At 65.3% G+C, this 53,845-nt stretch carries 59 protein-coding genes and 1 tRNA gene; 31 read left to right on the top strand and 29 right to left on the bottom strand.

The genetic code is table 11. The features are described from left to right. The 4 genes from ACXJMY_RS30820 to ACXJMY_RS30805 form a co-directional block, all read right to left on the bottom strand. Window positions 1–275, bottom strand: a 275-nt coding sequence (locus ACXJMY_RS30820) for a response regulator transcription factor (protein WP_456623111.1), incomplete at its 3' end; no start/stop codon positions are given. 54 nt (window positions 276–329) lie between these two features. After that, window positions 330–1,553: an ABC transporter permease gene (locus ACXJMY_RS30815; RefSeq protein ID WP_456623110.1), complete on the bottom strand. Its 1,224-nt coding sequence runs from the start codon at window positions 1,551–1,553 to the stop codon at window positions 330–332. After that, the gene (locus ACXJMY_RS30810; protein ID WP_456623109.1) at window positions 1,550–2,275 is read right to left on the bottom strand and encodes an ABC transporter ATP-binding protein; all 726 of its coding nucleotides are present in this window, start codon (window positions 2,273–2,275) and stop codon (window positions 1,550–1,552) included. The genes ACXJMY_RS30815 and ACXJMY_RS30810 overlap by 4 nt, the downstream gene beginning before the upstream one ends. Further along, window positions 2,272–3,702, bottom strand: coding sequence for an efflux RND transporter periplasmic adaptor subunit (locus ACXJMY_RS30805; RefSeq protein ID WP_456623108.1), 1,431 nt, complete (start codon window positions 3,700–3,702; stop codon window positions 2,272–2,274). Before ACXJMY_RS30805 ends, ACXJMY_RS30810 begins: the two co-directional genes overlap by 4 nt. A 597-nt stretch (window positions 3,703–4,299) precedes the next feature. On the opposite strand from ACXJMY_RS30805, the gene ACXJMY_RS30800 reads away from it, so the two are divergent. The 7 genes from ACXJMY_RS30800 to ACXJMY_RS30770 all read left to right on the top strand — a co-directional run bounded on the left by ACXJMY_RS30800 (window position 4,300) and on the right by ACXJMY_RS30770 (window position 7,982). Next, the gene (locus ACXJMY_RS30800) at window positions 4,300–4,953 is read left to right on the top strand and encodes a response regulator transcription factor (protein ID WP_456623107.1); all 654 of its coding nucleotides are present in this window, start codon (window positions 4,300–4,302) and stop codon (window positions 4,951–4,953) included. Window positions 4,954–5,115: 162 nt separating this feature from the next. Continuing rightward, on the top strand, window positions 5,116–5,517 hold the full coding sequence (locus tag ACXJMY_RS30795) for a curlin subunit CsgB (protein WP_456623106.1): 402 nt from the start codon (window positions 5,116–5,118) through the stop codon (window positions 5,515–5,517). A 122-nt stretch (window positions 5,518–5,639) separates the two neighbouring features. Next, a complete protein-coding gene (locus ACXJMY_RS30790; RefSeq protein ID WP_456623105.1) occupies window positions 5,640–6,032 on the top strand; it encodes a curlin in 393 nt (130 codons plus the stop codon). Window positions 6,033–6,058: 26 nt separating this feature from the next. Beyond that, complete coding sequence (locus tag ACXJMY_RS30785) at window positions 6,059–6,469, top strand: curlin (RefSeq protein ID WP_456623104.1); 411 nt, start codon at window positions 6,059–6,061, stop codon at window positions 6,467–6,469. A 78-nt stretch (window positions 6,470–6,547) separates the two neighbouring features. Beyond that, window positions 6,548–6,985, top strand: a complete 438-nt coding sequence (locus tag ACXJMY_RS30780) for a curlin (protein ID WP_456623103.1) — start codon at window positions 6,548–6,550, stop codon at window positions 6,983–6,985. 23 nt (window positions 6,986–7,008) lie between these two features. Beyond that, on the top strand, window positions 7,009–7,299 hold the full coding sequence (locus ACXJMY_RS30775) for a hypothetical protein (protein ID WP_456623102.1): 291 nt from the start codon (window positions 7,009–7,011) through the stop codon (window positions 7,297–7,299). 233 nt (window positions 7,300–7,532) lie between these two features. Beyond that, on the top strand, window positions 7,533–7,982 hold the full coding sequence (locus tag ACXJMY_RS30770; RefSeq protein ID WP_456623101.1) for a hypothetical protein: 450 nt from the start codon (window positions 7,533–7,535) through the stop codon (window positions 7,980–7,982). A gap of 14 nt (window positions 7,983–7,996) precedes the next feature. On the opposite strand, the gene ACXJMY_RS30765 is transcribed toward ACXJMY_RS30770, so the two are convergent. Continuing rightward, window positions 7,997–8,263, bottom strand: coding sequence for a hypothetical protein (locus tag ACXJMY_RS30765; protein ID WP_456623100.1), 267 nt, complete (start codon window positions 8,261–8,263; stop codon window positions 7,997–7,999). A gap of 316 nt (window positions 8,264–8,579) precedes the next feature. After that, window positions 8,580–9,422 (bottom strand): GNAT family N-acetyltransferase, encoded by an 843-nt coding sequence (locus ACXJMY_RS30760; protein ID WP_456623099.1) that lies wholly within the window; start codon window positions 9,420–9,422, stop codon window positions 8,580–8,582. A gap of 123 nt (window positions 9,423–9,545) precedes the next feature. On the opposite strand from ACXJMY_RS30760, the gene ACXJMY_RS30755 reads away from it, so the two are divergent. Together ACXJMY_RS30755 and ACXJMY_RS30750 are read left to right on the top strand one after the other, a co-directional pair. Next, entirely contained in the window at window positions 9,546–10,250 is a 705-nt protein-coding gene (locus tag ACXJMY_RS30755; protein WP_456623098.1) for an SDR family oxidoreductase, read from the top strand. 294 nt (window positions 10,251–10,544) lie between these two features. Then, on the top strand, window positions 10,545–11,372 hold the full coding sequence (locus ACXJMY_RS30750; protein ID WP_456623097.1) for an outer membrane protein: 828 nt from the start codon (window positions 10,545–10,547) through the stop codon (window positions 11,370–11,372). 64 nt (window positions 11,373–11,436) lie between these two features. On the opposite strand, the gene ACXJMY_RS30745 is transcribed toward ACXJMY_RS30750, so the two are convergent. Further along, complete coding sequence (locus tag ACXJMY_RS30745) at window positions 11,437–12,498, bottom strand: serine hydrolase (protein ID WP_456623096.1); 1,062 nt, start codon at window positions 12,496–12,498, stop codon at window positions 11,437–11,439. 286 nt (window positions 12,499–12,784) lie between these two features. Here ACXJMY_RS30745 and ACXJMY_RS30740 point away from each other — a divergent pair, with 286 nt between their 5' ends. The 3 genes from ACXJMY_RS30740 (at window position 12,785) to ACXJMY_RS30730 (ending at window position 14,678) form a co-directional block, all read left to right on the top strand. After that, on the top strand, window positions 12,785–13,168 hold the full coding sequence (locus ACXJMY_RS30740) for an ArsR/SmtB family transcription factor (protein ID WP_456623095.1): 384 nt from the start codon (window positions 12,785–12,787) through the stop codon (window positions 13,166–13,168). After that, a complete protein-coding gene (locus tag ACXJMY_RS30735; protein WP_456623094.1) occupies window positions 13,168–13,659 on the top strand; it encodes an SRPBCC family protein in 492 nt (163 codons plus the stop codon). Before ACXJMY_RS30740 ends, ACXJMY_RS30735 begins: the two co-directional genes overlap by 1 nt. Window positions 13,660–13,832: 173 nt before the next feature. Beyond that, window positions 13,833–14,678 (top strand): hypothetical protein, encoded by an 846-nt coding sequence (locus tag ACXJMY_RS30730; protein ID WP_456623093.1) that lies wholly within the window; start codon window positions 13,833–13,835, stop codon window positions 14,676–14,678. 10 nt (window positions 14,679–14,688) lie between these two features. Here ACXJMY_RS30730 and ACXJMY_RS30725 read toward each other — a convergent pair whose 3' ends face one another. After that, window positions 14,689–15,342: a response regulator gene (locus ACXJMY_RS30725; protein ID WP_456623092.1), complete on the bottom strand. Its 654-nt coding sequence runs from the start codon at window positions 15,340–15,342 to the stop codon at window positions 14,689–14,691. Beyond that, on the bottom strand, window positions 15,339–16,724 hold the full coding sequence (locus ACXJMY_RS30720) for a histidine kinase (RefSeq protein WP_456623091.1): 1,386 nt from the start codon (window positions 16,722–16,724) through the stop codon (window positions 15,339–15,341). The genes ACXJMY_RS30725 and ACXJMY_RS30720 overlap by 4 nt, the downstream gene beginning before the upstream one ends. A gap of 189 nt (window positions 16,725–16,913) precedes the next feature. Here ACXJMY_RS30720 and ACXJMY_RS30715 point away from each other — a divergent pair, with 189 nt between their 5' ends. After that, complete coding sequence (locus tag ACXJMY_RS30715) at window positions 16,914–17,792, top strand: DUF2380 domain-containing protein (protein ID WP_456623090.1); 879 nt, start codon at window positions 16,914–16,916, stop codon at window positions 17,790–17,792. A gap of 13 nt (window positions 17,793–17,805) precedes the next feature. Here ACXJMY_RS30715 and ACXJMY_RS30710 read toward each other — a convergent pair whose 3' ends face one another. Genes ACXJMY_RS30710 through ACXJMY_RS30700 form a run of 3 tightly spaced genes read right to left on the bottom strand, consistent with a single transcriptional unit; the run spans window position 17,806 to window position 20,842 of the window. After that, window positions 17,806–18,837, bottom strand: a complete 1,032-nt coding sequence (locus tag ACXJMY_RS30710; protein WP_456623089.1) for an L-idonate 5-dehydrogenase — start codon at window positions 18,835–18,837, stop codon at window positions 17,806–17,808. Between the two features lie 26 nt (window positions 18,838–18,863). Then, window positions 18,864–19,631: an SDR family oxidoreductase gene (locus tag ACXJMY_RS30705; protein WP_456623088.1), complete on the bottom strand. Its 768-nt coding sequence runs from the start codon at window positions 19,629–19,631 to the stop codon at window positions 18,864–18,866. Between the two features lie 11 nt (window positions 19,632–19,642). Further along, window positions 19,643–20,842 (bottom strand): mandelate racemase/muconate lactonizing enzyme family protein, encoded by a 1,200-nt coding sequence (locus tag ACXJMY_RS30700; protein WP_456623087.1) that lies wholly within the window; start codon window positions 20,840–20,842, stop codon window positions 19,643–19,645. A 174-nt stretch (window positions 20,843–21,016) separates the two neighbouring features. Between ACXJMY_RS30700 and ACXJMY_RS30695 the strand changes: the two genes are divergently transcribed. Next, complete coding sequence (locus ACXJMY_RS30695) at window positions 21,017–21,784, top strand: GntR family transcriptional regulator (RefSeq protein ID WP_456623086.1); 768 nt, start codon at window positions 21,017–21,019, stop codon at window positions 21,782–21,784. A gap of 24 nt (window positions 21,785–21,808) precedes the next feature. After that, window positions 21,809–23,173, top strand: a complete 1,365-nt coding sequence (locus ACXJMY_RS30690; RefSeq protein WP_456623085.1) for an MFS transporter — start codon at window positions 21,809–21,811, stop codon at window positions 23,171–23,173. 8 nt (window positions 23,174–23,181) lie between these two features. On the opposite strand, the gene ACXJMY_RS30685 is transcribed toward ACXJMY_RS30690, so the two are convergent. From ACXJMY_RS30685 to ACXJMY_RS30670, 4 genes are all read right to left on the bottom strand, one after another. Then, window positions 23,182–24,432 carry an arsenic transporter gene (locus ACXJMY_RS30685; protein ID WP_456623112.1) on the bottom strand — a complete coding sequence of 417 codons (1,251 nt, stop codon included), beginning with the start codon at window positions 24,430–24,432 and terminating at the stop codon, window positions 23,182–23,184. 34 nt (window positions 24,433–24,466) lie between these two features. Further along, window positions 24,467–25,750 carry an MFS transporter gene (locus tag ACXJMY_RS30680; protein WP_456623084.1) on the bottom strand — a complete coding sequence of 428 codons (1,284 nt, stop codon included), beginning with the start codon at window positions 25,748–25,750 and terminating at the stop codon, window positions 24,467–24,469. Between the two features lie 83 nt (window positions 25,751–25,833). Further along, the gene (locus tag ACXJMY_RS30675) at window positions 25,834–26,274 is read right to left on the bottom strand and encodes an EamA family transporter (protein WP_456623083.1); all 441 of its coding nucleotides are present in this window, start codon (window positions 26,272–26,274) and stop codon (window positions 25,834–25,836) included. Window positions 26,275–26,474: 200 nt separating this feature from the next. Further along, on the bottom strand, window positions 26,475–28,952 hold the full coding sequence (locus ACXJMY_RS30670) for a PAS domain S-box protein (protein WP_456623082.1): 2,478 nt from the start codon (window positions 28,950–28,952) through the stop codon (window positions 26,475–26,477). A gap of 221 nt (window positions 28,953–29,173) precedes the next feature. Here ACXJMY_RS30670 and ACXJMY_RS30665 point away from each other — a divergent pair, with 221 nt between their 5' ends. The 4 genes from ACXJMY_RS30665 (at window position 29,174) to ACXJMY_RS30650 (ending at window position 33,693) form a co-directional block, all read left to right on the top strand. Next, window positions 29,174–30,256 carry a zinc-binding metallopeptidase family protein gene (locus ACXJMY_RS30665; protein WP_456623081.1) on the top strand — a complete coding sequence of 361 codons (1,083 nt, stop codon included), beginning with the start codon at window positions 29,174–29,176 and terminating at the stop codon, window positions 30,254–30,256. Between the two features lie 186 nt (window positions 30,257–30,442). Then, window positions 30,443–32,458: an acetyl-CoA carboxylase biotin carboxylase subunit gene (locus ACXJMY_RS30660; RefSeq protein WP_456623080.1), complete on the top strand. Its 2,016-nt coding sequence runs from the start codon at window positions 30,443–30,445 to the stop codon at window positions 32,456–32,458. A gap of 72 nt (window positions 32,459–32,530) precedes the next feature. Then, the gene (locus ACXJMY_RS30655) at window positions 32,531–33,397 is read left to right on the top strand and encodes an isocitrate lyase/PEP mutase family protein (protein WP_456623079.1); all 867 of its coding nucleotides are present in this window, start codon (window positions 32,531–32,533) and stop codon (window positions 33,395–33,397) included. After that, on the top strand, window positions 33,394–33,693 hold the full coding sequence (locus tag ACXJMY_RS30650; protein ID WP_456623078.1) for an acylphosphatase: 300 nt from the start codon (window positions 33,394–33,396) through the stop codon (window positions 33,691–33,693). The genes ACXJMY_RS30655 and ACXJMY_RS30650 overlap by 4 nt, the downstream gene beginning before the upstream one ends. A gap of 168 nt (window positions 33,694–33,861) precedes the next feature. On the opposite strand, the gene ACXJMY_RS30645 is transcribed toward ACXJMY_RS30650, so the two are convergent. Further along, window positions 33,862–35,382 (bottom strand): ATP-binding protein, encoded by a 1,521-nt coding sequence (locus tag ACXJMY_RS30645; RefSeq protein WP_456623077.1) that lies wholly within the window; start codon window positions 35,380–35,382, stop codon window positions 33,862–33,864. Window positions 35,383–35,536: 154 nt separating this feature from the next. On the opposite strand from ACXJMY_RS30645, the gene ACXJMY_RS30640 reads away from it, so the two are divergent. From ACXJMY_RS30640 to ACXJMY_RS30625, 4 genes are all read left to right on the top strand, one after another. Further along, window positions 35,537–36,094: a GbsR/MarR family transcriptional regulator gene (locus tag ACXJMY_RS30640; protein WP_456623076.1), complete on the top strand. Its 558-nt coding sequence runs from the start codon at window positions 35,537–35,539 to the stop codon at window positions 36,092–36,094. 16 nt (window positions 36,095–36,110) lie between these two features. Further along, on the top strand, window positions 36,111–36,776 hold the full coding sequence (locus ACXJMY_RS30635) for a DUF4166 domain-containing protein (RefSeq protein ID WP_456623075.1): 666 nt from the start codon (window positions 36,111–36,113) through the stop codon (window positions 36,774–36,776). Continuing rightward, window positions 36,773–38,209 (top strand): TIGR01777 family oxidoreductase, encoded by a 1,437-nt coding sequence (locus ACXJMY_RS30630; RefSeq protein ID WP_456623074.1) that lies wholly within the window; start codon window positions 36,773–36,775, stop codon window positions 38,207–38,209. Before ACXJMY_RS30635 ends, ACXJMY_RS30630 begins: the two co-directional genes overlap by 4 nt. A gap of 90 nt (window positions 38,210–38,299) precedes the next feature. Then, on the top strand, window positions 38,300–38,638 hold the full coding sequence (locus tag ACXJMY_RS30625) for a hypothetical protein (RefSeq protein WP_456623073.1): 339 nt from the start codon (window positions 38,300–38,302) through the stop codon (window positions 38,636–38,638). Here ACXJMY_RS30625 and ACXJMY_RS30620 read toward each other — a convergent pair. Continuing rightward, window positions 38,635–39,489: a LysR family transcriptional regulator gene (locus ACXJMY_RS30620; RefSeq protein ID WP_456623072.1), complete on the bottom strand. Its 855-nt coding sequence runs from the start codon at window positions 39,487–39,489 to the stop codon at window positions 38,635–38,637. The genes ACXJMY_RS30625 and ACXJMY_RS30620 overlap by 4 nt on opposite strands. A 112-nt stretch (window positions 39,490–39,601) precedes the next feature. Here ACXJMY_RS30620 and ACXJMY_RS30615 point away from each other — a divergent pair, with 112 nt between their 5' ends. Then, on the top strand, window positions 39,602–40,030 hold the full coding sequence (locus ACXJMY_RS30615; protein WP_456623071.1) for a tautomerase family protein: 429 nt from the start codon (window positions 39,602–39,604) through the stop codon (window positions 40,028–40,030). On the opposite strand, the gene lipB is transcribed toward ACXJMY_RS30615, so the two are convergent. Next, complete coding sequence (gene lipB / locus ACXJMY_RS30610; RefSeq protein WP_456623070.1) at window positions 40,027–40,764, bottom strand: lipoyl(octanoyl) transferase LipB; 738 nt, start codon at window positions 40,762–40,764, stop codon at window positions 40,027–40,029. The two genes, ACXJMY_RS30615 and lipB, sit on opposite strands and share 4 nt — an antisense overlap. A gap of 66 nt (window positions 40,765–40,830) precedes the next feature. Between lipB and ACXJMY_RS30605 the strand changes: the two genes are divergently transcribed. Together ACXJMY_RS30605 and ACXJMY_RS30600 are read left to right on the top strand one after the other, a co-directional pair. Continuing rightward, entirely contained in the window at window positions 40,831–41,073 is a 243-nt protein-coding gene (locus ACXJMY_RS30605) for a FliM/FliN family flagellar motor switch protein (RefSeq protein ID WP_011088012.1), read from the top strand. Window positions 41,074–41,237: 164 nt separating this feature from the next. Beyond that, window positions 41,238–41,322 (top strand) — tRNA-Leu (locus ACXJMY_RS30600). A 106-nt stretch (window positions 41,323–41,428) separates the two neighbouring features. On the opposite strand, the gene ACXJMY_RS30595 is transcribed toward ACXJMY_RS30600, so the two are convergent. The 5 genes from ACXJMY_RS30595 to ACXJMY_RS30575 form a co-directional block, all read right to left on the bottom strand. After that, window positions 41,429–41,629, bottom strand: coding sequence for a hypothetical protein (locus tag ACXJMY_RS30595; protein ID WP_456623069.1), 201 nt, complete (start codon window positions 41,627–41,629; stop codon window positions 41,429–41,431). A 12-nt stretch (window positions 41,630–41,641) separates the two neighbouring features. Next, window positions 41,642–42,847 carry a zinc metallochaperone GTPase ZigA gene (zigA, locus tag ACXJMY_RS30590; protein ID WP_456623068.1) on the bottom strand — a complete coding sequence of 402 codons (1,206 nt, stop codon included), beginning with the start codon at window positions 42,845–42,847 and terminating at the stop codon, window positions 41,642–41,644. A 218-nt stretch (window positions 42,848–43,065) separates the two neighbouring features. Next, entirely contained in the window at window positions 43,066–43,887 is an 822-nt protein-coding gene (locus ACXJMY_RS30585; protein ID WP_456623067.1) for a DUF2182 domain-containing protein, read from the bottom strand. Window positions 43,888–43,937: 50 nt separating this feature from the next. Continuing rightward, on the bottom strand, window positions 43,938–44,567 hold the full coding sequence (locus ACXJMY_RS30580; RefSeq protein WP_456623066.1) for a DUF1326 domain-containing protein: 630 nt from the start codon (window positions 44,565–44,567) through the stop codon (window positions 43,938–43,940). 221 nt (window positions 44,568–44,788) lie between these two features. Further along, window positions 44,789–45,046 carry a hypothetical protein gene (locus ACXJMY_RS30575; RefSeq protein WP_456623065.1) on the bottom strand — a complete coding sequence of 86 codons (258 nt, stop codon included), beginning with the start codon at window positions 45,044–45,046 and terminating at the stop codon, window positions 44,789–44,791. A gap of 282 nt (window positions 45,047–45,328) precedes the next feature. On the opposite strand from ACXJMY_RS30575, the gene ACXJMY_RS30570 reads away from it, so the two are divergent. Continuing rightward, window positions 45,329–45,703 (top strand): hypothetical protein, encoded by a 375-nt coding sequence (locus ACXJMY_RS30570; RefSeq protein ID WP_456623064.1) that lies wholly within the window; start codon window positions 45,329–45,331, stop codon window positions 45,701–45,703. Between the two features lie 4 nt (window positions 45,704–45,707). Here ACXJMY_RS30570 and ACXJMY_RS30565 read toward each other — a convergent pair whose 3' ends face one another. Both ACXJMY_RS30565 and ACXJMY_RS30560 read right to left on the bottom strand, forming a co-directional pair. Then, window positions 45,708–46,973 carry a polysaccharide deacetylase family protein gene (locus ACXJMY_RS30565; protein WP_456623063.1) on the bottom strand — a complete coding sequence of 422 codons (1,266 nt, stop codon included), beginning with the start codon at window positions 46,971–46,973 and terminating at the stop codon, window positions 45,708–45,710. 179 nt (window positions 46,974–47,152) lie between these two features. Continuing rightward, entirely contained in the window at window positions 47,153–47,959 is an 807-nt protein-coding gene (locus ACXJMY_RS30560; protein WP_456623062.1) for a polysaccharide deacetylase family protein, read from the bottom strand. An 82-nt stretch (window positions 47,960–48,041) separates the two neighbouring features. On the opposite strand from ACXJMY_RS30560, the gene mgtE reads away from it, so the two are divergent. The 4 genes from mgtE to ACXJMY_RS30540 all read left to right on the top strand — a co-directional run bounded on the left by mgtE (window position 48,042) and on the right by ACXJMY_RS30540 (window position 52,087). Then, window positions 48,042–49,463 (top strand): magnesium transporter, encoded by a 1,422-nt coding sequence (gene mgtE / locus ACXJMY_RS30555; protein WP_456623061.1) that lies wholly within the window; start codon window positions 48,042–48,044, stop codon window positions 49,461–49,463. Between the two features lie 173 nt (window positions 49,464–49,636). Next, entirely contained in the window at window positions 49,637–49,939 is a 303-nt protein-coding gene (locus ACXJMY_RS30550) for a helix-turn-helix domain-containing protein (protein ID WP_456623060.1), read from the top strand. 148 nt (window positions 49,940–50,087) lie between these two features. Then, window positions 50,088–50,906 carry an aldo/keto reductase gene (locus ACXJMY_RS30545; protein WP_456623059.1) on the top strand — a complete coding sequence of 273 codons (819 nt, stop codon included), beginning with the start codon at window positions 50,088–50,090 and terminating at the stop codon, window positions 50,904–50,906. A gap of 149 nt (window positions 50,907–51,055) precedes the next feature. Continuing rightward, window positions 51,056–52,087 carry a hypothetical protein gene (locus ACXJMY_RS30540; protein ID WP_456623058.1) on the top strand — a complete coding sequence of 344 codons (1,032 nt, stop codon included), beginning with the start codon at window positions 51,056–51,058 and terminating at the stop codon, window positions 52,085–52,087. Window positions 52,088–52,100: 13 nt separating this feature from the next. Here ACXJMY_RS30540 and ACXJMY_RS30535 read toward each other — a convergent pair whose 3' ends face one another. The 3 genes from ACXJMY_RS30535 to ACXJMY_RS30525 form a co-directional block, all read right to left on the bottom strand. Next, window positions 52,101–52,352, bottom strand: coding sequence for a hypothetical protein (locus ACXJMY_RS30535; RefSeq protein WP_456623057.1), 252 nt, complete (start codon window positions 52,350–52,352; stop codon window positions 52,101–52,103). A 402-nt stretch (window positions 52,353–52,754) separates the two neighbouring features. Further along, a complete protein-coding gene (locus ACXJMY_RS30530; protein ID WP_456623056.1) occupies window positions 52,755–53,333 on the bottom strand; it encodes a hypothetical protein in 579 nt (192 codons plus the stop codon). A 113-nt stretch (window positions 53,334–53,446) separates the two neighbouring features. Beyond that, the coding region (locus tag ACXJMY_RS30525; RefSeq protein ID WP_456623055.1) for a hypothetical protein at window positions 53,447–53,845 on the bottom strand (399 nt) is incomplete at its 5' end.

The following is a 53,845-nucleotide window of genomic DNA, read 5'->3' as shown; positions in this document are numbered from 1 at the left end:
GGCGTGGGCTTCGCGGCGGGGGGATAGCCCTTGGCATTGGCCAGATCGCGGCGCAGCGACCGCGGCGCCGACTGAAGCGCGAAGATGATCGCGATCTGGGTTCGGTTATGGAGCCGGTATTTGCGCATGATGTTGCCGATATGCGCTCGCACCGTATTCTCCGAGATCTTGAGCTCGTAGGCGATGTTCTTGTTCTGCATTCCGCGCGCGATAAGCATCATCAGCTCGCGCTCACGCGGCGTCGGTGCAATCAAATCTTTCGGATCCGGGCTCATGACTTGCTCCTCCCTGGCTTTTGGTTTCGATGTTGTGACCACCCCAGCATGGTCTCACTCCGTCTTGAGTGCCTCGATTGGACTGAGCTTGGACGCCTTGTGTGCAGGATAGAAGCCGAAGATGAGGCCGGTCGCGATCGAGAAGGCGAGGGCGAGACCGATCGCCTCGCCGTCGATCGAGGTGATCCACCCGGCCATGCGCGCGACCGTCATCGACAGCGTGACGCCGCCGAGAACGCCGATGGCGCCGCCGAGCAGGCAGAGCACGAGCGCTTCGCAGAGAAACTGGAGACGGATGTCCCGCATCCGCCCGCCGAGCGCGCGGCGGATGCCTATTTCCCGGGTGCGCTCGGTCACCGACACCATCATGACGTTCATGATGCTGATGCCGCCGACCAGCAGTGAGACCGAGGCGATGGCGACGAGCAGAAGCGCCACGGTGCGGATCGCACCCTGCTGCGCTTCCATGGCCGCAGCCGGATCCTGGACCTTGAAGTCGTCCTCCTGACCGGCAACGATCCGATGCCGCTGCCGCAGCAGGTTCTCGATCTCGGATCGTGCCCCCTGCATCTGACCGTCGGCGGCCACCTTCGCAATGATGTAGGCGACCGAATCCCGGTTGATGTTGCTGGCGCTGCCGAGGAAGCGCAGCTTGGCCGTGGTGAGGGGGACGAAGGCGACATCATCTTGCGCGGGTCCCTTGCGATCGAGCACGCCGACCACTTCGAGCGGGACCTTCATGATCCTGATCTGCGCGCCGATGGGATCATCGCCCGGCGCGAACAGCTCGCGCGCGACGGTGCTGCCGAGGATCACGACTTTGCCGGCGGCGGCCTCTTCGGCATTGGAAAAATAACGTCCGGACGCGAGCTGCCAGTCGCGCACCATGAAGTGCCCGGTCGTCGTGCCATTGATCGTCGTGTTCCAGTTCTTGCTTTCGTGGATGATCTGGGCCGTTCCGGCGATCGAGCCGGCCGCGGCCTGGATTTCCGGAATCTGCTCGAGGATGGCCTGCACGTCGCTTTCGGTCATCGTCAGCTTGGAACCTTCCTTGAGACGCACGCCGCCCTGGAAGACGGCGCCGGGCGTGATCATCAGCACGTTGGCGCCGATCGAGCGGATCTGCTCCTGGAGGCGAAGCTGCGCGCCGGACCCGATGGCAAAGACCGTCACGATCGAGGCGACGCCGATCACGATGCCGAGCATGGTGAGAAAGCTGCGCAGCGGGTTGAGCCGCAGGGCGTGCAGGGCGATCTGAAACCCCTGAAGCATCGTCATGATGCAACGCTCCGTTTCGGTAGCAGCGGAGCCAGCGTTTCGTCGCTGACGAGCTCGCCGTCATGCAGGCGGATGGTGCGCCGGCACTGGGTCGCGATGCCGGGATCGTGGGTAATCATCACGATGGTCTGGCCGGTCCGGTTGAGTGCGGCAAACAGCGCCAGAATCTCGGCGCCGGTGCGGCTGTCGAGTGCGCCGGTCGGCTCGTCCGCGAGCACGATCAGCGGAGAGGCGATCAGCGCGCGCGCGATCGCGACGCGCTGCTGCTCGCCGCCCGACAGCTGGCGCGGAAAGTGATGCGCCCGATGCAGCATGCCGACGGCTTGCAGGCTCTGTTCGGCGCGCGCGAGGCGCTCCTTGCGGCCCACCCCGCAATAGACCAATGGCAGGGCGACGTTCTCGATCGCGTTGTGGCGCGCGAGCAGGTTGTAGGACTGGAACACGAAGCCGATGCTGCGGGCGCGCAAGGTTGACCTGCGGTCTTCCGAGAGGTCGGCGACGTTCGCTCCCTTGAGATAGACCGCGCCCTCGTTCGGCAGATCGAGCAGTCCGATCATGTTCATCAGCGTGGACTTGCCGGAACCGGACGGTCCCATGACGGCGAGGATCTCGCCCTGATCGATGTCGAAGCTGACATTGCGTACCGCAGCCACTGCGATCCCGTCCGTGCGATAGGTCCTGCCGACGGATCGGAGGCTGATGAGGGGCAGGGTGGCTGTCATGATCCGAACCTGATGCCGAGAAATTCCATGCCGGCCGGCCGGATCGCCTGTCCGACCGCGACCTGGCTGCCCTCGACCAATTCCCCGCTCCTGAGCGCGACCTGTTCGGTGCCCGCCGCTCCGACAGTCACGGGGATGCGCTGAAGCGCGCCGTTGGCGGTCCGCACCCAGACGCCGTTGCGTCCGGGGGCTGCGTCTGCCCGCGCGCCCTGGGGCTGGAAGCGCAGCGCGGCCAGCGGCACTTTCAGCACGTTGTCCTGCTGCTCGATCACGATCTTGACCAGGGCAGTCATTCCGGGCAGCAGCGCGCCGTCGAGATTGGAGGTCGACAGGACGACCGTATAGGTCACCACGTGCTGTTGGTTCTGCGGCGCCTTGCGCACCTGCCGCACCGCCGCCTCGAAGCGGCGGTCGGGATAGGCATCGACCGTGAAGTGAGCGCGCTGGCCGGGCGCGATGCGCCCGATATCGGCTTCGTCGACCAGGGCGTGGATTTCCATGTCCTCCAGGCGGTGGGCGACCACGAAGGTCGTGCGGGACTCGAGGCCGACCGCGAGCGTCTGGCCTTCGTTGACGAATCTGCCGACCACGACGCCGTCGATCGGCGAGCGGATCACGGTGCGGTCGAGATCGGCCTGGGCCGCCGCGAGGACGGCGGCTTTCTCCGGCACCGCCATTCTGGCCTGGTCCAGCTCGGCCTCGATCCGGCGGACGTCGGCGCGGGCGCCGTCCACCGAGAAGGCATTGAGGGACATCATGACCTCGGCCTCGCGCTCCTGGGCCACACGCGCGGTGAATTCCGTCTGCGCGTCGTCGACCGTCGACGTTGCCACGACATTTTGCGACTGGAGCGCCAGCTTGCGTTGCAAGGTCTTCTGCGCCGACGCCTTGACCGCCTGGGCGCTGTCGAGCTTGGCGACGAGGACGTCCCTGCTGCCCTTGGCGTTTTGCAGATCGATCCTGGCGCGATCGAGCTTGGCGCGCTGGATGTCGACCAGGGAGTCGGCAACCGCCAGTGCTGCTTTGGCTTCATCGACCTTGGCTGCGAAACTACGGGGATCGATCAGGGCAAGCGGCTGGTCCTTGCTGACGGTGTCGTTGAAGTCGACATAGACGCGGGCGAGCTGTCCGGACAGTTGCGAGCCGACCTCGATCGTCTTGACGGGTTGCAGGGCGCCCGTGACGGTGACCGTCTGCTCGATGCTGCCGCGCTGGATTGCGGCGTAGCGGAACACTGGCGCATCCGATCCGAAGGTCGGGGCTTCGCCGCCGCCGGGCTTGAGGAGTTGCCTCGTCGATTCATAGGCGCGGCTCGCGCCGCCCGCGGCGCTCCCGGCAGCACCCGCGACGACGTCCGGCACCGCGCCGTAGATCGCGGCGAGGCCGCATGCAGTTCCAAGCAGGACAATGACTGGCACAAATCGCATATCAAAACCGCCTTCTTGAAATGACTTTGTTAGCGGAAATGCCAAATATCGCGTTATGGTTGTATTTCACCCAAGGTAGCGCCGTCTCGTCAGTGTGTCGGCGTTGATGGTGCGACGGACGGGTGCACTCCATGATCCAAAAGTAAAAGCGGGCGGCTGCAAGCTTTTGCAACTTGCACGGATCGCATACCGAGCGTATTCAAAACGAAGCGCGYGGTATCGAATTCGACAGCTGACTGAACGCCTCGTCTGGTCAGGCCCAGGCGGCTGGCCAACGGCGTTCAAGTTGGCGGACGGGTGGCGACGCCATGACGCAGCCGGCGATATCAACGCCACGACGCCTGATTGCCGTAGTCCTGTTACGGCGTTTCGCCGTGATGCTGCAAACGGCGACGTCGACTGCCTCCGATCACGAAACCCGATATGTGAACGCCTTCACTCGTCTTGAGCGCGTGCTGGCCGTAAGAACTCGCATCGGCGGGCCGACACGACTCGGCCGATTCTCGCCGATGGATTCAAGCACCTTGTTATCGCTTGCAAGAACAATGGACAGCTCGTTGCTGGATCATCGAGCGCCAAGTTCGGGAGTCTTTTGCAATGAATTCAAATCAAGCCACAGTTTATGTCGTTGATGATGAAATTCAGATACGGAACGCGATCGGAAGCCTTTGCGAGGAGACCGGACATCAGGTGAGGCTGTTTGCCTCGACGGACGAATTCCTCGCCGAGAGTCTGTCTGACGGACCCTCATGCCTCGTGCTCGACGTTCGCTTTCCCGGTACGTCGCCAACCGGGCTCGAGCTTCAGCGCAGGCTCGCCGAATCCGGCGTGCCCATACCGATCGTCTTCATCAGCGGTCATTCGGACGTCCGCGTATCCGTCGAGGCCATGAAGCGCGGCGCGGTCGAGTTTCTGCCAAAGCCCTTCCGCGAACAGGAGATCCTCGATGCGATCCGGCACGGCATCGAGCGCGATCGCCGGCGGATGGAGCGCGAAGACGCGGTGCGCGCGGCGCGCCAGCGCGTCGAAACGCTGACGGCGCGGGAGCGGGAGATCATGCTGCTGATGGCCGAAGGCCTGGTTGCCAAGCAGATCGCAGCGAAGCTCCAGCTCAGCGAAGTGACGGTCAAGGTACATCGCGCCAGGATGATGCGAAAGCTCGAGCTGCGCTCGCCGATCGAAGTGGCGAGATTGATCGACAGCATGGCGCACGAGACGGCGCGGAGCGCTGCGGGACAGTCGCAAGCCTAGTGCGAGCGGCGACTTTTCGCGCAGCGTCTAGTCCGTACCGACTAGCATGAACAGCAGTCTATCGCATGGAGCACGATCGGTTCAGAGTCATCCCACGATGTCGACCTCCTTCAGACCGGCATCCGAAACCAGTCAGACAACTTGGCCAGAAAGGGATACTCCATGCGCAAATTGTTTTTTGCTTCCGTTGCCGTGTTCGCTCTTTCCTCCGCGGCCCAGGCCGCCAACACCTCGACCACGGTGCAGGTCGGCATCGTGAACGCGTCGAGCGTCACGCAGAACGGTCTCACCAATGACAGTTCGTCGACCACGCAAGTCGGCATCCTGAACGGTGCGTCCACCATGCAGGGCACGAGCTCGGCCTCGCTCAACAACGCCAGCTCCGTGAACCAGATCGGCGTGCAGAACTCGGCGGCCACCGGCCAGGTGGCCTTCGGCAACAACAGCAGCGGGATCACCCAGAATTCGTTCGGGCCCCCCGCGCTTCAGAACAACTCGGCTGCCGTCGGTCAGCTCAGTGTTTTCGGCGTCAACACCAGCGGCGTCTCGCAGACGGCGCACTGAACCAGCCCCTGTTTGGCCGGGCGCGTCACAGCGCGGCGCGTCCGGGCCATTCTCGCAAGCACCGCAATCAGGCCGGTGGACCAGGTAAGGGATCCCACGCCGACTTTCGCGGAGGAAATGACATGCGGACCAGATTTCTCGTTGCGACGATCGTCACGCTCAGCGTGCTGACTGCTGTCGATGCCCAGGCCGGCAACTCGGCCAGCGTGCTTCAATTCGGCACGACGAATACCTCCTTCATCTCGCAGAGCGGCGGCACCAACAATAGCGCCACGACGCTGCAGTTCGGCGCGACCAACCAGGCGACGACCTTGCAGATGGGCTCGCTTCTCACCGTCAATACTTCGGTGATCGGGCAGGGCGGCACGACGGCGACCGCGACCAACACGGCGCTGGCCGGCCAGGTCGGCGGCTCCAATTCGAGCCTGATCGGACAGATCGGCGCGAACAACACCGCCGGAGTGGGCCAACTCGGCATCCTGAACGGCTCGACGATTCTCCAGCAGACTCCGTGAGCGCATCTCCAGTGGCGAGGCATGTCATGAAACACCTTCAAGGCGTCGCGTGTGGCGCACTTCTCGCTCTCTGTTGCGCAGGCGCCGGATCGGCCGGTGCGCAGACCGCCGATATCAAGACCATCGTGTCGGTCGGCGGACCGCCCGTCGTGCTCAACCAGAACAGCCAGCTCAACATGGCCGGCGTGTTCATGATCGGCGGCAGCACCAGCGCGACCGTGGTCCAGCACGGCACCAACAACGCCACCGGGATCCTGCAATTCGGCGGAACGAATTCGGCGTCGGTCGGGCAGGCGGGCATGAACAACTTTGCCTTTGTCGGCCAGACCGGCCAATCGGCGACGAGCGTCGTGTCTCAGCTCGGCGCCATGAATACGGGGGCCATCGCGCAATTCGCCGCGATCAACTCGTCGACGGTGACCCAGAACAGTCCGTGAGACGCCTGCGGGCGCGTTGACCTCAAGGTGCGAAGGGGAGCGGCGATGCGACGCGGCAGGCAGGTCTTGAGACAGGTCTTGAGCAAGCTCTTGGCGATGACGGCGGTGCTCGCCGTCATCGGCGCGGCGACGGAGGCATCCGCAGGCTCGGTCCAGCGCGGCGTGACCAACAGGAATGTGAGCATCGAGACGATCGTGGAGTTCGGCAACGACGTCCAGCCGGTCACGATCGAGCAGAACAGCCGCATCAATATCGCACGGGTGATCCAGATCGGGACGGGCACCGTCGACGCGACGATTGTCCAGACCGGGATGCGCAACCAGGTCGATGTGATTCAGGTCGGTAGCACCACCAATGCGCTGATCGGCCAGTCAGGCCTGAGCAATTTCGCCAATATCACCCAGGTCGGCAATTCGACCAATGCGCTCCTGCTTCAGGTCGGTGACATGAACACGGGAGCAATCAGGCAGTTCGGGCGTTTCAACTGGCTGGCCATATTCCAGTTCGGACGATGATCGAGACGAAGAAGAGGTGTGATATGAAGTTCCTCCTGCTCGCATCCGGAATGAGCCTCATGACCGCAATTGCGATGGCGCCGGCCGGAGCCGGCGAGTCCGGCGACGGCCACACCACCGTGGTCCAGGACGAAAACGGGACAGCGGTCATCACGCAAAGCGGCGATCCGGCGCAGGCCGAGGTCCGGATCGACAAGGAGCCGGGCCGCACCACGGTTTATCGCCGCAGCGGCGGCAACACCGCGATCGTGTCGCAGGGCACCGGAAATGCCAAGGACATGCTGGATTGGCTGCGCAAGCAGCAGGGCCACTGACGCGCGACGGCCCATCGTCCGTGCGGATGATGGGCCTTGCCGGACCTCTGGTTCCGCGGGTCGCGCGCCGGAACGAGCCCGAAATGGCCGAGGCGCGCGTTCTGCCGCACCATATTCCCTGTTAATCCCGTGCCTTAACCAACAATTAATTATACGTTTGCGGGCGGGCGATGGCCCGGCCTAGCGTGCAGTGGGGAGCCGCTATCGCCAAGCCAAACGAGTTGGTGCGTATCATGACGTTCAGAACCCATGGGGCGTTGCTCGCCTCGCTCAGCGCAGCAGCGCTGCTCCTTAGCTCCAGCGACAGTTTTGCAAGACCCGGCGGCGCCGCGCCGCATGGCGTGGTGGGCGCAGCCGCGCCTCCGGCCACAGCACGTGCGCCGATCGGGCCGGGCGCCAGGTTCCACCGGCGCAACAATCCCTTGGTCTATTGGCCGGGCGGCGGCGGATTCTTCTACGACGGTGCGAACTACAGCCAGCCCTTCGTCGATGCCGGGCAGCCGGTCTCCAACGACGTGCGCTACACCTACACCTACGACGTTCCCTGGGATTGGGCGCATCGCTTCCCGCCGAACGTGGTGCAGTCCGATCGTCCCTATGTGCCGAGCTGTCCTACGGAGTCCGTGACAGTGCCCGGCCGCGGCGGCGGCGAGCACACCGTCAACATCATGCGCTGCTACTGAGCGGCGCCGCCAGGTCAGAGAATGCCTGCCGCGGCCGCCTTGTCGCGGTCGGACTGCTTCTGCCTGACGGTGGCGAGCTCGCGGCTGCAGGCCGCGAAAGAGGTCGTGTCCGGGCGCAGCCCGAACTGGCCGCAGACGTCGCGGTCCTCCTCGGCGATGATCCGCGCGAGGTTGGCGACGGCCTCTTCCCGCATCATGGGTCCCGAGATGAATATCGCGTGCAGCCCATAAGCTACCACCGCGGCCATCAGCACGGCAGAGGCGATTACGGTGTGCGGCATGTCCGCGTCCGCGGACGGAGGATGGGGGGCTTTGCTGGTTTCAGTCATGGAAATCTCTCTCATTGAAAAGCGAAATATTGCCTGACAATAATCACGACAGCCGAGCCGATGCGGACGCCTCGACGGCGAGGATGCCCGCGCGCATTGCACCCGCAATGGTGCAATCGCAGCCGGGAGCTTAGCACCCCGGCGCGGCCGACTGTGAGAGTCAGGCCACAAAAGCCAAAGTTTCAATTCGCAGTTTTGACCGCGGATCGGCGCAGCCGGTGGCTGCGCGCACAGCGCGGCCGGGGTCGAGCAGCGATCGCGCGGCCAGCTAGCCCAGCTCAAAGCTGGTGACACCGAAGACGCGGTCGATCCGCAGCGGCGGGGTGGGTCCGGTATACATCCGCGCCGTCTCGAACACCGGCTTGAGGCCGAGCGACTGCGCGAGCGCGATCGCCTCGCGATTGACCGCGGGGAGATCGAGGAAGATCTCGCCGCCACCCGCGCTTGCCAGCAAGGCCTGCACGACCGCCTCTGCCGCGGCCCGGTCGTCGGCGACGAGCGGGCCGATCTTGTGGCCTGTCCGGCACGGACGGATCACGCCCCATCCGGCGAGCTTACCGTCGCGCAGCAGCGCGCGGCCGAGATGGCCGGGCGTGTTGATCCAGGCGCGCAGGAAGGCGCTGCGCGGGGCCGGAAAGACGGTCGCGTCGTCTGCTTCGACAAGCGCAAGCGGGATCGTGTCGAGCCCGACGACATCGGCGGGCGGCCTGGCCGGTGCGTCGGCGACACCGCCATAGCGGATATTGGCGTGAGCAAGCCGGAAGCCGGATTTCTTGTAATTGGCCTGCTGGGCCACGACGCCGTCGAGCCCGATCACGCGGGAGCCCGCATGCGCGATCGCCGCGTCCCAGATGCGCAGGCCGTGGCCCGCGCCACGAAAACCGTCGCGCACGATGTAGAAACCGAGGAAGGCGAAGCGGTCATCATAGTTGACGCAGGACACGGTCGCGACCGGCTCGCCGTCGATCTCGCCGACGAAGAAGCCCTGCGCGTCGGGAATCGCAAAGCAGGCCGCATCGGAGAGGCCCGGATTCCAGCCCTCGGCCGCCGCCCAGTCGATGGCGAGGGAGATTTCCTCGGAACGCAGGTTGCGGATCTGCAAATTGCTCATCTTACAAGTCGCTCATGACGGATGCCTTCGACGGTGGACCTGTCGGCAAGTCTGGCTGTAGAAGGCCTCATGATAGGTCGGGCCTGCGGCTCGCCTCAACGGTATCACAGGGGATGATCGGTCATGGCAGCAGAGAAGGTCGCACTCGTCACCGCCGGCGGCAGCGGCATGGGCGCGGGGGCTGCGCGGCGGCTCGCGGCCGACGGTTTTCGGGTCGCGATCCTGTCGTCCTCCGGCAAGGGTGAGGCGCTGGCGGCCGAGCTCGGCGGGATCGGCGTCACCGGCTCGAACAAGTCCAATGACGATCTGAAGCGCCTCGTCGACGGTGCGCTTGCCGCGTGGGGTCGCATCGACGTGCTCGTCAACAGCGCCGGCCACGGGCCGCGCGCGGGGATCACCGAGATCACCGACGAGCAGTGGCACACCGGCCTCGACACCTATCTGCTCAACGTGATCCGCCCGACGCGGCTGGTGACGCCGGTCATGCAGGCGCAGAAGGCCGGCGCCATCATCAACATCTCGACCGCCTGGGCGTTCGAGCCGAGCGCGATGTTTCCGACCTCGGCAGTGTTCCGCGCGGGGCTGGCCGCCTTCACGAAGATCTTCACCGACACCTATGCCGCCGACAACATCCGCATGAACAACGTGCTGCCGGGCTGGATCGACAGCCTGCCGCAGGCGGATGCGCGCCGCGACAGCGTGCCGATGAAGCGCTACGGCAGGGTCGAGGAGATCGCCGCGACGATCTCGTTCCTGGCGTCCGATGGTGCGGCCTACATCACGGGCCAGAACATCCGCGTCGACGGCGGGCTGACGCGTTCGGTCTGAGCGTCTTCGACGAGAGAAGATTCGAAGCTCCATTTCCGCGCGCTTGCCCTGGCGCGACACGGGCGTGCCTTGCGCGCCGCTGCCTGGTGCTGCGGCGTGCGAAATGCGTGGCACTTCGGTCACACACGTCACACTTCGCACGCGGTGGACCTCACACTACGTCACAGTCCCTATGAACTTCGCCGCAGCCCAAGACGGCACGGGGCCGGCAGCCTATCCCCGGTCTGCGCCGGATGCCTTTCGCCCGCGCGCATTCGAAACGCGAGTTTTGTCGCGTGGGGCAAGGAGACTGGAATGAAGACGTTTTTGCTGGCGGTTGCTTCAATCGTGTTGGGCACCGCATCCGTGCAGGCGGCCGACCTCGCCGCGCAGTACACCAAGGCGCCGGTGATGGCGCCGGCCTACAACTGGACCGGCTTCTACGTCGGCGGCAATGTCGGCGGGCAGTGGGGCAGTGCCGATCCGACCACCTCGACCGTGTTTGCTCCGGCCGGCTATTTTGCCGCCAGCAGCGTCCCCGCCATTGGCGCCGTCGGTGCCCAGAGCGTCAACAGCTCCAGCGTGACCGGCGGCTTCACTGCCGGCTACAACTGGCAGGTCAACCACGCCGTGCTCGGCCTCGAAGGCGACATCAACTATTTCGGCTTCAAGGGCAGCGCGAGCGGCTCGGCGCTCTATCCCTGCTGCGCCCCGACCGGCTTTACGGTGTCGTCGCAGGTCTCGGCCGACTGGCTTGCCACTATCCGTGGCCGCGTCGGCTTCCTCGCGGCTCCGACCTGGCTGCTCTACGCCACCGGCGGCGCGGCCATCGCGGAAGTGAAGGGCAATTTCAATTTCACCGACACGTTCGCAGCCGCGACCGAGTCGGGCACGATCCGCGACACGCGCCTCGGCTGGACCGCAGGCGTCGGCGCCGAATATGCCTTCGGCGGCGGCTGGTCGCTCAAGGCCGAATATCTCTATGTCGATCTCGGTCGCGCCAGCGCCACCAGCACGAACCTGGTTAGCGGCGCAACGCAATATCCGGGCAACGTCTACACCCACTCGGTCGACCTCAAGTCGAACATCGTGCGTGTCGGCGTCAACTACAAGTTCGGCGGACCGGTCGTCGCCAGGTACTGAGCTTCATCCCGTTCCGACCTGGCGTGGAAAGCCCCGGCACAGCCGGGGCTTTCTGTTTTGAAATTCAGCCGGCGTGCGAGGACACGAGATGCACCAGCGCGGGCAGGATCTTGTAGCGCGCGATCTCGTGCGGATATTCGCCGCGATTGGCCAACAGCACGATGCCGATCCGATGCGCCGGAACGAGGCCGATATAGCCCGATGCGTTGTTGAGGCCGCCTGGCTTGTCGACAACGGTGAGACCGGGAAGGTGCACGGTCTCCCAGGCCATGCCTTGTCCGAATTTTGCGTCGACGCGGAAGGTTTCGTGCTGCGTCATCCGCAACGCCTCGCGCAAATGCGGGTCGATCGAGCGGCCATCGACGCAGGCCGCCACGAATGTCGCGAGATCGCGCGGGGAAGAAAACATCTGGCCGGTGCCGGGGATATCGAAATAGCTCTGCTGGTTGCCGGGCGGCCCGATCGCCATGCCCTGATCGGAATAGCCGTGCGCGACGCGCTGCGTCCAGGCCTCGTCCATGACGGCGCGGTTGTCCGGCCCACGTTCGGGCACGCAAGTTGCGGTCATGCCGAGCGGCTTGAGGATGCGCTGTTCGAACAGCGTTGCGATCGGGGTGCCGTAACAGCGCTCGAGCACGAGCTGAAGCAGCACGTAGCCGGCATGGCTGTAGATGCGCTGCCGGCCGGGCGCTTCGCCGGCCTGCGGGCTCCATGCGTTGAGCATGTCGACGAGCTGCGCGCGCGTGAAGGAGTCGTTCGGCCAGGGCGGATGATCGGTCGGCAGCAGCAGTCCCGACGTATGCGTGGCGAGCTCACCGACGGTGACGCGGCGGACGTAGTCGCCGTCGAGCTCGGGCATGTATGTCGTCAGAGGATCGTCGAGCCGCAGCTCGCCGCGGAGCGTGCCGAGCGCGACCAGCGTCGCCTCGAACGGTTTTCGCAACGAGGCGAGGTTGAACAGCGTGTCCGGCGTCACCGCGCGCCGGGTCGCGTCGTCGGCAAAGCCGTAGTTGAAGAATTCGACGTGGCGGCCGGCGTAGAGCGCGGCGGCAAGGCCGCCCGGCTGGTCCGGTGCCGCGGTCGGCGCCAGCTCATTGGCGACGATGTCGCGCATCTGCGCGATCATGTCGGAATCCGCAGATGCTCGGCGCGGCCGGGCGAGGGCGATCGCGAGCGGAACGAGCGCGGCTCGGGCGAGAACTCGCCGGGTGAGGTGTGGTGAGATGACAACAGGTGGCACGTGCTCTGACGATTGATGCGATACGCCCCCGTGATTCCTTTAGCGGGGAGGCCCCGGTGTCCCAATTCACGATTGCGCGTTGTGGGTTCCACATCGGCACCCCAGGGAAAATACTTAGCTTATGAGCTAACAATTATTGACGCCGGTTGGTGGCGGGCCTATAGTTAGCTACATGGCTAACCAACTATCCCGGCTCGATCAGATCTTCGCGGCGCTTGCCGACCCGACAAGGCGGGCGATCGTGATGCGGCTATGCGCCGGCGAGGCGTCGGTCGGTGAGCTCGCAAATCCCTTCGACATGGCGCTGCCGAGCTTCATGAAACATATCCACGTGCTGGAGACGAGCGGCCTCGTTCAGTCGGAGAAGTCCGGCCGCGTGCGCACTTGCCGCCTCAGTCCGGAGGCGCTCGTCGGCGCGGAAGACTGGTTCCAGCAGCAGCGCGCGATCTGGGAGGGGCGGCTCGATCGGTTCGAGGCCTACGTGTTGAAGCTCAAGAAGGAGAGGGCGGCAGCTAAGCGGCCGTCCCGAACAACCAAACGGAAAGGTGACGAGTGATGACGAGTTCTGCCAACCCTGCTTTGTCGCAATGGTCGCTCGACCGCGAGATCGTGATGTCGCGCGTGATCGACGCGCCGCGTGATCTGGTGTTCGAGGCGTGGTCCGACCCGAAGCACCTGCCGCAATGGTTCGGGCCGAAGGGCTTCAAGCTCGAGACCTTCGAGATCGACGTGCGCGTCGGCGGCGTCTGGCGCTTCAACATGATCGGCCCCGACGGCACGGTCTATCCGAACCGCATGCGCTTCCGCCGCATCGAGCGGCCTTCACTGATGGAGATGGATCACGGCACCGACCAGGACGAGGATCCCGGCATGTTCCGCTTCACTGTCACCTTCGCCGAGCAAAGCAACGGCAAGACCGTGCTGATGATGCGGCAACTGGCCTCGAGCACCGAGCAGCGCGACGGCATGATCGGGTTCGGCGCCGTCGAATACGGCTACCAGACGCTGGACAAGCTCGCGGCCTATGTGGGCGGGATGAAGGGATGAGGCGAGGGTCGTTCCGGGTCGCCGGGCCGGCGACCCTGGGACGGCCCGCAGGTTCCCGGCCTGTCTTCCGCAATTATGACAGTGCCGTCACGCAAATTTTTGTCGCCGCGGACGACTCGAATGTGACAGTATTGCTACCGTTGGATGTCAATCCAGTTACAACGGAGCAATCGATGAGGCTGATGTTGCAGGCGCGGTCAAATCCCCTCGCGTGGTGGTGGGGGTCCCTGACGCTCGTCAGCAACGTCAACATCCTTGTCTGGTTCATGCTGTACCGGGAGTTCTATCAGCCCGTCACCGGCAGCCTCGGTGCGCCGTCGGGGATGGGCGTGATGCTGCTGCTCTGCGCCGGCTATGTGTTCGGCTGCGCCTTCCGTTCGTTCCTGCCGCGCGCGGATGTGCAGCGGATCTGCCTGTTCGACACCTGGCTCTCCAGCGTGTTCGTCGGCCGCTCCGTCGCGACCGTCGCTGAAGTGTGCTTCGCCGCGCAATGGGCCATCATCCTGCATCAGCTCGGCACCATGGCCGGTGCCGAGACCACGGTGAGCATCGCCCTCGTCATCGTGCCCGTGATCATCATCGCGGAGTGCTTCTCCTGGTACGCGGTGCTGACCACCAACTACCTCTACAACGCGATCGAGAATTCGCTGTGGGCTGTGACCTTCTTCCTGGTCGGGATCGCGCTGTGCCGGCTGATGCCGGAATTCCAGGGCGTGGTGCGCTGGGCGCTGATCGCGGGCATCGTCGGCATCGCCTGCTTCCTCGCTTTCCTCGTCACCGTCGACGTGCCGATGTATCTCAGCCGCTGGCGGGCGGGGCATGAAGAGGGCAACAGGCTGCTCGGCTTCCTCGAAGGGCTCCATGACGTCGCTACGCGCTGGGTGGTGACCCACGACGTCGCGCACTGGAAGGGCGAACTGACCTGGATGTTCCTGTATTTCAGCGCCGCGGTGTGGTCGAGCCTCGCGCTCTGCGCGCTCTACGCGATGGAAGGCTATCTCACGCGCTATCTCGTCTGAGCAGCGCGCTTCAGGCTTCGCCGAGATCCACTTGCGTCAAAATTCCCTGACGCAGCGCCAGCCGGACCAGCTCGATGTCCGAGCCGACGCCGAGCTTGTCCTTGATCAGGGAGTGCAGGTTGGCGACCGTCTTCGGACTGACGTGGAGCGTCTCGGCGATCTCCTCCGTTGTGTTCTCGGCGAGCAGCAGCCGCAGCACCTCGAACTCGCGCGGCGTGAGAACGTCGGCGGCGGAGCTTTCGCCGCTGAGCCGGCTCAGCGCGAGCTCGTGGTCGATGTCGGGGCTGATGGCGATCTTGCCGGCGAGCACATCCATCACCGCGCGCACCAGCGTCTCGGGCGGGCTGGTCTTGGTGACGTAGCCCCGCGCGCCGGCGCGGATCGCCTGCAGGGCGAAGCCGGCATTCTCGTGCATGGTGAAAACGAGGATCTTTGCCGCCTTGTCCCATTGCCTGATGCGCCTCACGGCCTCGATGCCGCCGATGCCGGGCATGCTCAGATCCATGATGACGAGGTCGGGCGCCTCGGATTTGAACAGGCGATAGGCCTCCGCGCCGTCGCCGGCTTCAGCGATGACGCGCAGGCCCGGCTGCTTCTGGAGCACGGAGCGATAACCCTCGCGGACGACGGAGTGGTCGTCGACCAGCAGAATCGTCGCACTCATGCCGCGCGCTCCAGCACCTGCTGACCGGCGGCCGGGAGCGGAATGACGACGCGCAGCGCGGAGCCGCCGTTGGGGCCGGCCTCGAAGCTGAGTCGGCCGCGCAGGGCCGCGACGCGCTCGCGCATGCCGAGCAGGCCCATGCCGGATTTCGTGGCTGGATCGTGCGATCGTCCGTCATCGTCGATCGCAAGGGCGATCTCGTCGGTGCGCATCGCCAGCTCCAGGCTCACCTTTGTGGCGCCGGCATGCTTGGCGGCGTTGGTGAGCGCCTCCTGCACGATGCGGTAGAGGCTCGCGCTGATCGTGGCCGGCAGGGTCTCGAACGTGCCGTCGAAGCGGATCGCAAACCGCGTCTTGCCGCCGCTGCGTCCGTTCCACCCGGCAACGAGACCTTCGAGGCTGGCGACGAGCCCGAGCTCCTCGACATCGGGCGGGCGTAGCCGGAACAGTGCGCCGCGCAGCGTCTCCATCATGCCGGTTGAGGTCCGTGCGATGCCGTCGCATTCGCCGAGCAGGGACGGGCATTCCTGCGCGGCGGTCTGGCGGGCGGAGGAGGCCAGCGCGCGGATGGCTGCCAGCGACTGGCCGAACTCGTCGTGCAGCTCGCGTGCGAGATGGCGGCGCTCCTCGTCCTGGAGCGCGATCAGTTTCCGCGTCAGTTCGGCGCGTTCGGCCAGTGCCGTGTCGAGGCTTTCGGCGAGGTGGTTGAAGACGTCGCGGATGGCCGACAATTCGGCGAGATCGAACGGCGGCAGCCGCGTCGTGAGATCGTTGGCTGCGATCCGCTCCAGGCCCGTGCGGATCATGCGCGTCGGGCGCAGGGCGCGCGCCAGTGCGGCGTAGACCAGGACGCACAGCAGCGGCAGGGCGATCGCCAGCGCGAGCATCAGGCGGCCGGCCTCGTGCCAGGCGTCGGCCGTCTGCACGGCCGGATCGACCGAGACCACGACCTCGCCGAGCTTCGCACCGCGCACGATCACGGGCCGTGCCGCCTCGCGGCCGGGGTCGAACAGGCCGTGATAAAACGCCGCGAAGGCCTGCGGCGGCGGGCTCGCCGGGATAGGTGCGCCACTACAGAAGCGCTGGAGGAAGTCACCATTCGTACCGCGGAACGCCAGACACAGGCCGGGCGTCATCACATAGGCCGAGACAGGGTCGAGGTTCGGAAAGTCCGAGCGCGGGCTCGCCACCCACTGGATCTTGCCCTGTTGGAGCTCCAGCGTCTTGGCCACGATGGCGGCGATATCGTCGATGCGCGCATGGGCCGCGCGATCGGCCGTGATGAGGAAATAGGCGGAGATCGCGGCGAAGCAGGCGGCCGATATGGCGGCTACGCGCAACGTCAGACGGACCTTGAGATCGAATCTCGGGCGGTTCCACATCGGCAGGCACCTGGCGCGAACGGGGTTTGTCGCCTCCGCATTAAACGGCAGAAAGGAAGCGGCGGAAAGCACTGCGCATACCGCGGTGCAACGTCGTGAAATTTTCCCGGCTGTGATCGGGACAGCCGCGGCTGCAGTGTGGGAAGCAGCCCTCCAGACTGCCGCGCAGCTCCATCACACGAGGCCCGCATGCGTCGCACCTGGTTGATCCTCTCAGCCTGTCTCCTTTGTGCCCTCCCGGCAGCCTATTCGCCAGCCGCGGCCGAGGCCATCGGCGTCGCTATCGACGATTTCAGCTATGCCGATACGTCGGACGAGCCGGCCAACCAGACCGCCGCCCACGAGAAGCGGCTGGCGGCGTTCATGGCCGCGCTGCGGCGGGATATCGGCGCGGACCGGCGTTACCGGCTTGCGCCGGACGCACAGGACGGTCCGGCGTTCAAGATCATCGGCGGCATCCAGAAGACGAGCACGCTGGTGCAATGGGCCAAGGTCGCTGTGATCGACGTCGGCGCCAGGAAAGTCGTGATGGACAAGCTCTACACCTTCCGCGGCGACAATGACGAGGCATGGGAGCGTGCCGAGATCTTCGTGTCCCGCGAGGTCATGGCCGCACTCGCGGCGCCTTCGATCGCGCTCGCGGTGTTCGATTTCGAGCTCGATGACAATACCGCGGCGCCCGCGGCCGGGCTGACGGCCTCCGATGCGTCGTACCTCGCCGAGGTCACGGGCGGTGTGCGCGAGCTGCTCGGACAGTCCGGCCGTTACCGCATGGTTGACGTCAGCGTCGCCCGCGATGATGTCGTGACGTCACACGGCCTGCGGGACTGCGGGGGGTGCGACGCCGCCGTTGCCGGCAAGCTCGGCGCCGATCAATCGCTGATCGGCGTGGTCCGGCGCGTGAGCCGAACTGAATACACGGTCGGCTTCCAGGTTCGCGACGCCCGGACCGGCGCCGTTGTCGCACGCGGCGACAGCGGCTTGCGCATGGGGGCCGACTATTCCTGGAAGCGGGGTGCAGTCCGGCTGGTCGGCGATCGTCTTCTCGACGGCGCGGCGCAGCCCTGAGAATTTGACATCCTCAGAAGGTCAACTGCACTTTCATCGACTGCGAGCGGTCGCTGGCGAGCTCGAAGGCGGCGACCGCGTTCTCGAACGGCAGTGTGGCGGTGATCAACGGCTTGACGTCGATCAGGCCTTCGCCCATCAGCCGCACCGCGAGCTCGAATTCGGGGTCGAAGCGGAAGGTGCCGCGGAGCTGCAGCTCCTTGGCGACGATGGTGTTGATCGGCAGATTCATCTCGCCGCCGAGGCCGAGCTGCACCAGCGTCGCGCCGGGCCGCAGCACGTCGAGCGCTGTCCGCAGCGCGGCCTGGTTGCCGGAAGCTTCGAACAGGGTGTCGAACACGCCCTTGCCGGCGCGCCAGGGATCGAGCGCTGTGGCATCGCTCGCGACATTGATGGCGTGCGTGGCGCCGAGTTTCCTGGCGACCGCGAGCGGTGCGTCGGCGACGTCGGTCACTACGATCTCGGACGCGCCGCCGAAGCGCGAGACCAAAATCATCAGCGCGCCGATCGGGCCGCAGCCGGTGATCAGCACGCGCTTGCCCAGGAGGGGGCCGGCCTGCTTGCCGGCATGCAGGCACACGGCGAGCGGTTCGGCGACCGCGGCCTCGGCCAGCGACAGTCTGTCGGCGATCGGCACGGCCTGCGTGGCGTCGATCGTGATGAACTCGCGAAAACCGCCTTGCACATGCGGAAAGCGCATCGCACTGCCGAGGAAGCGCATGTCGAGGCACTGGTTGCGCATGCCTTCCTGGCAATGCAGGCACTGGCCGCACGGCTTGCTCGGATTGACCGCGACGCGGCTGCCGGGCTTCACGCTGGTCACGCCGTCACCGACGGCGGCGACCACGCCTGCGATCTCATGGCCCAGCGCCATCGGTTGCTGGATACGGACGACGCCGAAGCCGCCATGATGGTAGTAGTGCAGGTCGGAGCCGCAGATGCCGCCGTTGGCGATCTTGACGCGGACTTCCCCGGGACCGGGCGCCGCATCGGGGTAGCTGTCGATCCGCAGGTCTTTCGGTGCGTGAATGACGACGGCACGCATGGCTTGCTCCGTTTTTGTGTTCGCAATCACATCGCGGCGATCATGCCGCCGTCGACATAGATGATCTGGCCGTTGACGTAAGTCGAAGCGTCGGAGGCGAGGAAGATCGCGGCGCCGACCAGCTCGTCCGGCCTGCCCCAGCGCTTCGAGGGAATGCGGCCCATCAGCCAAGTGTTGAAATCGGTGTTGTTGACCAGCGCCTCGTTCATGTCGGTCAGCATGTAGCCGGGACCGATTGCGTTGGCCTGGATGCCGTGCTGGGCCCATTCCACCGCCATCGAGCGGGTCAGGTTCTTGATGCCGCCTTTGGCGGCGGTGTAGGGCGCGATGGTGGGACGCGCGAGCTCGCTGCCGAGCGAGCCGATATTGATGATCTTGCCGTGCTTGCGCGGGATCATGCGCTTGGCCGCCTCGCGGCCGATGACGAAGGCGCTGGTGAGGTTGGTCTCGATCACCTTGCGCCATTCGTCGGTGGTGAACTCCACCAGCGGCTTGCGGTGCTGGATGCCGGCATTGTTGACGAGGATGTCGACCGCAATGCCCTTTTTGTCGAAATCGTTGAACGCCGCAACGATCGCAGGCTCGTCGGTGACGTTGAACGCGGCACCTTCGGCCTGATGCCCGGCGGCGCGAAACTCGGCGACGGCCTGCTCGACGCGCTTGGGATCGACGCCGTTGATGATCAGCTTGGCGCCGGCCTTGGCCATGCCCTCGGCAATGGCGCGGCCGAGGCCACGGGAGGAACCGGTCACGAGCGCGGTGTGGCCGGAAAGGTCGAAGAGGGCGGTGCTCATCTCAAAAATCCTCAGACGTTGGAACGGCGCACGGTGAGATCGCTGCGGTCGAATACCGCGGGCAGGAGGTCGACGCCAAGGCCGGGGCCTTCCATCGGGAAGACATAGCCGTCCTTGATCGTTGGCATCGTGGTGACGAGCTCATTGTACCAGCCCTTATAGAAGGCGCGCACCGATTCCTGGATCAGCGTGTTGGGCTGGCTGAACGACATGTGGATGGCGGCGATGAAGCCGATCGGACCGATGCAATCGTGCGGTGCAAACGGGCGGTGATAGGTCTCGGCCATCGCCGCGATCTTGCGACCCTCGGTGAGGCCGCCGGTCCAGCACAGATCCGCCATCACCACATGCATGGCATCGCGATCGAGCATGTCCTTGTAGGGGAAGCGCGAGCCCAGCGTCTCGCTGGCGCAGACCCAGACGTCGGTCGAGCGCGCATATTCGGCCAGCGCCTGCGGCGAGTTCATCCGGATCGGGTCTTCGTACCAGGTCGGCTTGTACGGTTCGAGCGCGCGCGCGATCTGCTTGGCGGTCGGCAGGTTCCACAGCGAGTGGAGCTCGACCATGATCTCCATCTTGTCGCCGACCGCTTTGCGGATCTTCTCGAACGGCTCGATCGCCTGCTTCATCTGCGCGGCGGTGATGTAGAGGCCCTTGTTCTCCTGCGCCGCCGGATCGAACGGCCAGATCTTCATCGCGGAGATTCCGCTCTCCAGAAGGCTCTCGGCCAGCGCATCGGCGTGATTCATGAAGCCGTCGAGATCCTCATAAGGACCTTTGGAAGCGCCGAGATTCCAGTTCGACACCGGGCTGATGTTGGTCGAGCGGACATATTGCGTGCCGGCGCAGGTGTTGTAGATGCGCTGCTTGTCGCGGCAGAGGCCGCCGAGCATCTGGTGCACAGGCTGATTGCAGACCTTGCCGAACAGGTCCCATAGCGCGATGTCGATCGCGGAAGCCGCGCGGTATTCGACGCCGGTCGAGGATTGTGCCATCGGCAGGTTGAGCATGTCGCGATGGATGGCTTCGATGTGCAGCGGATTGCGGCCGAGCAGGCGGCCGGCAAAGGTGTCGTGGATCTGCGCTTCGACCGCGCCCGCGCCATAGAAGGTTTCGCCGAGACCGATCATGCCCGTGTCGGTGTGGACGCGCACCCAGATGACGTTGGAAAATTCCTCGGTGCGCAGCGTCTCGATCGACGTGATCTTCACGGCAACAATCCTCCCATCACAGGCGCCTCGCGCCTTACGTCTCATTTTGCGCTGCAGCATGTTGCAGGTCGCGCCGAAGTCTTACGCCTGCTTGTAATATATCACAACATGTTTTAAGGGTGCCACAAATAGGGCGCCACCCGACAATGAGAGCGCGGCTGACAGGAGGACGACATGGCACGGCGCAAGCGCGCGCTCGAGGTGGTGAGAAACGAGGACGACGGCGAGGGCAAGCCCTCCCGGCGCAACCGGCTCAACTTCTTCGAACTCGCCTATCAGCGAATTGAGGAGCTTCTCGTCCATTGCGAGCTCAAGCCCGGGCAGTTCATGACGATGCTGGAATTGCAGCACATCACCGGCTTCGGGCGCACACCGGTGCATCACGCCGTCAATCGTCTGTCCGCCGACACGCTCATCATGATCCGCCCCCGCCACGGCCTGCACATCGCGCCGATCGATCTGGCCCGCGAGCGCATGCTGCTGGATCTGCGCCGCGACATGGAACGCTTCGTGGTCCGGCTCGCGGCCGATCGCGCCAGCCTGTCGCATCGCAATCAGGCGCTCCATATCGAACGGCTCCTGCGCGAACGCCGCGCCACCCTGACCCTCGACGAATTCAACAGCATTGACCGCCGCATCGACGCGCTGGTGCTGGAAGCGGCGGGGGAGCCCTTTCTGGTGCATACGCTGCGGCCGCTGCACACGCTCTACCGCCGCATCGGCTATATCCACCACCGCTTCATGCCGGGACAGGCCGATCTATCAGGCACGATCGATCGTCATCTGGCGATTCTCACTGCCGTCGCCAATCGCCGCGTCGACGACGCGGTGAAGGCGAGCGATGCACTGATCGACTACATGGGCGAGATGTTCACGGGCATGGAGACGGGGATCGACCCGCGCCTGCTCGATTGCAGCATCGAGCCGCTGCTCGGCGCGTAAAAAGTTTTCAAGAGAGGACCAAACATGTCAACGATGGCCATGCCACAACCGACCGCGAGCGAAGCCGCGGTCCGCTACCTCATCACGAACTACAGTCCCAAAGGTAACAAGGTCGGCTGGCTGATGATGGCTTCGATCCTGGTCGAGGCCTGGGATCTCTATTCGATCGCCTTCGTGCTGATCTTCATCAAGGAGCAATACAATCCCGATCCGCTGATGCTCGGCCTCGCCGCGGCCGGCACACAGGGCGGCGCCCTGATCGGCGCGCTGCTCGGCGGCTGGCTGTCCGACAAGATCGGCCGCCGCGTCATGTTCCTGGTGACGATGGTGCTGTTCATCGTGCTGGCGCTGGCGCAGGCCTTTGTGCCGAACGTCACCTGGCTCATCGTGATCCGATTCCTGCTCGGTATTCCGCTCGGCTCGGATATTTCGACCGGCTACACCTACATCATGGAATCCATGGCCAAGGGCGAGCGCGAGGTCATGGGCAACCGCTGGCAGTTCATGTTCGCAGTCGGCGAAGTGCTGACCATCGGCGTCATCGTGATCTTCCTTCTGATCGACATGCAACACGAGATGCTGTGGCGCGTGACGCTCGGCCTCGGCGCGGTGCCGGCGCTGATCATTCTGATCATGCGGCACGACGTGCCGGAGACGGCGGTGTGGCTGGTGCAGAAGGGACGCTACCGCGAGGCCAAGCAGGTTGCGCGCGAGATGTTCAACGACGATCTGGCCATGCTGCCGGACCACGATGTGAAAGTGCCGAAAGTCAGCACCCGCGCCTTTCTCGCCGACCTCAAGCAGGATCCGATCCGCTGGCGAGCGACTGTCTACGGCTGGATCGCCTGCTTTGCGCAAGGCAGCGAGTTCTCGACCTTTGCGTTCTACCTGCCGGTGCTCTTTGTCATGGTCGGCGTGTCGAGCGTGCTCGGCATCAACCTGGTGACGATGGCGCTGTTCTGCTTCGCCGCTCTGTCCGGCTGGGTCGGCCCGCTCCTGACACCGAAGATCGGCCACCGCGGCATCGCGATCGCCGGCTTCGGCATCGTGCTGGCATCGCTGCTGGTCGCGGCTTTCGCGCTCTACACCGACAACAAGATCCTGCTGCCGTTTGCAGCGGCCGCCATGTTGTGGGGCCATTATTGGGACGCGTCGAACTGCATGACGATCCCGACCATGGTCGCCAAGCCGAAGTACCGCGGCACCGCCAGCGGCTTCGCCTACATGTTCGTGAAGCTGCCGTCGTTCCTGGCGATCTTCCTGTTCCCGACGGTGTTCGCTGCGATCGGGCAGGCGAATGCCACGCTGATGGTCGCGATCTTCCCGATGATCGGATTGCTCGCTGCGATCTTCATCCTGCCGGAAGTCTACGGCTACGAGAACGACTAGTATGCACGCTACCTGATCGCGGCTGCCAAGGCCGCGATCAGGGCGGGCGGCGTCACCAGCATGCCGAGCTTGAGGAACGGCCAGGCGCCGACCTTGATTCTCTCGCGACGGAGCGCGACCAGCCACAGGATGGTGGCGAGCGAACCGGTCACCGACAAATTGGGGCCGAGATCGACTCCGATCAGGATGGCGCTGACGACGGGCGCGGGCAAATGATCGCTGGCGGCAACCGAGCCGGCAACGAGGCCGACCGGTAGATTGTTGGCAATGTTGGTGGCGATTGCGGTGGCGATGCCGGTGCTCCAGGCGGCTTGTGGGACGGATTGCGCTACCGCCTCATGCAGCAGTGTGCTGAGCTGCCCGATCACGCCGGTCTTCACCAGCGCTTCCACCATCACGAAGAGCCCGCCGACCAGCGGCAGCACGCTCCAGGAGACGCCGCGCAGCACCGGCAGCGGCGATTGCCGGCTCAGCAGCAGCACGATCGCGGCGGTCGCCACGCCGCAGATGAAGGTCGGCAGGCCGAGCGGCTTGTCCAGCGCGGAGGCCGTGACCAGCACGACGCCGATCGCCACGATGCCGACGGCTGTCAGTTTTCCGCCGCGGTTCAACTTGGGATGCGGCACTGACCGCGCGATCGTCTCCTCCTTCAGCGCGCGGTGTTGGGTCAGGCGCAGCACGACATAGGTCAGCAGGATCGAGGCCGCCGAGGGCAGGGCGAACAGGCGCAGCCATTCGGTGAGGTGCGGCATCCGCGCGCCGAACACGACGAGATTGGCGGGATTGGAGATCGGCAGCACGAAGCTCGCCGCGTTGGCGATGAAGGCGCAGACGAACAAATAAGGCAGCGGCTTGGCGCCGGCCGCGCGCGTTGCGGCGTAGACGGCGGGCGTCAGCACGATCGCGGTGGCATCGTTGGAGAGCAGCACCGTCACGACAGTGCCGACGAGATAGATCAGCAGGAATAGCCGCTGCGGCGAGCCGCCTGCATATTCCACGGCGAGGGCTGCGAGATAATCGAACAGGCCTTCGAGCCGCGCCAGCTCGGCGATCAGCATCATGCCGATCAGGAAGAGATAGACGTCGATGCCTTTCTCGATGCCGATAAGCGCATCCGGCCATGGCAGGAGGCCGAGCAGCACCAGCGCCGCGGCACCGATCACGGCCCAGATCGCCTCGGGCAGATGAAAGGGACGGGTGATGACGCCTGCGGTCGCAAGCACAATGATGCTCCAGGCCCAGAAGGCGTCATGCGGCACGGTCGGCACGTTCAGTCCTCGAAGTGAAACGGCTTCATTCGGCAGCGATAGCTGATGCGGACGCCGCTGTCTTCCCCCGCGGACGCGGGCCGCCATCTGCGATGTGCCGCGTCTCGGGCAGGGCGAGGAAGCAGATGACGGCGCCGATCGCGGCCACCGCGCCGAGGGTGATGAAAGCCGCGCTGTAGCCCGCGCCGACCACGACCAGCCCCGCCAGTGCCGTCGACAGCGCCGCGCCGATGCTCTGGGCGGTGATGACCGCGCCTTGCGCGATGTTGAAACGGCCGGTATTGCGCATGAGGTCGGCGACGATGACGGGGAAGATCGCGCCGAAGATGCCGGCGCCGACGCCGTCGAGAAGCTGCACGCCGACCAGCCAGAACGGATTGTCGGAGAGCGTATAGAGCGCGCCGCGGACCGGCAGGATCAACAACGCCGCGAGGAAGAAGCGCTTGTGGCCCCAACGGTCGGCCTTCGCGCCGACCAGCATCGCGAACGGCACCATCACCACCTGCGCTGCCACGATGCAGGCCGACATCAGGCTCGTTCCCATGTTCTTGTCCTGGAGCGCGAGCTTTTGCCCGACCAGCGGCAGCATGGCCGCGTTGGAGAGGTGAAACAGCGCCACGCAGATCGCGAAGATAAGCAGGGGGCGGCAGGTCAGGAGGACACCGAGGCCCGAGGGTTGTTCCTGCCGGCTACCCGCATCGGAATTGTGCAGCCCGCGCGCGAGATCGTGGTCGATGGCGCGCCCGGGGATCGCAAGAATGCTGATGAGGCTTGCGACTGCCATGGCGCCGAGAAGGTAGAATACGACGGTCGGGCCGAACCAGTAGGCGGAGAGCCCCGCGAGGCCGGCTGCGACCGCATTGCCGGCGTGATTAAAGGTCTCGTTGCGGCCGATGCGCCGGGTGAAGGCAGCATGGCCGAAGATGCCGAGGGAGACGGCGGCGATTGCGGGCGGAAACACCACGGCCGCGGCCTGCGCGATCCCTTGCGAGATCGCGACCGGGCGAAAGCCCGGAAACAAGGGCAGCGACAACGATGCGAGCGTCACCATGATTGCGGCGAGTGCCATCACCGACCGCTTCGCCCGCGTTGCATCGACCAGCGCGCCGGCCGGCGTCTGCGCCGCGATGCCGGCAATGGTCGCGATCGACATCACGAGGCCGATGCGCGCCTCGTCCCAGTGCTGCTCGGTGAGAAGATAAACGGCGAGATAGGGGCCAAGTCCGTCGCGGACATCGGCGAGAAAAAAGTTCGCCGCATCCAGTGCGCGGCCGGCTCGCGTCGTCTGATCGGGGTCTTGGCTCGACATCGGTTTCTCGATCGAGGCTCAAAGTTGCCCCGGCAGCAACCTTCGTGACGTCCGGTTGGTTCCGCGCGTCACCGGTGAGCTCCTCAAAACTTCACCGCCAGCAGCACCGCGCCGGCGCCGATCATGGCGATGCCGAGCCAGCCCTGCGCGCTCGGGCGCTCGCCGAGAAAGGTGAAGGCGAAGAGGGCGACCAGGACAACGCTGAGCTTGTCGATCGGCGCGACCAGCGTCGCGGGGCCGAGCTTCAGCGCGCGGAAATAACACAGCCAGGACGCGCCGGTTGCAAGCCCCGACAGCACCAGGAACAGCCAGGTTTTCGGCGCGACCGCCGACGGCACGGCGAACTGGCCAGTGAAGAACAACAGCACCGAGAAGGCGAGCAGCACCACGATGGTGCGGATGAAGGTCGCCAGATCCGGATTGATGTTCTCGACGCCGATCTTGGCGAAGATCGCGGTCAGCGCGGCGAAGCAGGCGGACAGCAGCGCCCAGGTCTGCCAGGCGGAGAGGAGGGCGGGTTTCATGGGCTTCCTGATGCGCGCGCGGTTAAGTTGTCGTGATGTGGCTGGCTGGAGCCTAACACTCGGTGTCGTCCCGGCGAAGGCCGGGACCCATAACCACGAAAAGGTGTTTGGCGAAGAACGACGTTGTGTGTGCCACAAGAGAGATCACGCGGTATGGGTCCCGGCCTTCGCCGGGACGACAGCGTTTTTTTGGTGGTCACTCACCGCACCACCGACAGCTTCTCCGTGATCGCCTTGCGCAGGATGCGCGACAGCGACTCCACCGAATACGGCTTCTGGATCAGCTCGAAGCCGCGATGGGCGTTCTCGGCCAGCACGTTGCTGTAGCCGCTGGTGAGCACGACGGGGAGGCCCGGATAGCGCTCGCGGATGATGCCGGCGAGCTCGACGCCGTTCATGCCGGGCATGATGACGTCGGAGAAGACGAGGTCGACGGCGAATTCGTTCTCGCCGAGGATCGCCAGCGCCGCGTTGGCGTTGGCGACGCGGCGGACGACATAGCCGAGATCCTCCAGCAGCTCGGTCGAGAACTGGCCGACATCGTCATTGTCCTCGACCACGAGCACGCGATAGCCGCGCCCGGTGGTTGCGGCCTCGTGGGTCAGCGCCGCGGCTGCCTTCTCCCCGGCAGGGCTCTGCGCCTGCGGCAGATAGATGGTGAAGGTCGCGCCTTTTCCCGGCGCGCTCGCGACCGCGATGTCGCCCTCGGATTGTTTTGCGAAGCCAAAGGCCTGGCTCAGGCCGAGGCCGGTGCCCTTGCCGACCTCCTTGGTGGTGAAGAACGGCTCGAAGATGGCGTCGATGTTTTCCGGCGCGATGCCGCAGCCGGTGTCGGCGACGGAGATCGCGACATAGTCGCCGCCGCGCGCCGATTGCGCGCGCAGGCTCGGAATGCCCTGAACCTTCCGCACCGCGATGGTCAGTCGTCCTTCATCGTTCATCGCGTCGCGGGCGTTGATGGCGAGGTTGATCAGCGCGGTCTCGAATTGCGCGATGTCGGCAACCGTGAAGCAGTCGTCATCGTGGACCTCGACCGCGATCTCGATGCGGCCGCCGACCAGCGGCCGGACCAGTTGCGCGACGCCATCGACCTGGCTGCCGACGTTGAAGATCTGCGGCTTCAAGGGCTGCCGGCGGGCAAAGGCCAGCAGCTGCGCCGTGAGCTTGGAGGCGCGTTCGACGGTCTCGGAGATGGCGTCGACATAGCGGCGGCGGCGCTCCTCCGGCAGCTCGCGCCGGCGCAGGAAGTCGGTGGCCGAGCGGATGATGGTGAGCAGATTGTTGAAGTCGTGCGCGACGCCGCCGGTGAGCTGGCCGATCGCCTCCATCTTCTGCGACTGCCGCAGCGCTTCCTCGCCGCGGCGGCGCTCGGTGATGTCGACCAGCTCCGGCACCGCGCCCGTGATGTTGCCGTGGCGGTCGAGCACGGGACGCATGCCGAAATCGAAATCGCGTTCGCCGACGGGAAGTCGCAGCCGCATTTCCATCCGCACCGCCTCGCCTCCGAGCACGGTGTCGAAGGCGGCGCGCACGACGGCGCTCATGCCTTCGGTGGTCGCGAACCACGGCGTGTCCCAGAACGGCTTGCCGATGACGCCGTGGGCCTCGGCGCGAATGCCGGCGAGCGCGGTCTTGTTGGCGTAGAGCAGCTCGCCCTTGAGGTTGACCAGTCCCTGATACTGGTTGCTGGTCTCCAGGATCGCGCGCAGCCGCGCCTCGTTGGATTCGAGCTCGGCGGTGCGCTCGGTGATGCGCTCCTCCAGCGTCTCGTTCAGCCGCCTGAGCTCGATCTCGGCCTGCTTGGCGGCGGTAATGTCGTGGGCGACGCCGATGAAGCCGATGTGCTTGCCGGTCGGGTCCCAGCGCGGCTGCGATTCCGAGCGCAGCCAGCGCCAGTCGCCGCTCGCGTTCCTGTAGCGGGCTTCCAGCACGAACGGCTTCAGCGACGCTTCGCCCTGGACGGATTGTTGCAGCACATGCGGAAGGTCGTCCGGATGCAGCACCTTGCGCCAGTCGAAATCGATGGCCTCCGCATAGGGCAGGCCGACGAAGTCGACATAGGCCTGGTTGGCAAAGGACCGCTTGCGGTCGAGCTTGGTCACCCAGATCGGCACCGGCGCGCTGTCGGCGATCAGCCGAAAACGCTCCTCGCTCTCGCGCAGGGTCTCGCGGACCAGCATCTGGTCGGTGATGTCGATATGGGCGCCGACCAGTCGGATGGCGTGGCCGTCCCCGTCGCGCTCGATCTTGGCGACGACGCGGATCCACCGGGTTTCGCCGTCGCTGGGACGGATGATGCGGTATTCGGCGACATAGTCTTCGCTGGTCCCGGCAAGGGCGTCGATGAAGTGCTTGACGGTCGCTTCCCGGTCCTCGGGATGGATGCGATCGACCCAATCCTGGTGCGACTCGCCGGCGGCTTCCGCCGGCAGGCCGTGGATCATCAAATATTCGGGCGAGCGGCGGTTCTTGAAGCCGTCGCGGAAGTCGACCTCGAGGCCGCCGACCTTGCCGATGCGCTGGACTCGGGCGAGCTCCGCCTCGCGCTCCTGGAGCGCACGATAGGCGTCGTCGCGCTCGCGCGCGATCTCTTCCAGGTGCTGGCGCAGCCTTTCGGCGGCGATGGTCTCGGGCAAAGGATCGTTCAAGGCGTCGGCCGTTGTCATGCGGGTGCGCACATGCCGGACCGATATTCACACAGACGGGGCGTGATGGCCATTGCTCAAAGGCGAGAGAGTGTCGGGAAAGCTCCCGCGGTCGCCCGACACGGGAAAAATCTGACGAGGCAACGTCCGGTCTGGCAATTTGTTCCGGAGACTGGAACGATCGGCCCGCGGACACGTCTGTGCGAGGCGCCGAACGTGTTTTCCTGATACTCTCTTTCAGAAGAGGCTAAATCTTGAAGCTCTTTGTCTGCCAGGCCTGCGGCAACGTCCTCTATTTCGAGAATCGCGCCTGCGAACGTTGCGGCCATCGGGTCGCCTTCCTGCCGGAGAAGGAGACGATGTCGGCGCTCGAGCCCGATGGCGAGGCTGACGGCGAAGCCTGGGCCACGCTGGCCGACAAGGGCAAGGGGCGGATGCTGTGCCGGAATGCCGAGTACGACGCCTGCAACTGGCTGACCGACCCGGACGACGGCAACGGCTATTGCCGCGCCTGCCGCCATAACGGCATGGTGCCGGACCTGTCCGATCCCGTTCAGCTCGCGGGCTGGCGCGAGCTCGAGGGGGCGAAGCTGCGGCTGTTCTATTCCCTGATCCGCTGGAAGCTGCCGCTCCAGACCCGGCAGGAGAATCCCGCGCACGGGCTGATCTTCAATTTCCTCGCCGACGATCCGAACAGCGGGCGGAAGATCATGACCGGCCATGACAACGGCCTGATCACGATCGCGCTCACCGAGACCGACGGCATCGAGCGCGAACGGCGCAGGCTGGAGATGGGCGAGCCTTACCGCACGCTGCTCGGGCATTTCCGCCACGAGGTCGGACACTATTTCTGGGACGTGCTGGTGCGCGAGGGTGGCAGGCTGGATGAATGCCGCGCGGTGTTCGGCGACGATTCCGCCGATTACGGCCAGGCCTTGCAGCGCCATTATGCCGAAGGCGCGCCGCCGGACTGGCAGCAGAACTACGTCTCGGCCTACGCCACCACGCATCCCTGGGAAGACTTCGCCGAGACCTGGGCGCATTATCTCCACATCGTCGACACCCTGGAGATGGCCTCGGAGTTCGGCATGCAGGTGCGGCCGCGGGTCGACCGCGACGGAGAGTTGTCGACCCGGATACGTTTCAACCCCTACGAGGCCAGGGACGTCGAGGCGCTGGTCAATGCATGGCTGCCCTTCACCTTCGCCATGAACAGCGTCAACCGCGCCATGGGGCTGCACGACCTCTATCCCTTCATCCTGTCGCCCGCGGTGGTCGAAAAACTGGGCTTCATTCACGGTCTGGTCCGGGACGTGGCCAAGGCCAAGGCACCGTAGCGGGGCGGTCGCGGGTTCGCAGGCGCCGCGGGAGTGGGTTTTGGCGTCCGCCTGGTACGCCAGGGGCGCGGATTTTGACCGTTGCCTCCGCCCTATTTTGATGTACCACGGGAGCCACACGGCCCGTCCCCATAGGCCCCAACGGCCAGGGAAGGGTCCCGCCCAAGGTCGAGATTCAAGAAAAGCATGTTCAAACGCATTCTGATCGCCAATCGCGGCGAAATCGCCTGCCGGGTCATCAAGACCGCTCGCCGCATGGGAGTTCAGACGGTCGCGGTCTATTCCGAGGCCGACCGCGACGCCCTCCATGTCGAGATGGCCGACGAGGCCGTGCTGATCGGCCCGCCCGCGGCGGCCGAGAGCTATCTGGTGATCGAGAAGATCGTGGATGCCTGCCGCAAGACCGGCGCTGAGGCCGTGCACCCCGGCTACGGCTTCCTGTCCGAGCGCGAGGCGTTTCCGCGCGCGCTGGAGGCGGCCGGCATCGTCTTCATCGGCCCCAACCCGGGCGCGATCGCGGCGATGGGCGACAAGATCGAATCCAAGAAGGCGGCCGCGAAAGCAAAAGTCTCGACCGTGCCGGGCCATCTCGGCGTCATCGAGGACGACAGGCACGCGGTGCGGATCTCCGACGAGATCGGCTATCCCGTGATGATCAAGGCCTCGGCCGGCGGCGGCGGCAAGGGCATGCGCATCGCGCATTCGAAGGCCGAGGTCGCCGAGGGCTTCAATCTCGCCAAGGCCGAGGCCAAGGCCTCGTTCGGCGACGACCGCGTCTTCGTCGAGAAATTCATTGTCGATCCCCGCCACATCGAGATCCAGGTGCTGGGCGACAAGCACGGCAACGTCATCTATCTCGGCGAGCGCGAATGCTCGATCCAGCGCCGCAACCAGAAGGTCATCGAGGAGGCGCCGTCGCCGCTGCTCGATGAAGCCACGCGCCGCAAGATGGGCGAGCAGGCGGTCGCGCTGGCCAAGGCCGTGAACTACGACTCCGCCGGCACCGTCGAGTTCGTCGCCGGCCAGGACAAGAGCTTCTTCTTCCTGGAGATGAACACGCGCCTCCAGGTCGAGCACCCCGTCACCGAGCTCGTCACCGGCATCGACCTCGTCGAGCAGATGATCCGCGTGGCCGCGGGCGAAAAGCTCGGCATCACCCAGAAGGACGTCACGCTCACCGGCTGGGCCGTCGAGTCGCGTCTCTACGCCGAAGATCCGTTCCGCAATTTCCTGCCTTCGATCGGGCGCCTGGTGAAATACCGGCCGCCGGCGGAAGCGAGCCAGGACGGCATCACGGTGCGCAACGACACCGGCGTGCAGGAGGGCGGCGAGATCTCGATCCATTACGATCCGATGATCGCCAAGCTCGTCACGCATGCGCCGTCGCGCGCCGCGGCCATCGAGGCGCAGGCGACCGCGCTGGATTCGTTCTATGTCGACGGCATCCGGCACAACATCCCGTTCCTATCGGCCCTGATGCATCATCCGCGCTGGCGCGAGGGCCGGCTCTCGACCGGATTCATCGCCGAGGAATTCCCCAAGGGATTTGCGGTGCGCGTGCCCGAGGGCGAGGTCGCACGGCGCATCGCCGCGGTCGGCGCCGCCATCGATCACGTGCTGGGTGAGCGCAAGCGGCAGATCTCGGGGCAGATGGGCGGCCGCGTCGTGCAGCGCGAGCGCCGCCGCGCAGTCTGGCTCGACCGTCAGGAGATATTGCTCGAGGTCGCGCGCGAGGGCGAGGCCATCGCAATTCGTTTCATCGACGCCGAGGGCAAGGTCGGCAACGCGCATCTGTTGCAATCGCCGTGGAAGCCGGGCGATCCGGTCTGGCAAGGCACCATCGACGGCCATTTCGTCGCGGTGCAGACGCGGCCGATCGCCAACGGCATCCGTCTTGCGCATCAGGGCGTCGAGGTGCCGGTCTATGTCTGGACCGAAGCGGAAGCGGCCTCGGCGCGGCTGATGCCGGTGACGACGGCCTCCGATACCGGCAAGAAGCTGCTCTGCCCGATGCCCGGGCTCATCGTCTCGATCGCGGTGACCGAAGGGCAGGAGGTCAAGGCCGGCGAGACGCTTGCGGTGGTCGAAGCCATGAAGATGCAGAACGTGCTGCGCGCCGAGCAGGACGGCACGGTGAAGAAGGTCCACGCCAGTGCAGGCGCCACGCTGGCGGTGGACGCGCTGATTTTGGAGTTTGCGTAAGCGGCTCAATGTCGTCCTGGCGAAAGCCAGGACGACGGCAGGGTTGCAATTCGTATTGATCGAGAAATCGCCATGGCCTTCCGTTCCCGCCGCGAAAAACTGCGTTCGATCCTGTCGGGGCAAGCCTGCATCCATCCCGGCTCCGTGTACGACGCGATCTCGATCCGTATCGCCGCGGATCTCGGCTTTCCGCTCGGCATGTTCGGCGGCTCTGTCGCCTCGCTCGCCGTGCTCGGCGATCCCGACATTACGCTGATCACGCTCACCGAGCTCGCCGAGCAGATGCGGCGGATGTCGCGCGCCGCCGCATTGCCGGTGCTGGTCGATGCCGACCACGGCTATGGCAACGCGCTCAACGTGCGCCGCACGGTGCAGGAGCTGGAGACGGCGGGGGCGGCCGGTCTCACCATCGAGGACACGCTGCTGCCGGCCGCCTTTGGCGAGGCAAAGACGCAATTGATCTCGCTGGAGGAGGGCGTCGGCAAGATGGAGGCGGCGCTCAGCGGCCGCAGCGATCCCTCGCTCGTCATCATGGGCCGTACCGGAGCCGCCTCGATCACGTCGCTCGACGATGCCATCCGCCGCGCACAGGCCTATGAGGCCACCGGCGTCGACGCGCTGTTCTTCACCGGCATCAAGTCGCGCGCCGAGCTCGAGGCGATCGCGGCGGCAACGCGCCTGCCGATCGTGCTCGGTGGCGCGCCGGACGAGTTGAACGCGCTCGACTATCTCGCCACCCAGCGCGTGCGCATCGCGCTCCAGGGCCACGCGCCGATCGCGGCCGCAACGCAGGCCGTCTACGACACGCTGAAAGCGTTGCGTGAGGGCACGGCGCCGAAGGCGCTGAGGGGTCTCGCATCGTCCGAACTGACCAACCGCATCATGCGCGAGGCCGACGTCAAGGCACGCAGCGCCGATGTCCTCGGACTGAAGAAATGAGCCGGGCGATCCTCCAGGTCATGATCCGCGGCCGCGTGCAGGGCGTCGGCTATCGTGCCTGGGTCGAATATCAGGCGATGACGAGCGGGTTGGAAGGCTGGGTCCGCAACCGCCGCGACGGCAGCGTCGAGGCGCTGTTCGCGGGCGCGCCACAGCATGTCGCCGAAATGGTCGCACTGTGCCGCCACGGCCCGCCGTCGTCGCGCGTGGACAGCGTCACCAGCGAAACTGCAAGCGTGGACGAGCTGAATTTGCGCCGGGCAGGGGAGACGTTCTCGGTGTTGCCGACGGTGTGACGTAGACGGAGTGGAGCTCTTGCCGCGCAGGCGGTGCGCTCCCTCGCCCCGTTCTTACGGGGAGAGGGGCTTCTCTCCGCGCATGAGACTGCCGCGAGACCTGTACCCCCTCACCCGGATCGCAAGAGCGATCCGACCTCTCCCCGCAAGCGGGGAGAGGTGAAACAATCACCGCGGCAGCTTCGCGATCGCTTCGCTCAGCTCGTGGATCTCGTAGGGTTTGCGCAGGATCGGGAAATCGCCGCGCACGTCGGCGGCGGCCTCGCTGTAGCCGGTGGCGAGCAGGATCGGCAGGCCCGGGCGGATCTGGCGCAGCTGATGGGCGAGGCTCAGTCCGTCCATCTTGCCGGGCATGACGATGTCCGAGAATACGAAGTCGACGCCGTTGGTCTCGATCTCGCGCAAGGCGGCTTCGGCGTCGGCGACCCGGCGGACGTGGTAGCCGAGCTGCTCCAGCAGGCCAATGCTGACAATGGCGACCTCCGGGTTGTCCTCGACTAGCAGCACCGTGCCGCTGCCGCGGAATGAATCCACGTCCGGCATCTCGCGCGACGGCGCGTTCAGTCCGCGCGGCAGGAGGATGGTGAAGGTCGTGCCCTTGCCGAGCTCGCTTGCGACCTTCACCGTGCCACCGGCCTGATGGGTAAAGCCGTGCACCTGGGAGAGGCCGAGACCGGTGCCCTTGCCGATCGGCTTGGTGGTGAAGAACGGATCGAAAATCCTGTCGAGCACGTCGGAGGGAATGCCGAGGCCGGTGTCGGCGACGTCGATCGCCACGAATTCGCCGGTCAGGAACGGCTCGTCCAGCACGACGTTGCGGGCGCCGATCGTCACCGTGCCGCCGTCCGGCATCGCATCGCGGGCGTTGATGACGAGGTTGAGCAGCGCCGTCTCGAGCTCGGCGGCATCGGTCCTGATCGGCCAGACACCGCGGCCGACGTCGAAGGCGAGGCGCACCGAGCTGCCGACGCCGGCATCGAGCACATCGCGGATCGCCGCGATCCGGTCGGCGAAATCGATCGCCTGCGGATTGACGCTCTGCCGCCGCGCGAAGGTCAGCAGTTGGTTGGTCAATGCGGCGCCGCGCCTGGTCGCGGTCTCGATCGCGGAGATCGCGCGCTCAAGCTTGGCCTCGTCGGCGGTGCCCTTCTTCAGGACGTGAAGGCTGCCGCTGATGATCATCAGGAGGTTGTTGAAGTCGTGCGCGACGCCGCCGGTGAGCTGGCCGAGCGCGTCGAACTTCTGCGACTCGGCGAGCTGCTTCTGCATCGCGTCGAGCCTGAGCTGCGCGTTGCGACGCTCGGTGATGTCGCGTGTGATCTTGGCGAAGCCGACCAGATCGTCGTCCTCGTAGATCGGATCGATCACCACGCTTGCCCAGAAGAAGGTGCCATCCTTGCGGACGCGCCAGCCTTCCTCCTCGTAGCGGCCCTTCTCCCGGGCGATGCCGAGCGCGCGGGCGGGCTTGCCGTTGGCCCGGTCGGTCTCGGTGTAGAAGCGGGAAAAATGCTGTCCGAGGATCTCCTCGGGCGAATAGCCCTTGATACGCTCGCCGCCGATGTTCCAGCTCGTGATGGTCCCGGAGGGATCGAGCATGTACAGGGCGTAGTCCGCAACTCCTTCGACCAACAGCCGGAAACTGCGTTCGCTCTCGAACAAGTCTCTCTGTTGATTGGACTTTTTTACCATTACGGGACCCCGCCTCGACCCGTGCAAACGCGGCAAAATAGGGATTGTTCCCGCGCTCTGGGATATTTTTAGGCAAATCTCGTCAACAGTATGCAGCCGCAAAATGGTTGCGGGACGGCTTGACAGTGGATCGGGGTCATCAGATATTTCTGTCATGACAGAAATAACCGGAAAGAAGAAACTTCCCGCTGCCGTCGAGCGCTTCATCCTGCATTGGGGCGACATGGGAGACGGGTGGGGCGTCAATCGCTCGGTCAGCCAGATCCACGGGTTGCTCTATCTCGCCGAGGCGCCGATGACCGCCGAGGACATCGCCGACACGCTTGGCATGGCGCGCTCCAACGTCTCCAACTCGATCAAGGAGCTGCTCGCCTGGAACCTGATCCGCCGGGTGCCGATCCTCGGCGACCGCCGCGACCATTACGAGGCCGAGACCGACATCTGGGAGATCGCGGCGCGGATCGCGGCGCGGCGCAAGGAGCGGGAGCTCGATCCGGCGGTCGCTGCGCTACGGGCCTGCGTGTCCGACGCAGCCGCCGATCCGGCCGTCAGTCCGGTTGCGAGCAAGCGGCTGAAGGAGATGCTCGCCTTCACCGAGCTCGCCGACCACTGGTTCATGCAGATGCTGAAAGTGCCGCGGCCGCGGCTGGTCGCCTTGATGCGGCTTGGCGAGAAGATCGCCAACCTGCTGCCGCTGGGCAAGGCCAAATAGACCATAGGAGGGTGCGATGACGTCAGAGAGATTATCAGGCTCCCACGCATCTCACCCCGCTCACACCAGGCTGCTCGACGACCGCCGCTTCCGTGCGCTGCTGTCGGACGAGGATTGGGGCCGGCTGCCGCTCGCGACCTGGCGGCGGTTTTCGAAACGCGTCGCCGACGGTGACAGTGTCGTCTATGTCGGCGTCGTCGATGAGGTCGGCTTCAGCGAGATCGGTTGGTGGTTCGCGCAAGTCGCGCGTCTGATCGGCGGCCCATTGCCGACCGGCCGCGACACCGGCGTGCCCATGATCGTCACGGTCACGGAGGACGCTGCGAGCGGTGGCCAGACCTGGACGCGCATCTGCGCGCGGAAGCGCGGCTTTCCGCAGGTCATCCACTCCGCCAAGCGGTTTGCAGGCCCGACCGGGCTCGAAGAATATGTCGGCTTCGGCGTCTCGATGGCGCTCCGCATCGCGGTCGAGGACCAGGCGCTGACTTTCCGCAGCGTTGCTTACGGCCTCCAGTTCGGAGCCTTGTGGATTCCGCTGCCGCAATGGCTCACGCCGGGCGATCTCACKGTGACGCATCGCGATCTCGGCGAGGGCGCGTTCCGCTTCACCCTCGATGTCACTCACCCGCGTTACGGCGCGCTGATCCACCAGTCTGTCGTGTTCAGGGAGGCCGTATCATGACGCCACTGCTGTGGAGCCTCATCGCCGTCCAGATCGTGATGGGCGTGTTCGACACGTTCTATCACCATGAATTCACCGAGCGCCTGGCCTGGCGCCCGTCACAGCGTTTCGAGCTGAAGCTGCACGGTGTGCGCAACATGTTTTATGCGCTGCTGTTCCTGGTGCTCGGCTGGCTCGAGGTTTATGGCGTGCTATCGCTCCTCATCATGGCAGTGCTGGTCGCCGAGATCGTCATCACGCTGATGGATTTCGTCGAGGAGGATCTGAGCCGGAAACTGCCGCCGAGCGAGCGTATCAATCACACGCTGCTCGCGATCAACTACGGCGCCATCCTGGTGCTGCTGCTGCCGGTGCTGATCGATTGGGCGATGCAGCCGCTCGGTGTGATGGTCTCATATCAGGGCCTGCTCAGCATCGCGGCAACCGCTTGCGCGGTCGGCGCGGCGCTGTGCGGCATCAGGGATTTTGCGGCGGTGCGCCGGCTCGCCCGTATGAGGAGCGTGCCGGCGCGCGATCTCGTCGAGAAACTGGCAGGCCGCAACACCGTGCTGATCACCGGTGCCACCGGCTTTATCGGCAGCCGCCTCGCGGCGAGCCTCAGCGGGGCAGGGCATCAGGTCATTGCGCTCATCCGCAATCCCGCGAAAGCGGAGATGCTCCCGCCGCCGGTCACGTTGATCACGAGCCTCGATCAGATTCCGGCCGACACGCGCATCGACGCCATCGTCAATCTCGCCGGCGAGCCGATCGGCAACGGCCTGTGGACCGCAGCGAAGCGCAGCGCGATTCTCACCTCGCGGATCGGTATGACCGGCGAGGTCGTGAAGCTGATCGCGCGGCTCGACCGCAAGCCGGATGTGCTCGTCAGCGGCTCCGCGATCGGCTGGTACGGCCTGTGGGCCGACCAGGTGCTGACGGAATCGGCGAAGTCGCACGCCTGCTTCAGCCACGAGCTGTGCGATGCCTGGGAGACCGCGGCGCGGCCGGCGGAGGAGCTCGGCGTTCGCGTTGTTTACCTGCGCATCGGCCTCGTGCTGGGCACGGAAGGAGGCTTCATCACGCGCATGCTGACGCCGTTCGAGTTCGGCCTGGGCGGACCGCTGGGCACGGGCCGGCAGTGGATGTCCTGGATCGAGCGCGACGATCTGATCCGTCTGATCGCCTATGTGATGGCGACGCCCGATCTCGCCGGCCCCGTCAACGCCACCGCGCCGATTCCCGTCACCAATGCAAAGTTCACCGAGGAGCTCGGCCGCCGTCTGCATCGGCCCGCCGTGTTCCGCATTCCCGGCGGTTTGCTGCGCCGGATCGGCGGCGGCTTTGCCGACGAGCTTCTGCTCGGCGGTCAGCGCGTGCTGCCGAACAAGGCGCTGAGCCGCGGCTTCGTGTTCCGGCACGAGACGCTGCGCAGCGCGTTCGAGGCGATTCTGTGAGGTGGTGGCATGTCCTGCGCTGAATGTCCTCGCGCTCTGAAAGGTTGGTTTCGCTCATGCGTGACCGCAACCGCGGTCCTGCATGCAATCATGCTGGCCGCCCTCATTGGAGCCATGAATAGTGCCGGGCAGCTGGTCGGCATCGCATCGATGCTCATCTTCGTGCTGCCGCTGACGTTGATTATCGTCTGCGCGTTAACGGGGTTTCCGGCTGGCGCAGTGATCTGGCTCGCCGAACGGATGCGCATTAGGTCGCTGCTATTCTACGCGACTTCGGGCGCCGCGATCGGCTCGCTGTTTTGCGCGCTTCTGTTCCAGCTTGTCGGCTCGTTTGGCGCCTCGTTTGTTCTCGCCGGCGGTGCTGCTGGACTTGTCTATTGGTTCGTCGCTGGCAGATATGCTGGGGACGAAGGTCAGTGGTTTGGCTAGGCGGCCGCCACGCTCCGAAACGTCGCCGCCACCGTGCGCAGCGCCGCGAGTTTTGCGGGATCACTGACCTTCGAATGTAGCATCACCTTTGAGCTGCCGAGCTTTGGCAGCCTGTGCGCAGGGCCGATGTCGACAAGCCCGGGAGGCGCGATCCGTCGCGCCAGCGGCGCGATCGCGAGTCCCGCGAGCGCGGCGGCGACCACCGCCGTGACGCCGCCGCCGACAAAGCGCTCGCGCCAGGTGATGCCGGCCTTGTCGAGCGCGCGCACGGCGATGGCACGGACACCGCACGGCGGGGCGAGCGTCGCAAGCGGCAGCGCTTCGCCCTTCGGCAGGGTGAAACGTCGTGCCGCGAACCAGCCGAATTCGTCTTCGGCCAGTTTCTCGCCCCCGCGGCGGCTGCCTTCCTGGCGAACGATCACCGCGTCGAGCTCGCCCGCGTCATAGGCGTCCTGCATCTCGCGCGAGAAGCCGATGGTGACGGCGAGCGTGAGGTTTGCGGACATCGCATGCAGGCGTTCGAGCAGCGGCACCAGTTCAGATCCTGCGGCATGGTCGGAGATGCCAAGCGAGAGTGACTGCGCAGTCGATGTCTCGCCCGACAACGCGCGGTCATGCGCCTCCATCAGTGCGCGGGCGCGGTCGAGGAAGCTGGCGCCGTCGGCGGTGAGCCGGACCGCGCGCGGCGAGCGCTCGACGAGGCGTCTTCCGAGCAGCGTCTCCAGCCGTTGCAGCTTCAGGCTGACGGCCGCCTGCGTCGTGCCGAGCGCCTCGGCGGCGCGGGTAAAGCTCTGGAGGTCTGCGACCAGCAGGAAGGCCTGAACGGTGGCGATGTCGAGGGTGGTGTTCATTATGAATGGTTATCACTGGTATAAATAGCGATAAGATACCAAAATGACGGCGGGAGGTCTAGCTTCTCTCCAACGCCGCGCAACACCGCGCAGCATCTTGAGGAGACCGACCGTGCCCCTGATCACCGTGTCCTACACCACCTCCCGCCAGTCGCCGTCGCTGAAGGCCGATATCGCCAGCGCCGTGTCCGAGCTCACCGCAAAGATCCTGCACAAGGATCCCAAGGTCACCGCCATCATCGTGAAATCGGTCGAGGCGAGTGACTGGTTCGCCGGCGGCAAATCGCTCGCCGAGCAAAGGCTCGCGAGCTACTGGATCGACGTCCATGTCAGCGAGGGCACCAACACCAAGGACGAGAAGGCCGCCTATCTCGCCGCGATGTTCAAGCGCATGGCGGAGCTGCTGGGCCCGCTGCATCCCGAGACCTATCTGCATGTCGACGAGGTCAAGGGCGACGCCTACGGTTTTGGCGGCCTCACCCAGGAGCGCCGCTACATCGCCGGCAAGCTCGAAGTCGCCCCGGACCGCGCGGCGGCTTAAGCCGCCGCTTCCGGCAGCAGCGCCTTTGTCGGCCCGAACAGCTCCTCAAAGGCCTGCCGGAGCGCGATGTCGACATCGGCCATCGTCACGAGCTGGCCGAGGTCGACCAGCGAGGTGACGCCGTAGCGGGGGTCGGCGACGCCGCAAGGCACGATGCCGGCGAAATGCGCAAGCTCCGGCTCGACATTGATGGCGATGCCGTGGAACGAGACCCAGCGCTTCAGCCGGACGCCGATCGCCGCGATCTTGTCCTCGTGCCCGGAGCCCTTGTCGGGCCGCTTCACCCAGACACCGACCCGGTCCTCGCGCCGCTCGCCGCGGACGTTGAAGGCGGCGAGCGTGCGCAGGATCAATTCCTCCAGGCTCGCCACATAGGCCCGCACGTCGGGCCGGCGGCGCTTGAGGTCGAGCATGACATAGGCCACCCGCTGGCCGGGGCCGTGATAGGTGAGCTGCCCGCCGCGGCCGGTCGTGAAGACGGGAAAGCGGGAATCGAGCAGGTCGGAGGCCTTGCCCGAGGTGCCGGAGGTGTAGAGCGGGGGGTGTTCGAGCAGCCAGACCAGTTCCGGAGCCGTGCCGTCCGCAATCGCCGCGGCGCGTGCCTCCATGGCGGCCACGGCCTCCGGATAGGGCACCGGGGCGTCCGAAATCCGCCATTCCACGGGGGCGCCCGTTGCGGCGGAAAACGACGTCAAATCGAGGTCTTGGCGAGGGTTTTGAAGGTTATTAACCATTGGCTAACCATAACGTGGTGATGATCGCAGGCGCAAATGCAGAGTCTCCAGTTGCGGCGGTGCTAAGTGCCCACTCTCGATAAAGTCACGGTGGATCTCATGGTCGTCCTCGGGACGACCACCATGCCGATCCATCAGGTATTACGTCTTTCCCGCGGCGCCATCATCGAGCTGGACGCAACCGAGGCCGACGAGGTCAAGGTTTTGGCCAACAATCTGCCGGTCGCCTCCGGCGTCGTGCTGGTTGACCGCAACCGGATCGCGGTCGAGGTCAAGCAGATGCTGCCGCGCACGCCCGGCACGCGCTAGCGGCCCCGGGCACGCGGTAGCGGCCCGGCAGCCGGGAGGGCAGGAACTTTCTTCCCAAGCTTGTGGAATTCGGGGCCTTTGCAGGCTTGTACCCCTCTGATGGATTTGTTAGATCGGCGCCGTTGATCCGGCCGGCCCTCAAGCCTCAAGCCGGCATCCCCAAAGCGCTCGTGGCGGAACTGGTAGACGCGCTGCCTTGAGGTGGCAGTGAGTAAAATCGTGGGGGTTCGAGTCCCTCCGAGCGCACCAGCATCACCTTGCCGTTGTTTTGATTGGATTTTTGCAGCCGCCTCGCGCGGTGATGGATGTTGTGCGCGCGTCCATCACCCCAGCCGTTCGGCAGCCAGGGATTTCGTCAGTCGTTCTCGACCGCGGATTTTCGGGAGGGAGTGTGACCCGAAGGGTACGCTTGGGTCTCTCGCCCGGGCCCATCATCAGCTTGCCCGCCGGCCACAGCGACCGGTGGGAATATGCTGTCATAGATCGCGCGCGCCTCGCGGATCAGGCGCGCCCGCTCGAGCTCGGATTTCGGAACGAATCGGATGATGTTGTCCATGCGCGCTCCCGCCTAGGCGGCTTCATCGGCGCGCCGCCAGACCGGAAACGGGTCTGCGAGCTTCGCCCATTCCGCGACGTTCATGGCGGGTTGCCCCGCCACCAGGCATGCATCCAGCCAGGCGCGGAGCGAGCCCTCATCCATTCCGATGCCGATGAACACGATCTCCTGGCGGCGATCGCCATAGATCTCGTTCCAGTTCGCACGCAACTGCTTCCGCCAGAACGGATCATCCGGCCATCGTTCCGCCGGCACGCTCGCCCACCACGCACCAAGGGCCTGGGTGCGCGTGATCGAACCAGCCTGGCTGATCTCACCAAGCCAGTGCGGGCGTGTGGCCAGCCAGAAATGTCCCTTGGCGCGAATGACGCCGGGCCACGGCTCCTTGATGAACTTGTCGAACTTGGCAGGATCGAACGGCCGGCGCGCGCGATAGACGAAGTTCGTCACGCCGTACTCTTCGATCTCCGGCACATGATCCGCAAAGCCGTAAAGCTCCTTGTACCAGAGCGGATGCTGCTGTGCCTTTTCGAAGTCAAAGCGGCCGGTGTCAAGAATGCGATCGAAAGCCACCTGGCTGTGGTTGGCTTCGACGAGGTCCGCGTCCGGATTGAGCGCGCGGATGATTTGTCGTGCCGCCTCGCGCTGCGCCGGCGATGCGTCATCGATTTTGTTGAGAACGATCACGTCGGCGAACTCGATCTGCTCCACGAGCAGATCGACCAGCGTGCGCTGGTCGTTCTCCAGCGCTTCGCCGCGTTGTGCGAGAAAATCGGTCGACGCGTAATCCTTGAGCAGGTTCACGGCATCGACCACGGTGACCATGGTGTCGAGACGTGCCACGTCGGAGAGGCTATCGCCGTCCTCGGAACGAAAATCGAAGGTCGCTGCGACCGGAAGCGGTTCGGAAATGCCGGTCGATTCGATCAGCAGATAATCGAAGCGGCCGTTTTCGGCGAGGGCGCGCACCTCCTTCAGGAGATCATCGCGCAGCGTGCAGCAGATGCAGCCGTTGGTCATCTCGACGAGCTTCTCATCGGTCCGGGACAGGTTCGCACCGCCATCGCGGACCAAATCCGCATCGATGTTCACCTCGCTCATGTCGTTGACGATCACCGCCACCTTCAGGCCGTGCCGGTTGTTCAGGACGTGGTTCAGCAAAGTGGTCTTTCCAGCCCCGAGGAAGCCGGACAAGACGGTGACGGGGAGTTTTTGCATGGAGGTCGAAGAGCCTTTTCAGGGGGATACGGCGACGACGTGTGGGATCGGGCATTGGGACCAAAGATGTAATGTTATAACATTACATTCGTTGTCCGCGTCGGCGTCAAGCCGTTTTGCGGCTCAGCTGAAATTCATACGAACATTCAAGTGATTGTTCTTAGTCCCTGCGAGCGGTCGGCGGCCGGCAGAGTGCCGGACCGCAAGCAGGTTGCTCATCACTGCGGCAAGAACACCAGCAGCCAGGCGCCCGCGGCCACACATGCAATGCCGGCAGCACGCGCGATCCATCGTCCGACCGGCGTAAGTTTCTCCAACAGGACGAGCAGGGCCAAAAGCGCAATCCAAAGCACGTTCATCACCCCGCCTACGAACAAAAGCGCCATCAAAACCCAGCAGCAGCCGACACAATAGCCTCCGTGGCGAAGCCCCAGCAGCAGGCAGCCTCGCAGGTCGTCGCGAAAGCCGCCGTGGCGCATCAGGAACAGAAATGGCGACTGGCATTGGGTGAGACAGACGTTCTTGAGCGGTGTCCATTGATAGAGTCCCGCCGCGATCAGCACGACTGCACTGAGCAGATTGCTGGCGATCGTCATCCGGGAATCCAGCAGGACTGCCCGCTCGATCGCCCATTGGAGTAGGGTTGCTGCCAGCGAAAAGCCGCCCCAGGCGAGGAGATAACCGGCCGCAAACCAGCCGGTCGCGGCGAACGGCTTGCCCTGCGCTTTGCCCTGCCGACCCACGCGGGCGTATATGAGGATCATGGGCGCTGCCGAGGGTGCCATCATTCCGATCATCATCACGGCCCACATCAGCAACACATACGCGAACTCGATCGCTCGCCATGGTTCGTTGGCCGGCAGCATGATGCCGATCCCGGCCGGGATCATGCGGAGCCCGGTCATGTCCATGCCGCCCATGTCCATGTCGTTGGCGAGCCAGAGCACATAGCTCCATGCCAGCGCGACAATGATGCCGATTGCGCCGCCGACGACCCAGCGATCGCGCCGCAGCACGGTTTCCAGGGCGCTGTCGGTCATTCGCGATTGACGTTGCCGGCCTCGTCGCAGGGTCGGTGTCAGGAGTTGCATCAAGCCTGGTTCGACCAGCGGATTGGCGCATAGAGGCCGTTCTTGCCGGAATTGTCCCAGCGCATGCCGTGATCGCTGAACGTATTGCCGGCGGCGCCGACTGCCAACACCATCCTGTCGGGGCTGACCGGGTGGCCGATGTTCGTCCACATTTCCCCGCTCGGATGCATGGTCGGCAACGGATCGACGGACATGTGCAGGATACCCGGGATTTCCGCGGACCGCGTCTTGCCGTCGATCCGGAATGCGATCGGGACCTTGCGCACCCCGAGGTTCTTGCTGATCAGCGGTGTGAACGCGGCCATAGGTCCACCGGCGGTGCCGGTGAAGATCGCAGCTAGGGCCTCGGTCTGCGCATCATCAGCGCGCTGATCGATGTAGGCGGCCACCGACCAATCTCCGTCTGCCATGACCCCAGGTGCGTGGAGGATAACCAGGACATTGAGTCCATCGAGCGCGATGTCGCCATAGCGGCCACTCTCGACGTGGAAGATCAGCGGTACGTTGCAAAAGCCCTCGGTCGGTCGCGAGGTCAACGGCGGGGCCGCCGACACGAGGCAGGGACACACGATGCTGCAACTGCAATTTTCGAAATAGTCACCGGAAAGGTGCCATGGGACATCTGCCATCGCTCTCTCCCGCTAGGCCGAACCCGATAGATTGCTTTCGAATGAGCTACGTGTAGTTGAAAGTTACGCTGCGCGGGGAAGTCCCGCAAGGCGAAATGCACCTAACCGCTTTGCCCGTTTCCGCAAGCCATTGAAATCGCAGCAAATGCGGCCGCCCTCCGAGCGCACCAGCCTCGACATCCTGATCTACGCCAGCCGAGCCAGCACGGGCGCCGGCCCGTTCATCCATATTCCTCGCCGATGCCGTATTCCTTGTAGATCTCAAGCGGATCTGTCTCCGGGAACAGACGGCATTTGGCCTGGGCGAGGTGCAGGCTCACCGCCGCCGGCTCCTTGCCGTTCGCAAGCATCTTCCGGATGTCGTCCATATGCGCGCTCGGCTGGTGCTTCGGCTCGAGCTGTTCGAGCGCAACCAGCGCGGTCGCGAGCGCCTCGGTCAAAACCCAGTCGTCGTGGCCGGTGATTCCCTTCTTCGGCATCGGCAGACCCCGCATGCGAATAGCGGTGACAGTCTATCGCGGCTTCCGCCGAATCTCCATTGAGCCGTCGCGGGGGCGGGCGTGTGGGACGGGCGGGCTCGCCGCGCGCTTGCATTGTGGCCGAGTGTGGCTAAAAGGCGCCCGCGCGCGGGCGATCTTATCTTTGCCGCAACACAATTGGCGTAGATGGGCCTGCGCGGCATCCAGGCCGGCTGTTCCGGTCTGCGCCCCATATCCCCGAATTCGCAACACGATCTGGTTGCGCTCAAGGCTGGAGCCAGCATGGCCTTTCTAAGCATCGCCTACCGCTTCCTGACCAACTTCGCGTTCCTGGCGATGGTGTATTTCAGCCTGAACTTCATGGAGAAATATCCGAACCGGGCGATGCTCGCGATCCTGGTGCTGGTCTACAGCGCCATGCGTGCGGCCTCGACGCTGCGCTCGTTCTACTTCTTCCAGAAGATCGAGAAGCTCGAGGGCGAGACGCGGCGGCTCCAGGGGCCCATCAATGACGGGAGCGGCGGAACCAACGCGCGCAAGCAGGTGGTGGCCGACGTTGCCCGGCTGCGCCGTGACGGCGAGCTGAAGTCCTATATGGACCTGTTCTTCCTGGCGCTGATCGTGCTGCTCTGCGTCGCCAACATCATGCGGCAGTAAAGGCCTACTGCGCGCGTTTCTTCAGGCTGGCCACGCGGGTCGGACGCGGCGCGGCGCTGGCGGCCTCCGCGGCGTGCTTGGCTGCGCCATGCGCGGCATGCGCCGTGCGGCGCACCGGCAACTTGGCGACCTTGCGCTTGGCCGGATGAGGCGTCTCGGCCGCCACGGCCAATCGCGTCGCAGCGCGCCGCGTCAGCGTCGTGGACAGCAGAACCTCGAGCGAGCCTTCCGGAATGGCGTAGAGGTCGCGATCGGGGACGGGCAGGGTGGCCGCGACATTCGCCTGGGCCAGGGTCCGGCGCGGCAACAGCGGCCGATGCGCCGGCTGCGCGTTGAGATCGGCGAGGCTCGGTGCCGGAAGCGTTCTGGTCTCGGTGTAGACAAAATTGGGCACCGCCGGCCAGCGCGCGATCGGCGTCGTCTCCGACGGCGGATGCAGCAGCCATTCCACCGGCGTGGTCGGCGTCGCCGGCCGGTCGGCCGTCGCGGGCACCACATGCACGATGCGATAGCCGCGCGCCTTGAGGTCGCGGATGATCTTCGGCAGCGCCGCCACGGTGCGGGCCTGGATGTCGTGCAGCAGCAGGATGCCCTTGCCCTTGGCCTCCAGCCGCTGGATTGCAAGCTGATAGACCCGGTCGGATGACACGTGGCGCCAGTCGTCGGCCGGGAAGTCGGCGCTCCAGACCTGGATGCCGCGCGAGATCAGAAGGTTCTCGACGCCATCGGCGCGCATCAGGCCGGGAATCCGGAAGAACGGCGCGAGCTTGGACGGATCGGTCATCGCGGCCGACGTCCATTCGATGCCGCCGTTGATCTCGGCCTCGGACTTCTCGATCGGCATCCGGTCGAACGTCAGCGGATGGTTCATGCTGTGGGTGCCGACGGTGTGCCCGGCGGCGACCAGCTTGCGTACGCCCTCGGGGTTCGCCTTGGCCTGGCTGCCGATGATGAAGAAGGTCGCCTTGATGCACTCGTCGGCGAGGATCTGAAGCACCTGATTCGAATATTTCGGCAGCGGACCGTCGTCGAAGGTCAGGACCACTTCATGGTCCTTCAGCGGCAGCGTCTCGCGGTACTGCATGGTGCCGATGCGCGGATGTTCGTGCGGGTCGACGACGAGGGTGCGCGAGGTGCCGAGCGCGTCCGGATGGCCGGGGCAATCCGCAGCAAGCGCCGCCGGCGAAGCGGCGGTCAGCAAGCCCAGGAAGCCGGAGAAGCAGAGGACGATCCACGATCGCGTCCGAACAACAACGCTACTTCCGATCATCAACTCCGTCTGCCTTCATATGCAGTTGCCGCCATGGTAGGTCGGAGACGCCCGGGCAACGGTTCAGGCGCCAAGTTCCTTCCCCTGAAAGGCCTCATCCATCTTTGCATGGGGTAGCATGAACAGATCGTTAATGGGGCTCAAATCACCCCATTTTGCGCCGGCGTGACATTCCGGCATCAACGCGTGGCGGCGTTCTTCTGCGCCGCGCCCGCCGGCACGACGTGAACGACGCGGTAGCCGTTGTCCCGCAAATACCGCAGGAAGGCCGGCATGATCGCGGCGGTGCGCGCCTTGGGATCATGGAACAGGATGATGCCCTTGCCGGCGGCGGCGAGGCGCTCGGTGACGAGCTTCAATTCCTGCTCCGGCGTCATCTCGTTCCAGTCGCTGGCCCACAGATCGGCCCCGAACACGACGATGCCGCGCGACTGGAGCAGGTCGAGTTCGGCCTGCGTCGCCTCGAAATAGGGGAAGCGGAAGAACGGCGTCGACGGCGTCGTCGTCGAGGTGCCGTGCAGCGCCATCTCGTCGGCCGCGATCCCGCGGTCGATCTCGTTCTTCGCCTTGTCGAACGGGATCCGCGCCATGAACGGATGCGACCAGGTGTGGTGGCCGATGCTGTGGCCCTCGCGGGCGATGCGCTTGACCATGTCGGGATGCGCGGAGGCGTGCAGGCCGATCAGGAAGAAGGTCGCGCGCACGCATTCCTGCGCCAGCGCCGTCAGCACCTTCGAGGTGGTCGGCGGATGCGGGCCGTCGTCGAAGGTCAGCACGACCTCGTGATCGGCGAGCGGCAATGTCTGCGGAAAGCTCTTCAGTCCGACGCGGGGCGTGGTCTTGGCATCGACGCTCAGCAGGCGCGAGGTGCCGAGTGCATCCTTGCGCGGGCAGTCGGCGGCTTCAGTCGAGGCGATGCCGATGAGCGCGGCGAGGACCGCGCCCGCCGACACCGAGGTCCACCTCAGTCGAAGCATCTTTGTCATTGCGCTCGCAGTTCGCTTGTGGGTATTGCCTGACCGTCAGCCCAGACCACCCGATCCAACCTGTCAAACGGCGAGGCGCCCTATGGACGAACATATGGACGGTGCCCCTTCCGCCGAGGCCTCGGTACTCGACCACGTTCCGATGCGCAATGAAGACGGCGAAATTCGTCACGAATTCGTCGAGGAGATCGCGCATGCGATCGAGGCCGGCGACAGCGCCGCGCTGCGCGCCTGCGTCGCCGAGCTGCACGAGGCCGATCTCGGCGATCTGATCGGGGCTCTGGAGCCCGACGACCGTGTCCGCCTGGTCGAGCTCACCGGGCGCGATTTCGACTTCTCGGCGCTGAACGAGCTCGACGAGGGCGTGCGCGAGGAGATCCTCGAGGAGCTGCCGCCGGAGACCGTCGCCGAGGGCGTCCGCGAGCTCGAATCCGACGACGCGGTCGAGCTGCTCGAGACCCTCGACGAGGCCGATCAGGAGGAGATCCTCGAGAAGCTGCCGCTGCAAGAGCGCGTCGCGCTCGAGCGCAGCCTGCTTTATCCGGAAAATTCCGCCGGCCGGCGGATGCAGACCGAGTTCATCGCGGTGCCGCAGGATTTCACCGTGGGCCAGGCGATCGACTACATGCGCGAGACGCCGGATCTGCCCGACCGCTTCTACGAGATCTACGTCGTCGACAAGGACCAGCACTGGCAGGGCGCGATCCCGCTCGACGTGCTGCTCCGCGCCCGCCGTCCGGTGCCGCTCGCCGAGCTGACCGACGAGGATCGCCGCCGCGTCTCCGTCCTGGAGGACCAGGAGGAGGTGGCGCGAATGTTCGGCAAGTACAATCTCGTCGCCGCCCCCGTGCTCGACACCCAGGATCGCCTCGTCGGCGTCATCACCGTGGACGACGTCGTCGACGTGATCGAGGAAGAGGCGGACGAGGACCTCAAGGCGCTCGGCGGTGTCAACAGCGACGAAGAACTCTCCGACACCGTGTTCACCATCGCGCGGGCGCGGTTCAACTGGCTGCTGGTCAATCTCGCCACCGCCTTCCTCGCGTCCTCCGTGCTCGGCCTGTTCGAGGGCCAGCTCGAGAAGATGGTGGCGCTGGCCGTGCTGGCGCCGATCGTGGCGAGCCAGGGCGGCAACGCCGCGACCCAGACCATGACAGTCGCGGTGCGCGCGCTCGCCACCCGCGAGCTCGGCTCCTCCAATGCCTGGCGCGTGGTGATGCGCGAGGCCACGGTCGGCCTCGTCAACGGCCTCGCCTTCGCCGTGATCACCGGGATTGCGGCGGTGGTCTGGTTCAGGATCCCGGGCCTCGGCATCGTCATCGGGCTCGCGATCATCTGCAACCTCGTCGCCGGCGCGCTCGGCGGCATCTTGATTCCGATGGCGCTCGAGCGGGTGCGGGCCGATCCGGCGGTGGCCTCCGGCACGTTCGTCACCACCGTGACCGACGTCGTCGGCTTCTTCTCCTTCCTCGGCATCGCGACGCTCTGGTTCGGGTTGAGGTAGGCAGCGCGTTGGAATTCGTAGCCCGGATGGAGCGCAAGCGTAATCCGGGACCGCTGCTTCGGTACGAGAGGCGCCCCGGATTGCGCTGCGCTCCATCCGGGCTACGGACTGACAGCCATCATCTTTAATCCGAACTTAAGCGACCTGCCGCATCATCGCCCGCGCTTGGGGGAATGAGCATGCGGTTGCGGCTGAAGGCGGACGGGCGGATCGTCGAATTGCGGGACGGGCAGGAGTGTCCGCTCCAGCCCGCGAGCGCTGCCACGCCGGCTGAATCAGGTTCGCTCGCGGTGCGCGACCTGCGCCGTCGCGCCTGCCTCACCCAGATGGAGTTCGCCGCCAAATTGGGGGTGCCCGTCGAGACCATCCGCAACTGGGAGCAGGGCAAGCGCGCCCCCCGCGGGCCGGCCCGCGCGCTGCTCGCGGTGATCGCGCACGCACCGGAGACGGTGTTCCAGGCGCTTGCCAAAGCTTGACGTTTAAGGCTTGACGGCAAGGCCTGACGCCAACCTCCCGTTAGCATTGCGCTGAATAACCCGGTCCGGCTGTAGCGGCTTCCGTTGGCACTGTGGCTGGCCGGGTCCATAATGCGCCTGGGGGCGACTGCGACAGAGAGGATTCCTCATGCTGTTCGTCGAGGCCAACAGCGCACGGATACCGGCGATCGGACTCGGGACCTGGGAGTTGAGCGGGCGCACCTGCGCGCGCGTGGTCGAGCAGGCGCTGCGGTTCGGCTATCGCCACATCGATACCGCGCAGGTCTATGACAACGAGCGCGAGGTCGGCGACGGCCTGCGGTCCTCGGGCGTGCGCCGCGACGACATCTTCCTCACCACCAAGGTCTGGACCAACCATTTCGCGCCCCACGATCTCGAGCGCTCGGTCAAGGAGAGCCTCGTCCGGATGCGGCTTCCCTGCGTCGATCTCCTGCTGCTGCACTGGCCCAATTCGCACGTGCCGCTGGCGGAGACGCTGGGCGCGCTGGCGCATGCCAAGCGCATGGGCCTGACGCACCACATCGGCGTCTCCAACTTCACGGTGGCGCTGATCGAACAGGCGGTCGCGCTGTGCCCGGAGCCGCTCGCCTGCAATCAGGTCGAATTTCACCCCTATCTCGACCAGGCCAAGGTGCGGGCGGCGTGCGACCGGCATGGGCTGGCGCTGGTCGCCTACAGCCCGATCGCCAAGGGCCGCATCAAGAACGACCAGACGTTGGTCGAGCTCGGGCGCGCCCATCGCAAGACGCCGGCGCAAATCTGCCTGCGCTGGCTGGTGCAACAGAATGTTTCCGCGATCCCGCGGACCTCGCGCATCGAACGTCTGTCGGAAAACATCGAGATTTTCGATTTCGAGCTGTCGGACGACGAGATGGCGCGGATCTCGGCGCTGGCCAGTCCGAAGGGACGGCTGATGGATTTCGGCTTCGCGCCGAAATGGGATTGAGGGCGGGCTGCCGTAGGCCCAGCATGATCCGGAAAAGTGCGAAGCGGTTTTCCGATAAGATCATGCTCAAACGAGAGCCTGAAGCGCGATGACGGTTGATCCTGACCTCATCGCGCTTTAGGAGCAGGGCGGCAACCCAAGATCGGGCGATGGAACTGCGGAAGATCATACGGACGGACGTTGCAGCGTCGGCGATCGCGCATCTGGCGCTGGTGGGGCTGATCATCCTGATCAGCGAGGTCCATCCGTTTCACCCCGCAGCGCCCGAAACGGTGTCGGTCGACATCGTCACGCCGGAGCAGGTGAAGCAGGAGGAGGCCAAAGCCGAGGAAAAGGCCAAGGAAGAGGCCAAGAAGGCGCCGGAGCCGCCCCCCGACCTGAAGCTGCCGAAGCTCGATCTTACCGACAAGGCGGATGCGGCGGCGAAGGCCAAGCAACAGGCCGCGTCGCAATCATCGCAGCAGCAGCAGGCACCACCCGAACCGCAACAGCAGAAGCAGCCGCAGCCACAACCCTCACAGGCGCCAAAGCAACATGAGGCAAATGCGCAGTCGCAGCCTCAGCAGCCACAGCCTCAGCAGCCACAGCCTTCGCAACCCCAGCCGCAGCCATCGCAGCTGCCGCCGCAGCAGCCGCTGCCGCAATTGCAGCCTCAGCCGGCGCCGCAGCCTCAGTCGCTGCAGCAGCCTCAGCCGGCGCCGCAGCCGCCACAAGCGATGCCGCAGCGGGAGGCTGCGCCGCCGGCCTATCAGGCGCCCGAGCCCGACGTCACCGTCAAATACGGCGTCATGCTGGGCCTTCCGCCGGAATTGCCGCCCGAGCCGAAGGACGCGCCCAAGGACGACGGCGGCGACGCCAAGGACTCGATCGCCGCCAAGCTTCCGCCCGAAATCATCGCCGAGCTGCGCCGGCACTTGAAGAGCTGCGCAAAACTGCCGGCCGGGGTCGAGCCGACCGACAGCGTGCGCATCAAGCTGCGCGCGGTGCTCGCCACCGACGGCACGCTGCTGCGCCCGCCGATCCTGATCGAAGCCCCGCCATCAGCGAAGGGCGTGGCCCTCGTGAAGTCCGCGACGAGCGCGCTCCAGGCCTGCCAGCCCTACAGGATGCTGCCGGCCGACAAGTACGGGGAATGGAAGGTGATGGACCTGCCATTCACGCCGCGGGATTTTGGCGGGTAGGTTGCTGCCGATGCTAGCCGTTGGCGGCGAGGCAGGCGCGGACTTTGTCGGCAGCAGGTTTCGGCACTGCGTGCGCGCGCCATTGCTCGCGCGTGGCACCGGCGGAGGTGAGGCAGCGGTTGATGTTTCGGTCATATGTGGCGCGAGACATGCTGTCACGCTTGGCCTGGCAGGCCGGATCGCCGCCGCATTCGTAAAGTGGAGCCGCCTTGGCGGTCGATAGTCCGAGAACCGCCACCGCGGCAGCAATCATCAACTTGTTCATTTCGCCCCCCGATATTATGCGTTGAGTTATCTCAATCCCCTGAGCGTATAGCGTGTGGAATTGCTGTCTGCAATCTTAGGCAGCCGCCGCCGTATTGCGGTGGCAGTGCACACAATTGCCCTCGCCACCATCGCGCTCAAGCATTTGGCCGGTTTCAGGGCCGCCCGGTGCGCGGCTTCAACCATGCCATCATCGCGGCATGCGGCGTTCGCCGTCGGCGCGGCAGGCTATGTCTTTCGATGGCGCGTCGCGCAAAGGCGACCGCCTGCTCGGCGGACCGTCGTTGCTCGGGCGCAAGAGCCATCCACTCGCGAATGACAACACGTCGTATCTTCGATGTCGGCATCGGATAAATCCCTGAAGAGTTCTGTTTGCGTTGCTGCCGCGGGCGGTGGCTGGCGCTCACGCCGCCTGCTGAACGGGGAAGGCCTGCGAACGCCGCGCCAGCAGCACGCTGCCGCATGGATGCTCGGCGCCCTCCAGGACGACGAAGCCGTGCTTCGTCACTGCGGCACGAAGAGAGTCCTTCGCCGCTGCCTTCTGYGCATCGAGCCAGATCACCAGCACGGCGCGAGGGCTCAGGAAATCGTCGAGCCAATCCATTGCCGCATCGAGCGCATGAAGCGTGCGCCGCCGCCAATCCACCAGCGCGACTTCGTATTGAGCTGCCGGGAGGCCGCAATTGCCTGCCGCCGCCGCCAGCAGATATCCGCGACGATGCAACTGCATCATCAATTCCATGCTCTTTGTGCCGACCACGATGATACGCTGCCGCGTCGAACAGTTCGCGATTGCCATCATCGGATCAATGATCCGGTCGTTGACTTCTGAATTCGACATCATTCCACCAGTTCGCTCCGCCGCGCGAGCTTGCGCGACGGAGCGGATATGGCGACGGATGCCGTATGATTTCGAGATTGGCACGATCGCGATGGCATAGGATCGGCATAGGACTGGCACGTACTGCGCACTCGCGGTCACTTATGCCGCGCCTAGAAACAGGCGATGTGCTCCCCATCGCATTTAAATACGGTCAGCGCCATTCTTCGGCCCGCGCGCGCCATCGCGCCTTGCATGGAGACCAAAATGTCCGCCTATCGTGCATTGATCGTGGGATTCCACGATCGTCCAATTAGAATGATCCACCTGGATTGCATCGACGATGAAGCCGCGATCAGCTCCGCGGAAAGACTTGTCGACGGCCGCGACGTGGAGCTCTGGCAGATGGATCGGCCTGTGGCCCGATTCGATTGTCGGTCCGGGACGATGCGCAGGAAGTAAGCCGGATATCGCGGTGTGTGCTTCATAACCGGAGCGTTTCGATAGGCTTCGCCCGCCTTGGCCGTCGAGTTGCTGTTTCGGTCGGGTGTCAATCCCGGCTCGCAAAAATATTCCACTTTACCGAAATTCGGAAATGGCGTATGTGTCGCCCATCCCGGCTTGACCTTGAGGGGCGATCTTGTGTCGTCACGTGTCGCGAGCCGGGCTTGCGG

It is taken from the genome of Bradyrhizobium sp. P5_C12, assembly GCF_054049735.1.
Note: the sequence above shows the minus strand (reverse complement) of the source record. Positions and strands in the feature narration are given on the sequence as shown.

What these genes read in the sequence shown, in the direction of transcription:
- ACXJMY_RS30765 (WP_456623100.1), bottom strand. Translation starts at nt 8,263, where the DNA reads ATGCCGCACACCGTAATCGCCTCTGCCGTGCTGATGGCCGCGGTGGTA.
- ACXJMY_RS30760 (WP_456623099.1), bottom strand. Translation starts at nt 9,422, where the DNA reads ATGAGCAATTTGCAGATCCGCAACCTGCGTTCCGAGGAAATCTCCCTC.
- ACXJMY_RS30585 (WP_456623067.1), bottom strand. Translation starts at nt 43,887, where the DNA reads ATGACCGACAGCGCCCTGGAAACCGTGCTGCGGCGCGATCGCTGGGTC.
- ACXJMY_RS30750 (WP_456623097.1), top strand. Translation starts at nt 10,545, where the DNA reads ATGAAGACGTTTTTGCTGGCGGTTGCTTCAATCGTGTTGGGCACCGCA.
- ACXJMY_RS30535 (WP_456623057.1), bottom strand. Translation starts at nt 52,352, where the DNA reads ATGAACAAGTTGATGATTGCTGCCGCGGTGGCGGTTCTCGGACTATCG.
- ACXJMY_RS30730 (WP_456623093.1), top strand. Translation starts at nt 13,833, where the DNA reads ATGAGGCTGATGTTGCAGGCGCGGTCAAATCCCCTCGCGTGGTGGTGG.
- ACXJMY_RS30575 (WP_456623065.1), bottom strand. Translation starts at nt 45,046, where the DNA reads ATGCCGAAGAAGGGAATCACCGGCCACGACGACTGGGTTTTGACCGAG.
- ACXJMY_RS30640 (WP_456623076.1), top strand. Translation starts at nt 35,537, where the DNA reads ATGACAGAAATAACCGGAAAGAAGAAACTTCCCGCTGCCGTCGAGCGC.
- ACXJMY_RS30720 (WP_456623091.1), bottom strand. Translation starts at nt 16,724, where the DNA reads ATGTGGAACCGCCCGAGATTCGATCTCAAGGTCCGTCTGACGTTGCGC.
- ACXJMY_RS30675 (WP_456623083.1), bottom strand. Translation starts at nt 26,274, where the DNA reads ATGAAACCCGCCCTCCTCTCCGCCTGGCAGACCTGGGCGCTGCTGTCC.
- ACXJMY_RS30595 (WP_456623069.1), bottom strand. Translation starts at nt 41,629, where the DNA reads ATGGACAACATCATCCGATTCGTTCCGAAATCCGAGCTCGAGCGGGCG.
- ACXJMY_RS30655 (WP_456623079.1), top strand. Translation starts at nt 32,531, where the DNA reads ATGGCCTTCCGTTCCCGCCGCGAAAAACTGCGTTCGATCCTGTCGGGG.
- ACXJMY_RS30630 (WP_456623074.1), top strand. Translation starts at nt 36,773, where the DNA reads ATGACGCCACTGCTGTGGAGCCTCATCGCCGTCCAGATCGTGATGGGC.
- zigA (WP_456623068.1), bottom strand. Translation starts at nt 42,847, where the DNA reads ATGCAAAAACTCCCCGTCACCGTCTTGTCCGGCTTCCTCGGGGCTGGA.
- ACXJMY_RS30725 (WP_456623092.1), bottom strand. Translation starts at nt 15,342, where the DNA reads ATGAGTGCGACGATTCTGCTGGTCGACGACCACTCCGTCGTCCGCGAG.
- lipB (WP_456623070.1), bottom strand. Translation starts at nt 40,764, where the DNA reads ATGGTTAATAACCTTCAAAACCCTCGCCAAGACCTCGATTTGACGTCG.
- ACXJMY_RS30770 (WP_456623101.1), top strand. Translation starts at nt 7,533, where the DNA reads ATGACGTTCAGAACCCATGGGGCGTTGCTCGCCTCGCTCAGCGCAGCA.
- mgtE (WP_456623061.1), top strand. Translation starts at nt 48,042, where the DNA reads ATGGACGAACATATGGACGGTGCCCCTTCCGCCGAGGCCTCGGTACTC.
- ACXJMY_RS30650 (WP_456623078.1), top strand. Translation starts at nt 33,394, where the DNA reads ATGAGCCGGGCGATCCTCCAGGTCATGATCCGCGGCCGCGTGCAGGGC.
- ACXJMY_RS30695 (WP_456623086.1), top strand. Translation starts at nt 21,017, where the DNA reads ATGGCACGGCGCAAGCGCGCGCTCGAGGTGGTGAGAAACGAGGACGAC.
- ACXJMY_RS30580 (WP_456623066.1), bottom strand. Translation starts at nt 44,567, where the DNA reads ATGGCAGATGTCCCATGGCACCTTTCCGGTGACTATTTCGAAAATTGC.
- ACXJMY_RS30795 (WP_456623106.1), top strand. Translation starts at nt 5,116, where the DNA reads ATGCGCAAATTGTTTTTTGCTTCCGTTGCCGTGTTCGCTCTTTCCTCC.
- ACXJMY_RS30755 (WP_456623098.1), top strand. Translation starts at nt 9,546, where the DNA reads ATGGCAGCAGAGAAGGTCGCACTCGTCACCGCCGGCGGCAGCGGCATG.
- ACXJMY_RS30735 (WP_456623094.1), top strand. Translation starts at nt 13,168, where the DNA reads ATGACGAGTTCTGCCAACCCTGCTTTGTCGCAATGGTCGCTCGACCGC.
- ACXJMY_RS30775 (WP_456623102.1), top strand. Translation starts at nt 7,009, where the DNA reads ATGAAGTTCCTCCTGCTCGCATCCGGAATGAGCCTCATGACCGCAATT.
- ACXJMY_RS30710 (WP_456623089.1), bottom strand. Translation starts at nt 18,837, where the DNA reads ATGCGTGCCGTCGTCATTCACGCACCGAAAGACCTGCGGATCGACAGC.
- ACXJMY_RS30810 (WP_456623109.1), bottom strand. Translation starts at nt 2,275, where the DNA reads ATGACAGCCACCCTGCCCCTCATCAGCCTCCGATCCGTCGGCAGGACC.
- ACXJMY_RS30705 (WP_456623088.1), bottom strand. Translation starts at nt 19,631, where the DNA reads ATGAGCACCGCCCTCTTCGACCTTTCCGGCCACACCGCGCTCGTGACC.
- ACXJMY_RS30790 (WP_456623105.1), top strand. Translation starts at nt 5,640, where the DNA reads ATGCGGACCAGATTTCTCGTTGCGACGATCGTCACGCTCAGCGTGCTG.
- ACXJMY_RS30800 (WP_456623107.1), top strand. Translation starts at nt 4,300, where the DNA reads ATGAATTCAAATCAAGCCACAGTTTATGTCGTTGATGATGAAATTCAG.
- ACXJMY_RS30560 (WP_456623062.1), bottom strand. Translation starts at nt 47,959, where the DNA reads ATGACAAAGATGCTTCGACTGAGGTGGACCTCGGTGTCGGCGGGCGCG.
- ACXJMY_RS30740 (WP_456623095.1), top strand. Translation starts at nt 12,785, where the DNA reads ATGGCTAACCAACTATCCCGGCTCGATCAGATCTTCGCGGCGCTTGCC.
- ACXJMY_RS30540 (WP_456623058.1), top strand. Translation starts at nt 51,056, where the DNA reads ATGGAACTGCGGAAGATCATACGGACGGACGTTGCAGCGTCGGCGATC.
- ACXJMY_RS30620 (WP_456623072.1), bottom strand. Translation starts at nt 39,489, where the DNA reads ATGAACACCACCCTCGACATCGCCACCGTTCAGGCCTTCCTGCTGGTC.
- ACXJMY_RS30545 (WP_456623059.1), top strand. Translation starts at nt 50,088, where the DNA reads ATGCTGTTCGTCGAGGCCAACAGCGCACGGATACCGGCGATCGGACTC.
- ACXJMY_RS30645 (WP_456623077.1), bottom strand. Translation starts at nt 35,382, where the DNA reads ATGGTAAAAAAGTCCAATCAACAGAGAGACTTGTTCGAGAGCGAACGC.
- ACXJMY_RS30625 (WP_456623073.1), top strand. Translation starts at nt 38,300, where the DNA reads ATGCTGGCCGCCCTCATTGGAGCCATGAATAGTGCCGGGCAGCTGGTC.
- ACXJMY_RS30715 (WP_456623090.1), top strand. Translation starts at nt 16,914, where the DNA reads ATGCGTCGCACCTGGTTGATCCTCTCAGCCTGTCTCCTTTGTGCCCTC.
- ACXJMY_RS30570 (WP_456623064.1), top strand. Translation starts at nt 45,329, where the DNA reads ATGGCCTTTCTAAGCATCGCCTACCGCTTCCTGACCAACTTCGCGTTC.
- ACXJMY_RS30660 (WP_456623080.1), top strand. Translation starts at nt 30,443, where the DNA reads ATGTTCAAACGCATTCTGATCGCCAATCGCGGCGAAATCGCCTGCCGG.
- ACXJMY_RS30745 (WP_456623096.1), bottom strand. Translation starts at nt 12,498, where the DNA reads ATGATCGCGCAGATGCGCGACATCGTCGCCAATGAGCTGGCGCCGACC.
- ACXJMY_RS30565 (WP_456623063.1), bottom strand. Translation starts at nt 46,973, where the DNA reads ATGATCGGAAGTAGCGTTGTTGTTCGGACGCGATCGTGGATCGTCCTC.
- ACXJMY_RS30550 (WP_456623060.1), top strand. Translation starts at nt 49,637, where the DNA reads ATGAGCATGCGGTTGCGGCTGAAGGCGGACGGGCGGATCGTCGAATTG.
- ACXJMY_RS30680 (WP_456623084.1), bottom strand. Translation starts at nt 25,750, where the DNA reads ATGTCGAGCCAAGACCCCGATCAGACGACGCGAGCCGGCCGCGCACTG.
- ACXJMY_RS30805 (WP_456623108.1), bottom strand. Translation starts at nt 3,702, where the DNA reads ATGCGATTTGTGCCAGTCATTGTCCTGCTTGGAACTGCATGCGGCCTC.
- ACXJMY_RS30690 (WP_456623085.1), top strand. Translation starts at nt 21,809, where the DNA reads ATGTCAACGATGGCCATGCCACAACCGACCGCGAGCGAAGCCGCGGTC.
- ACXJMY_RS30815 (WP_456623110.1), bottom strand. Translation starts at nt 1,553, where the DNA reads ATGACGATGCTTCAGGGGTTTCAGATCGCCCTGCACGCCCTGCGGCTC.
- ACXJMY_RS30785 (WP_456623104.1), top strand. Translation starts at nt 6,059, where the DNA reads ATGAAACACCTTCAAGGCGTCGCGTGTGGCGCACTTCTCGCTCTCTGT.